Origin of the sequence: Sulfitobacter sp. M85 (genome assembly GCF_029285915.1) — a bacterium.
In the GTDB taxonomy this organism is placed as follows: domain Bacteria; phylum Pseudomonadota; class Alphaproteobacteria; order Rhodobacterales; family Rhodobacteraceae; genus Sulfitobacter; species Sulfitobacter faviae.
The window spans coordinates 56,244-112,237 of the sequence record NZ_JABECQ010000008.1 but is presented as its reverse complement, the minus strand read 5'-3'; the positions used below and the strand labels follow the sequence as shown (position 1 = coordinate 112,237).

General features: G+C 63.4%; 53 protein-coding genes and 1 riboswitch (2 of these 54 cut by a window edge). Of the genes, 19 read left to right on the top strand and 34 right to left on the bottom strand.

The window, feature by feature from the left end; genetic code table 11:
- Both HKX24_RS15165 and HKX24_RS15160 read left to right on the top strand, forming a co-directional pair.
- Positions 1-187 carry the 3' end of an IclR family transcriptional regulator gene (locus tag HKX24_RS15165; protein WP_271692294.1) on the top strand. Its footprint begins 620 nt before the window's first position, so 187 of the gene's 807 nt are visible here — the last part of the coding sequence; the start codon falls outside the window, past its left edge; its stop codon occupies positions 185-187.
- 145 nt (positions 188-332) lie between these two features.
- The gene (locus HKX24_RS15160) at positions 333-1,751 is read left to right on the top strand and encodes an amidase family protein (RefSeq protein WP_271692296.1); all 1,419 of its coding nucleotides are present in this window, start codon (positions 333-335) and stop codon (positions 1,749-1,751) included.
- 97 nt (positions 1,752-1,848) lie between these two features.
- Here the strand turns inward: HKX24_RS15160 and HKX24_RS15155 are convergent, their stop codons facing one another.
- The 9 genes from HKX24_RS15155 to HKX24_RS15115 all read right to left on the bottom strand — a co-directional run bounded on the left by HKX24_RS15155 (position 1,849) and on the right by HKX24_RS15115 (position 11,471).
- Complete coding sequence (locus tag HKX24_RS15155) at positions 1,849-3,327, bottom strand: chlorohydrolase family protein (RefSeq protein ID WP_276154085.1); 1,479 nt, start codon at positions 3,325-3,327, stop codon at positions 1,849-1,851.
- Complete coding sequence (locus HKX24_RS15150; protein WP_271692299.1) at positions 3,312-4,517, bottom strand: amidohydrolase family protein; 1,206 nt, start codon at positions 4,515-4,517, stop codon at positions 3,312-3,314. Before HKX24_RS15150 ends, HKX24_RS15155 begins: the two co-directional genes overlap by 16 nt.
- A 12-nt stretch (positions 4,518-4,529) precedes the next feature.
- Positions 4,530-5,270: an aspartate/glutamate racemase family protein gene (locus HKX24_RS15145; protein ID WP_209217105.1), complete on the bottom strand. Its 741-nt coding sequence runs from the start codon at positions 5,268-5,270 to the stop codon at positions 4,530-4,532.
- A complete protein-coding gene (locus HKX24_RS15140) occupies positions 5,270-5,902 on the bottom strand; it encodes a flavin reductase family protein (protein ID WP_168613626.1) in 633 nt (210 codons plus the stop codon). The genes HKX24_RS15145 and HKX24_RS15140 overlap by 1 nt, the downstream gene beginning before the upstream one ends.
- 5 nt (positions 5,903-5,907) lie before the next feature.
- A complete protein-coding gene (locus HKX24_RS15135) occupies positions 5,908-6,945 on the bottom strand; it encodes an oligopeptide/dipeptide ABC transporter ATP-binding protein (protein ID WP_271692302.1) in 1,038 nt (345 codons plus the stop codon).
- Positions 6,942-7,907, bottom strand: a complete 966-nt coding sequence (locus HKX24_RS15130; RefSeq protein ID WP_271692304.1) for an ABC transporter ATP-binding protein — start codon at positions 7,905-7,907, stop codon at positions 6,942-6,944. The genes HKX24_RS15135 and HKX24_RS15130 overlap by 4 nt, the downstream gene beginning before the upstream one ends.
- A 9-nt stretch (positions 7,908-7,916) precedes the next feature.
- Positions 7,917-8,840, bottom strand: coding sequence for an ABC transporter permease (locus HKX24_RS15125; protein ID WP_168613040.1), 924 nt, complete (start codon positions 8,838-8,840; stop codon positions 7,917-7,919).
- A gap of 12 nt (positions 8,841-8,852) precedes the next feature.
- A complete protein-coding gene (locus HKX24_RS15120) occupies positions 8,853-9,839 on the bottom strand; it encodes an ABC transporter permease (RefSeq protein ID WP_168613039.1) in 987 nt (328 codons plus the stop codon).
- A gap of 66 nt (positions 9,840-9,905) precedes the next feature.
- A complete protein-coding gene (locus tag HKX24_RS15115) occupies positions 9,906-11,471 on the bottom strand; it encodes an ABC transporter substrate-binding protein (RefSeq protein WP_271692307.1) in 1,566 nt (521 codons plus the stop codon).
- Between the two features lie 200 nt (positions 11,472-11,671).
- Between HKX24_RS15115 and HKX24_RS15110 the strand changes: the two genes are divergently transcribed.
- Both HKX24_RS15110 and HKX24_RS15105 read left to right on the top strand, forming a co-directional pair.
- On the top strand, positions 11,672-12,367 hold the full coding sequence (locus HKX24_RS15110; RefSeq protein ID WP_168613037.1) for a GntR family transcriptional regulator: 696 nt from the start codon (positions 11,672-11,674) through the stop codon (positions 12,365-12,367).
- Positions 12,367-13,749 (top strand): amidohydrolase family protein, encoded by a 1,383-nt coding sequence (locus HKX24_RS15105; RefSeq protein ID WP_271692308.1) that lies wholly within the window; start codon positions 12,367-12,369, stop codon positions 13,747-13,749. Before HKX24_RS15110 ends, HKX24_RS15105 begins: the two co-directional genes overlap by 1 nt.
- 58 nt (positions 13,750-13,807) lie before the next feature.
- Here HKX24_RS15105 and HKX24_RS15100 read toward each other — a convergent pair whose 3' ends face one another.
- Both HKX24_RS15100 and HKX24_RS15095 read right to left on the bottom strand, forming a co-directional pair.
- Positions 13,808-15,262 (bottom strand): alanine/glycine:cation symporter family protein, encoded by a 1,455-nt coding sequence (locus tag HKX24_RS15100; RefSeq protein WP_067266940.1) that lies wholly within the window; start codon positions 15,260-15,262, stop codon positions 13,808-13,810.
- A 225-nt stretch (positions 15,263-15,487) separates the two neighbouring features.
- Positions 15,488-15,799, bottom strand: a complete 312-nt coding sequence (locus HKX24_RS15095; RefSeq protein ID WP_067268114.1) for an ETC complex I subunit — start codon at positions 15,797-15,799, stop codon at positions 15,488-15,490.
- Between the two features lie 141 nt (positions 15,800-15,940).
- On the opposite strand from HKX24_RS15095, the gene HKX24_RS15090 reads away from it, so the two are divergent.
- Both HKX24_RS15090 and uvrB read left to right on the top strand, forming a co-directional pair.
- On the top strand, positions 15,941-16,225 hold the full coding sequence (locus HKX24_RS15090) for an antifreeze protein (protein WP_271692309.1): 285 nt from the start codon (positions 15,941-15,943) through the stop codon (positions 16,223-16,225).
- A gap of 87 nt (positions 16,226-16,312) precedes the next feature.
- Positions 16,313-18,517, top strand: coding sequence for an excinuclease ABC subunit UvrB (uvrB, locus tag HKX24_RS15085; protein WP_271692310.1), 2,205 nt, complete (start codon positions 16,313-16,315; stop codon positions 18,515-18,517).
- 60 nt (positions 18,518-18,577) lie between these two features.
- Here uvrB and HKX24_RS15080 read toward each other — a convergent pair whose 3' ends face one another.
- Positions 18,578-18,847: a GlsB/YeaQ/YmgE family stress response membrane protein gene (locus HKX24_RS15080; RefSeq protein WP_209217057.1), complete on the bottom strand. Its 270-nt coding sequence runs from the start codon at positions 18,845-18,847 to the stop codon at positions 18,578-18,580.
- Positions 18,848-19,079: 232 nt separating this feature from the next.
- On the bottom strand, positions 19,080-19,436 hold the full coding sequence (locus tag HKX24_RS15075; RefSeq protein WP_067268120.1) for a PRC-barrel domain-containing protein: 357 nt from the start codon (positions 19,434-19,436) through the stop codon (positions 19,080-19,082).
- A gap of 181 nt (positions 19,437-19,617) precedes the next feature.
- On the opposite strand from HKX24_RS15075, the gene HKX24_RS15070 reads away from it, so the two are divergent.
- Positions 19,618-19,803 carry a PLDc N-terminal domain-containing protein gene (locus HKX24_RS15070; protein ID WP_067268122.1) on the top strand — a complete coding sequence of 62 codons (186 nt, stop codon included), beginning with the start codon at positions 19,618-19,620 and terminating at the stop codon, positions 19,801-19,803.
- A 128-nt stretch (positions 19,804-19,931) separates the two neighbouring features.
- Positions 19,932-20,603, top strand: coding sequence for a hypothetical protein (locus tag HKX24_RS15065; RefSeq protein ID WP_271692311.1), 672 nt, complete (start codon positions 19,932-19,934; stop codon positions 20,601-20,603).
- A gap of 59 nt (positions 20,604-20,662) precedes the next feature.
- Here the strand turns inward: HKX24_RS15065 and HKX24_RS15060 are convergent, their stop codons facing one another.
- From HKX24_RS15060 to HKX24_RS15050, 3 genes are all read right to left on the bottom strand, one after another.
- Positions 20,663-22,951: a glycosyl hydrolase family 28-related protein gene (locus tag HKX24_RS15060; RefSeq protein WP_271692312.1), complete on the bottom strand. Its 2,289-nt coding sequence runs from the start codon at positions 22,949-22,951 to the stop codon at positions 20,663-20,665.
- A gap of 148 nt (positions 22,952-23,099) precedes the next feature.
- Positions 23,100-23,513, bottom strand: coding sequence for a DUF4864 domain-containing protein (locus tag HKX24_RS15055; RefSeq protein WP_271692313.1), 414 nt, complete (start codon positions 23,511-23,513; stop codon positions 23,100-23,102).
- 60 nt (positions 23,514-23,573) lie between these two features.
- Positions 23,574-25,154, bottom strand: coding sequence for a lysine--tRNA ligase (locus HKX24_RS15050; protein WP_271692315.1), 1,581 nt, complete (start codon positions 25,152-25,154; stop codon positions 23,574-23,576).
- Between the two features lie 122 nt (positions 25,155-25,276).
- Between HKX24_RS15050 and HKX24_RS15045 the strand changes: the two genes are divergently transcribed.
- Positions 25,277-25,699: a tellurite resistance TerB family protein gene (locus tag HKX24_RS15045; RefSeq protein ID WP_067268129.1), complete on the top strand. Its 423-nt coding sequence runs from the start codon at positions 25,277-25,279 to the stop codon at positions 25,697-25,699.
- A gap of 7 nt (positions 25,700-25,706) precedes the next feature.
- On the opposite strand, the gene dacB is transcribed toward HKX24_RS15045, so the two are convergent.
- Entirely contained in the window at positions 25,707-27,320 is a 1,614-nt protein-coding gene (dacB, locus tag HKX24_RS15040; protein ID WP_271692316.1) for a D-alanyl-D-alanine carboxypeptidase/D-alanyl-D-alanine-endopeptidase, read from the bottom strand.
- A gap of 100 nt (positions 27,321-27,420) precedes the next feature.
- On the opposite strand from dacB, the gene HKX24_RS15035 reads away from it, so the two are divergent.
- Positions 27,421-28,254, top strand: a complete 834-nt coding sequence (locus tag HKX24_RS15035) for a DMT family transporter (RefSeq protein WP_209217051.1) — start codon at positions 27,421-27,423, stop codon at positions 28,252-28,254.
- On the opposite strand, the gene HKX24_RS15030 is transcribed toward HKX24_RS15035, so the two are convergent.
- The 3 genes from HKX24_RS15030 to HKX24_RS15020 all read right to left on the bottom strand — a co-directional run bounded on the left by HKX24_RS15030 (position 28,246) and on the right by HKX24_RS15020 (position 30,918).
- Positions 28,246-28,839 carry a nicotinate-nucleotide adenylyltransferase gene (locus HKX24_RS15030; protein ID WP_276154084.1) on the bottom strand — a complete coding sequence of 198 codons (594 nt, stop codon included), beginning with the start codon at positions 28,837-28,839 and terminating at the stop codon, positions 28,246-28,248. The two genes, HKX24_RS15035 and HKX24_RS15030, sit on opposite strands and share 9 nt — an antisense overlap.
- 82 nt (positions 28,840-28,921) lie before the next feature.
- On the bottom strand, positions 28,922-30,469 hold the full coding sequence (locus HKX24_RS15025; RefSeq protein WP_209217050.1) for an alanine/glycine:cation symporter family protein: 1,548 nt from the start codon (positions 30,467-30,469) through the stop codon (positions 28,922-28,924).
- Between the two features lie 11 nt (positions 30,470-30,480).
- Complete coding sequence (locus HKX24_RS15020; protein ID WP_168612985.1) at positions 30,481-30,918, bottom strand: universal stress protein; 438 nt, start codon at positions 30,916-30,918, stop codon at positions 30,481-30,483.
- A gap of 353 nt (positions 30,919-31,271) precedes the next feature.
- Here HKX24_RS15020 and ettA point away from each other — a divergent pair, with 353 nt between their 5' ends.
- Positions 31,272-32,927: an energy-dependent translational throttle protein EttA gene (gene ettA / locus HKX24_RS15015; protein ID WP_271692318.1), complete on the top strand. Its 1,656-nt coding sequence runs from the start codon at positions 31,272-31,274 to the stop codon at positions 32,925-32,927.
- A 286-nt stretch (positions 32,928-33,213) separates the two neighbouring features.
- Here the strand turns inward: ettA and HKX24_RS15010 are convergent, their stop codons facing one another.
- The gene (locus HKX24_RS15010; protein ID WP_271692320.1) at positions 33,214-34,191 is read right to left on the bottom strand and encodes a response regulator; all 978 of its coding nucleotides are present in this window, start codon (positions 34,189-34,191) and stop codon (positions 33,214-33,216) included.
- Positions 34,192-34,565: 374 nt separating this feature from the next.
- Between HKX24_RS15010 and HKX24_RS15005 the strand changes: the two genes are divergently transcribed.
- Positions 34,566-34,772, top strand: coding sequence for a cold-shock protein (locus HKX24_RS15005; RefSeq protein ID WP_067265226.1), 207 nt, complete (start codon positions 34,566-34,568; stop codon positions 34,770-34,772).
- A 141-nt stretch (positions 34,773-34,913) separates the two neighbouring features.
- Positions 34,914-35,465, top strand: coding sequence for a L,D-transpeptidase (locus HKX24_RS15000; protein WP_067265327.1), 552 nt, complete (start codon positions 34,914-34,916; stop codon positions 35,463-35,465).
- Positions 35,466-35,779: 314 nt separating this feature from the next.
- Here the strand turns inward: HKX24_RS15000 and HKX24_RS14995 are convergent, their stop codons facing one another.
- The 6 genes from HKX24_RS14995 to HKX24_RS14970 all read right to left on the bottom strand — a co-directional run bounded on the left by HKX24_RS14995 (position 35,780) and on the right by HKX24_RS14970 (position 42,130).
- A complete protein-coding gene (locus tag HKX24_RS14995; RefSeq protein ID WP_271692321.1) occupies positions 35,780-36,760 on the bottom strand; it encodes an ABC transporter substrate-binding protein in 981 nt (326 codons plus the stop codon).
- A 27-nt stretch (positions 36,761-36,787) separates the two neighbouring features.
- Positions 36,788-37,627 carry an ABC transporter permease gene (locus HKX24_RS14990; protein ID WP_271693855.1) on the bottom strand — a complete coding sequence of 280 codons (840 nt, stop codon included), beginning with the start codon at positions 37,625-37,627 and terminating at the stop codon, positions 36,788-36,790.
- Positions 37,627-38,487: an ABC transporter permease gene (locus tag HKX24_RS14985; protein WP_271692323.1), complete on the bottom strand. Its 861-nt coding sequence runs from the start codon at positions 38,485-38,487 to the stop codon at positions 37,627-37,629. The genes HKX24_RS14990 and HKX24_RS14985 overlap by 1 nt, the downstream gene beginning before the upstream one ends.
- A complete protein-coding gene (locus HKX24_RS14980) occupies positions 38,487-39,272 on the bottom strand; it encodes an ABC transporter ATP-binding protein (RefSeq protein WP_271692324.1) in 786 nt (261 codons plus the stop codon). The genes HKX24_RS14985 and HKX24_RS14980 overlap by 1 nt, the downstream gene beginning before the upstream one ends.
- 74 nt (positions 39,273-39,346) lie before the next feature.
- On the bottom strand, positions 39,347-40,807 hold the full coding sequence (gene hydA / locus HKX24_RS14975; protein ID WP_271692325.1) for a dihydropyrimidinase: 1,461 nt from the start codon (positions 40,805-40,807) through the stop codon (positions 39,347-39,349).
- A gap of 72 nt (positions 40,808-40,879) precedes the next feature.
- Positions 40,880-42,130 carry a Zn-dependent hydrolase gene (locus HKX24_RS14970; protein ID WP_271692326.1) on the bottom strand — a complete coding sequence of 417 codons (1,251 nt, stop codon included), beginning with the start codon at positions 42,128-42,130 and terminating at the stop codon, positions 40,880-40,882.
- Positions 42,131-42,286: 156 nt separating this feature from the next.
- On the opposite strand from HKX24_RS14970, the gene HKX24_RS14965 reads away from it, so the two are divergent.
- Complete coding sequence (locus tag HKX24_RS14965) at positions 42,287-42,925, top strand: TetR family transcriptional regulator C-terminal domain-containing protein (RefSeq protein ID WP_271692328.1); 639 nt, start codon at positions 42,287-42,289, stop codon at positions 42,923-42,925.
- Between the two features lie 99 nt (positions 42,926-43,024).
- A complete protein-coding gene (locus HKX24_RS14960) occupies positions 43,025-43,237 on the top strand; it encodes a hypothetical protein (RefSeq protein ID WP_271692329.1) in 213 nt (70 codons plus the stop codon).
- Between the two features lie 22 nt (positions 43,238-43,259).
- Here the strand turns inward: HKX24_RS14960 and preA are convergent, their stop codons facing one another.
- Positions 43,260-44,573 (bottom strand): NAD-dependent dihydropyrimidine dehydrogenase subunit PreA, encoded by a 1,314-nt coding sequence (gene preA / locus HKX24_RS14955; protein WP_276154083.1) that lies wholly within the window; start codon positions 44,571-44,573, stop codon positions 43,260-43,262.
- 25 nt (positions 44,574-44,598) lie between these two features.
- Entirely contained in the window at positions 44,599-45,930 is a 1,332-nt protein-coding gene (locus tag HKX24_RS14950; protein ID WP_271692331.1) for an NAD(P)-dependent oxidoreductase, read from the bottom strand.
- A gap of 331 nt (positions 45,931-46,261) precedes the next feature.
- Here HKX24_RS14950 and HKX24_RS14945 point away from each other — a divergent pair, with 331 nt between their 5' ends.
- Positions 46,262-46,468 (top strand): cold-shock protein, encoded by a 207-nt coding sequence (locus HKX24_RS14945; protein ID WP_209217039.1) that lies wholly within the window; start codon positions 46,262-46,264, stop codon positions 46,466-46,468.
- 49 nt (positions 46,469-46,517) lie between these two features.
- On the opposite strand, the gene HKX24_RS14940 is transcribed toward HKX24_RS14945, so the two are convergent.
- Positions 46,518-47,174 (bottom strand): arylesterase, encoded by a 657-nt coding sequence (locus tag HKX24_RS14940; RefSeq protein WP_276154082.1) that lies wholly within the window; start codon positions 47,172-47,174, stop codon positions 46,518-46,520.
- Between the two features lie 50 nt (positions 47,175-47,224).
- Between HKX24_RS14940 and HKX24_RS14935 the strand changes: the two genes are divergently transcribed.
- Complete coding sequence (locus HKX24_RS14935; RefSeq protein WP_271692335.1) at positions 47,225-47,893, top strand: ATP-binding cassette domain-containing protein; 669 nt, start codon at positions 47,225-47,227, stop codon at positions 47,891-47,893.
- Positions 47,890-50,421 carry an FtsX-like permease family protein gene (locus tag HKX24_RS14930; protein WP_271692336.1) on the top strand — a complete coding sequence of 844 codons (2,532 nt, stop codon included), beginning with the start codon at positions 47,890-47,892 and terminating at the stop codon, positions 50,419-50,421. Before HKX24_RS14935 ends, HKX24_RS14930 begins: the two co-directional genes overlap by 4 nt.
- A gap of 34 nt (positions 50,422-50,455) precedes the next feature.
- Here HKX24_RS14930 and gcvP read toward each other — a convergent pair whose 3' ends face one another.
- From gcvP to gcvT, 3 genes are all read right to left on the bottom strand, one after another.
- Positions 50,456-53,302 (bottom strand): aminomethyl-transferring glycine dehydrogenase, encoded by a 2,847-nt coding sequence (gene gcvP, locus HKX24_RS14925; protein ID WP_276154081.1) that lies wholly within the window; start codon positions 53,300-53,302, stop codon positions 50,456-50,458.
- Positions 53,303-53,409: 107 nt separating this feature from the next.
- Positions 53,410-53,769 (bottom strand): glycine cleavage system protein GcvH, encoded by a 360-nt coding sequence (gcvH, locus tag HKX24_RS14920; RefSeq protein ID WP_271692338.1) that lies wholly within the window; start codon positions 53,767-53,769, stop codon positions 53,410-53,412.
- Positions 53,770-53,790: 21 nt separating this feature from the next.
- Positions 53,791-54,924 carry a glycine cleavage system aminomethyltransferase GcvT gene (gcvT, locus tag HKX24_RS14915; protein ID WP_271692339.1) on the bottom strand — a complete coding sequence of 378 codons (1,134 nt, stop codon included), beginning with the start codon at positions 54,922-54,924 and terminating at the stop codon, positions 53,791-53,793.
- 149 nt (positions 54,925-55,073) lie between these two features.
- Positions 55,074-55,160, bottom strand: a riboswitch (glycine riboswitch).
- A gap of 101 nt (positions 55,161-55,261) precedes the next feature.
- Here gcvT and HKX24_RS14910 point away from each other — a divergent pair.
- Positions 55,262-55,852 carry a gamma-glutamylcyclotransferase family protein gene (locus tag HKX24_RS14910; RefSeq protein ID WP_271692340.1) on the top strand — a complete coding sequence of 197 codons (591 nt, stop codon included), beginning with the start codon at positions 55,262-55,264 and terminating at the stop codon, positions 55,850-55,852.
- Between the two features lie 107 nt (positions 55,853-55,959).
- On the opposite strand, the gene gltX is transcribed toward HKX24_RS14910, so the two are convergent.
- Positions 55,960-55,994, bottom strand: partial view of a glutamate--tRNA ligase gene (gene gltX / locus HKX24_RS14905; protein ID WP_271692341.1) — the end only. It continues 1,303 nt past the right edge of the window; 35 of the gene's 1,338 nt are visible here — the last part of the coding sequence; its start codon lies off the right edge, out of view; it ends in the stop codon at positions 55,960-55,962.

Sequence of the window (55,994 nt, the reverse complement as noted above, 5' to 3'; positions counted from 1 at the left end):
TGCCGTGGTCTGCGATGAATATGCCTTGGGCGAGGTCGCGGTGGGCGTCGCCATCACCGACCGGAACGGCGCGCCGCTCAGCGCGATACATCTCGCAGGCTCCCTCTCGGAATACACGCCGGAGGAATTTGTCGCCAAGGCTGCCCCCCTCGCCATAGAGGCCGCCAGCGCCATCATGGCCGGGTGACCGCCCAAAGCCTCGAATATAGCCACCCCGCCTTCGGCAGAGGGTTTCGCCGCGAATTTACTTGCGTTGCTAAATTCTTTCTCCGAAGTTCGCGACATCAGGGCGCGGATGCGGCTTTGAAAACGACTGAACGAAAGGAACCGGAATGACCGACAGTAAACCGCTTTGGCAATGGGACGCGCAGGAAATCGCAAGCGCGACCCGCGCAGGAAAACTCTCGGCGGTTGAAGCGACCGAGGCGGCGATTGCCCGCATGGAGGAGGTCAATCCGGCTTTGAACGCTGTGGTCGAGACCCTCGCCGATGAGGCCCGCGCGGAGGCGGTCGCCCTCGACAAAAGCGACGCGCCCAAGGGGCCGCTGCATGGTGTTCCGGTCACGATCAAGATCAACGTCGATCAAAAGGGCCATGCCACAAGCAACGGCGTGCCTGCCTTCAAAGACATCATCGCGCCCGAAGATGCGCCGGTGGTGCGCAACCTCAAACAGGCGGGTGCCATCGTCATCGGGCGCACCAACACGCCGGAGTTTTCCTTTCGCGCCGATACCGACAACCCGCTTTATGGGCGGACCCATAACCCTTGGGGGCAGCACCTTTCGGCGGGCGGCTCCTCCGGTGGGGCGGGGGCGGCTGTCATGGCCGGGATCGGCGCGCTGGCCCATGGCAACGACATCGGCGGCTCGCTGCGTTTCCCGGCATCGGCCAATGGCGCGGTGACGGTCAAGCCGGGCCTAGGCCGCGTGCCCGCCTTCAATCCCAGCCAAAAGGCCGAGCGCGGTCTCTTGGCGCAATCCATGTCGGTGCAGGGGCTGATCGTGCGCAAGGCGGCGGACCTGCATTTGTCGATGCCAAGCCTGATCGCCGCAGATGCGCGCGACCCCTTCCATGTGCCGCTGCCCTGGCGCGGCGACGCCATCGAAGGCCCGATCCGCGTGGCCTTCACCCGCGATGATTTCGGCTTTGGCCTGCATCCGGATGTGGCCACCGCACTCGACAAAGCCGCCTCTGCCCTGTCCAACGCAGGCTACGCCGTCGAAGAAGTGGAACCGCCCCTTGCCTATGAAGCTGGCAAAAACGGCTATCGCGCCCTGATGGGCGAAGTCGAAGCGCTGATGGGCGAGGACATCCGAACCCACGGCTCCGACGATCTGAAGGCGATCTTTGAGGATTACTACGCCGAATACCCGCCCTTCAAAGGCACCGAACAGCTCGCCATGCTGGCCAAACGCACCCATTACGCGCGCGAATGGTCGCTGTTTCTTGAGGACTACCCCCTCGTGCTGACCCCCTTCATGTTCGCCCCCTTCTTCACTGCCGGGCGCGACACCGAAGGCCCTGAGGGCGTGCGCGAAGTCTTGGGGAAGGGGCTTTGGTCCTTCGTCATGAACTTCACCGGCCTGCCCGCGGGCAACATCCCCACGCATATCGCGGAACTGCCCCAAGGGCCGCAGCCCATCGGCGTGCAAATCGCAGGCCGCCGCTGGCGCGAGGACCTAATCGTTGACGCGATGGCCGCGATCGAAGGTGAGATTGCCCCGGTTTGCACGCGGTTGTGGGGGGCGTGAAGTAGCTTCAAAGCGTGACGCCGATGGCCCGCATCTACTGTGAGGCGGGCCAACGGCTAGCGGTAACTCAGGCGGTCACGGGCTTCGTCCACAGCGGCTATGGGCCTTTGACCCCGTAGCTGCCCGTGAAAATTTCCTCCACCGGGGGATGGAACAACGTCCTGTCAGGATATTGCGCGACCATCCGGTCGAACTGGGCCTGCGCTTTGGCGTGATAGGCCATGTCGTCGACGCCGGGGATGACACCATCGCGCATGACGAACCGCCCCGCGATCATCACATCCGATACGTCGCGGCCTGAGCCGTTAAGCAGGATCGTCTGAATGGGGTCGATGCGCTGCCCGATGTCGGGGCTGTCCAGCCGGATGACGTTCAGGTCGGCGGCGGCCCCCGGGGCCAGCCGGCCCAGATCCGCGCGGTTCAGCGCCGCTGCGCCGCCGAGGGTGGCGGCATCATAGAAGTCGGCGGCGCGGACAGCGGTCGGATCACCCACCGCGATACGGGCGGTCATCACGCCCAGGGCCATGTTCTGGATCATGTCGGCGGGATGCGTGTCGGTGCCCATACCGATGGGGACGCCAAGGTCGCGAAACCGTGCGAAGGACTGCATGATCTTGCCACTCCGGGCCATCACCAGCGGGCAATGGGCAAGGGCGGCACCGGAGGCCCTCAGGATTTCGAGATCAGGTGCGGCATGGGTGATGCTGTTGAGGCCCGACAGGAACAGCCCATGCGGCAGGATTGTGGACGGAGCAAAAAAACCGGTATCGCGCAGCAGTTCCAACGGGCTCTTGCCATGCTGTTGTAGCACCAGATCATATTCCAGCCGCGACTGGCAGCAATGCAGGCGGATCGGCACGCCGAGGGCGCGGGCAGCCGCACCGCTGCGGCGCAGAAGCTCGGGCGTGCAAGTCTCAATCCGGTCGGGGGCCAGCATGGTGCGGATCAGCCCGCCGTGGGTGTTCTCGTGCCGCGCGACAAAGGCTTCGGCTTCGGCCAGACCCGCAAAGCCGCGCGGTTCATCATAGTGAAAACCGATTTGCCGATCTTCATTCACCACCAGATTGCCGCTGCGATAGGCGGGGCCAAGGTAGACCCGCAGCCCGAGGTCCGCCGCCGCCTCTGCCGCGGCGTCGAATTCCTCTGCCGTCTCGCCCCAAGCTCGGTAAAAGAGCGAGGCAATGGGCAGCGCCGTGGTGATGCCGTTGCGGATCAGCCGAGTGAAGGCATAGCGTTTCTGAAAGGCCAGTTCCTCGGGCGTGTACATCTCGTGCGGACCAGCGGCCATGTAGCTCTCGGGCCAAACGCGGCCCTTCAACTCCGGCGGATGGTTGTCATAGCCAAGCACAGTGGTGTCGAGATCGGCCAGCGCGTCAAGGTCGATGAAGCCCGGCCCGATCAGCGCCTCGCCAAAGTCGATGGTCTCGGCCACATCGCCTGCGAAGTCATGGCCGACGTGCAGCACCTTTTCGCCTTCCACGACCACGGTGCCATTTCGGTAAAGGCAATGTTGCCCGTCCTCATGCCCCACGACCCAAGCGGCGGTCAGGGCGCTGCGTTTCAAGCGCTCTGCCATGTCGCCTCCGTCTCGCCATCGCGGGCCACGATCTGGCCGCCCGACAGGACCAAGCGACGCGGCGGGCGTTGGGTGATGGCCTCCGAGACGGCCTCCACATCGACCAACACCAGATCCGCGCAGCAGCCTTCGGCAAGGCCGTAGCCCTCAAGCCCCATGACCCGCGCCCCTTCGGTGGTGCAGGTGTCGAGCGCCCAGCCGACCTCAACATCCGCGCGAAAATTGTTGCGCAGCCCCACGAGCATGGCACGTTCCAGCATGCAGGCGTTGCCGTAAGGGGTCCAAGTGTCGCGGATGCCGTCGTTGCCCGCGCAGATCGCGATGCCGCGCTCGCGGCAGGCGGCGAACGAGGGCACCGGGCGCGCGGCGGGCGCGGTGGTGGCCAGCGAGACATCGAGCGCCGCGATCCGGTCGAGCAGCCCCGCCACCCGCGCCTGATCCCCCATGCCGAGGCAGAAGGCATGACTGACCGTCACCCTGCCCTGCATCGCCAGCGACTCGGTCCGGTCGAGGATCATTTCAAGGCTAAACGCCCCCATCTCACCCGGCTCATGCAGGTGTATGTCAATCGGCTTGCTGTGTTTCTCCGCCAACCCGAAGACCGCGTCGAGCTGCCCCTTGGGGTCACGGTCAATGCCGCAGGGGTCGAGCCCGCCGACGATATCGGCGCCCTCGCGCAGGGCTTCGTCCATTAGTTCCAGCGTGCCGGGGCGGATCATCAGGCCCGATTGCGGAAAGGCGACCGTCTCGATCTGCATGACATCCGCATAGCGCGCCCGGGTGGCGGCCACGCCCCGGTGCAGGCTCAACCCATGTTCGGTGTCGATATCGACATGGCTGCGGATCGCCGTGGTGCCCTTGGACAGCGCCAGTGCCACCTGCCGTGCCGATTGCCGCTCTGCGTCCATGTCCAACTCGTGGCGCAACTTCCGCTCCGTGTCGATCATCTGTTGCAGGCTTTTGCCCTGCTGATGCGGGTGCCAGGGCATGCCCCAGAGCGTCTTATCGAGATGTGCATGCGCATCGACGAGGCCCGGCAGCGCCAGCGCGCCGCCGCAATCCTCAACGGAGACCTCCCCCGTCGGCGTGATCTCAGGCGCGATCTGCGCGAAGCGCCCGCCCTCGATCAGCACATCGGCGGCATCCGCCCCCATGAGGCGGAGGTTCTTGAGCAACAAAGCCTTGGTCATGTCTTGTCCTGTCTATCGTGTCAAAGGGGCGACGCGCGCTTGCGGTGCGGCGACTTGCTTGACCCGCGGCAGGGCATAGGCGCCGGTCTTGGCGGTCACCAGCCCGGTCGCGGCAAGGCCAGCGGCCATGCGGATGGCAAAGCCCACACCGTCGATCACCGGCACGCCCGCATCGCGGCCCAATTGTTCCAAATGCGCGCTCATGCCCGCGCAGCCCAGCACCACGGCCTCGGCCCGGTCTTCCTCAACCGTCTGGCGGATCTTGCGAGCGATCAGCGGCAGGGTCTGCACCGGCGCATATTCGAGGTCGAGCACCGGGATGTCGGCGGCATGTACGGCGCAGAGAGCGCGGCCACAGCCGTAACGGTCGCCAAGGTCTTCGATGATCGGCACGGCGCGGGGCAAGGTGGTCACGACCGAAAAGCGTTTGGCGATCCGCCCGGCTGCAATGAGCGCGGCTTCGCACAGACCAATCACCGGCCCCTTGGCCACGGCCCGGGCGGCATCGAGACCGGGATCGTCGAAACAGGCAATCACATGGGCCGCGGCCCCCGCCGCTTCGGCCTCAAGAATGGCGTCGAGCATGGCGGGCACGGCGCGGGCCTCATCGGCATAGCCTTCGATGCTGGGCGGTGTCGCCCGCGCGGTGGCGGCAACGACCTCGACCCCCGGCCCGGCCTGGGCGCGGGCGGTGCGGGCGATGGCCTCGGTCATGCCCGCGGTCGAGTTTGGATTGATCAGGTGAATTTTCATCAATTGGCTTTCTGTGTCACGCCAACCGGCGGCGTCTCGGGAACCTTGAGTTCGAACTGCCGGTCGGAGGTGATGTAATTGTCGGCATGCAGCCGCGCGATGGGCTGGTAATTTTCGGGCCGGACATAGCGGCCCGCCTCGTCAAGGCAGTTGTCGCGCACATGCATCTGCACGACACGGCCTAGAATGATCTCGCGCCGGGCATAGCGGATGGTCTCTTCGACCACACATTCCATGGCGCAGGGGCTTTCCGCGATCCAGCCGCCGTCGATCTGGCTGGCGGGGGTCATGGTCAGCCCGGCGGTCGCGATCTCATCCACGTCGGGCGCATAGCTGATCCCGCAGGTAATCATCGCCTCGGCCAGTGCCATGTCGACCATATTGACGCAGAAGCTCTGACGCCGGTCGATGTTGGTGACCGTGTCTTTGATGCTGCCATCGGGACGGCATTGGATGCCGAGGATCACAATCGGCGGCTCCTGCGAGAAGACGTTGAAAAAACTCATCGGCGCGGCATTGGGCACACCATCGGCGCTCAACGTGGTGACCAGCGCGATGGGGCGCGGCGCCACGAAGCTCGACAACAGCCGGTAGCGGTCGCGTTCTGGCAGGGTGGTGAAATCGAACTCCATCCCCCCTACTCCGCCGCCAACCGAAGCCAGGGCTTCAGCCGCCCCTCATCCGCCGCGTGACAAGCCGACTTCTGCCCACCCTCGCGCAGGTTGAGCCTGGGGGCCATGCTCCGACAGGTGTCATTCGCCATCGGGCAGCGCGGGTGAAAGGCGCAACCGGGCGGCGGCGAGATCGGGTTCGGCACCTCTCCTGCCACGGGCGCGCGTTCGGCGCCGCCAACGGTCAGCTTCGGCACCGTTTCCATCAACAGGCGCGTGTAGGGGTGCTGCGGGTTGCCAAAGATCTCTTCCTTCGGGCCGACCTCGACAATCTTGCCCAGATACATCACCGCCAGCACATCGGCCATATACCAGACCACCGCCAAATCGTGACTGATGAAGATGTAGCTCATGTTGAACTCATCTTGCAGGTCCTTCATCAGATTGAGGATCTGGCTTTGAACACTCACATCCAGCGCCGAGGTCGGCTCGTCGCAGATCAGCAGTTCGGGGCGTGTCGTAAGCGCCCGCGCGATTGACAGGCGCTGGCGTTGGCCGCCCGAGAACTCATGCGGGAATTTCTTGGCATCGGCGGGGTTCAGACCGACCTGGCTCAGCAGTTTTTCGACCTCGCGGGTGACCTCGGTCCGGGTCTTGCAGATGCCGAAGTTCTTGAGCGGCTCGCCGATGATGTCACGGACGCGCCACCGCGGGTTGAGCGAGGCATAGGGGTCTTGAAAGATCATCTGCATTCGGCGGCGCAGGGCGGCGGGTTTGCCGGGAGGCATATGGGTGATGTCGTCCCCCTCGAAGCGGATCGTGCCGCCGCTCGGGCTGTGCAGCCCCATCAACAGCCGCGCCACAGTGGACTTGCCGCAGCCCGACTCGCCCACCACGGCAAAGGTCTTGCCGCGCGGCACCTCAAAGCTGATGTCGTTCACCGCCGTGAGGATACGGCGCGGGCGGCGTTCCAGCACCCGGTTGAGGAAGGGTTCGGACACGTCGAAGCGTTTCGAGATGTTCTGCACGCTGAGGATGTCGTCGGGGGTGATCTGGGGGGTCATGACGTCTCTCCGTAAAGGTGACAGGCGACTTGGCCGGTGCCGGCGTCCTGCGGCGCGGGGCGGATGCTGTGGCAATGGTCCATCGCCCGGGGGCAGCGCGGCGCAAAGGCACAGCCGGGCGCGGGGTTGCGCAGGCCGGGCATGGCGCCCTCGATCTGCGTGAGGCGGCGGTCGCGGTTGCCGATCTGCGGGATCGAGGCCATGAGGCCCCGCGTATAGGGGTGCAGCGGCTCTTCGATGACTTGTTTGACGTCGCCGATCTCGACCAGCCGCCCGGCGTACATCACCGCAACGCGGTCCGCCGTCTCGGCGATCACGCCCATGTCGTGGGTCACCAGCACCACCGCCGTGCCATTCTCGCGGCAGAGCCGTTTCAGCAGGGAAAGGATCTGCGCCTGCACGCTGACGTCGAGCGCCGTGGTCGGCTCATCCGCGATAATGAGTTTGGGCTCGGCACAAAGCGCCAGCGCGATCACCACCCGCTGCCGCATCCCGCCTGAGAACTGATGCGGGTATTGGTCAAGCCGCGCCTCGGGGGCCGGGATGCCGACTTCGGCCAGCCAGTCGATGGCCCGCTGGCGGGCGGTCTTCTGGTCGAGCCCGAGATGCACACGCATCGTGTCGATGAGTTGCTCGCCCACGGTATAGACCGGGTTGAGGCTGGTCAGCGGGTCTTGAAAGATCGCGCCGATCTCCTTGCCGCGAATGCGGCGCATCTTGTCGGCGGGCAGGTTGTCGATCCGCGCGCCGCGCAGCCGCACCTCGCCCGAGCGGATCAGGCCGGGCGGTTCAATCAGCCCGGTGATCGCCGCCCCCGTGATCGACTTGCCAGCGCCGGATTCACCGACCAGCCCGAGAATCTCGCCTTCGTCGAGGTCGAGGCTCAGCCCCTTGACGGCCTCCAGCGGACCGCGCCGGGTGGGGAATTCGACAACGATGTTGTCCAGTTCAAGAAGTGACATGGGATTACCTCAGCGCAGTTTGGGGTTGAGCGCATCGCGCAGCCAGTCGCCCAGCAGGTTGACCGCCAGCACAAGGATCGCCAATGCCGCGGCGGGAAAGACGACGACCCACCAGATGCCCGAGAACAGGAATTCGTTGCCGATCTGGATCAACGTGCCGAGCGACGGCTGGGTGGGCGGCATGCCGACACCGAGAAAGCTCAGCGTCGCCTCGGTCAGCACCGCCATGCCGAGGTTGATCGTGGCGATGACCAGCACGGGCCCCAGCACATTGGGCAGGATATGTTTGATCATGATTGCCAGCTTGCCGGTGCCGAGGGTGCGCGCCGCTTCAATATATTCCTTGCGACGTTCCACCATGGTCGAGCCGCGCACGGTGCGGGCATATTGCACCCAGTTGGTCAGCCCGATCGACAGGATCAGCACAATGAGCGCCGACTCGGCCTGCGCCGAACTGGGCAGCGCACCGCGCAGAATGCCGTTGATCAAAAGCGCCACAAGGATGGGCGGAAAGCTCAGCAGCACATCGGCGATCCGCATCAGCACCGCATCGACGATCCCGCCGAGAAAGCCGCCCAAAAGGCCAAGCGCCACGCCCATCACGGCGGCGAGGATGACGCTGGCAAAACCGACCAGCAGGGAAATCCGCATCCCGTACATGATCGACGAGAGCACATCGCGGGCCTGCGTGTCGGTGCCAAGCAGGTAGGCGGCGCTGCCGCCCTCGGCCCAGGCCGGGGGCAACTCACTGTCGAAAAGGTCCAGCTCGGCGATGTTGAACGGGTCCTGCGGCGCAAGGCTCGGGGCGAAGATCGCCGTGAGGAACATCGCCAGCAGCACCAGCGCCGAGATCACCGCCACGCGCGACTTGCGGAAGCTGTAGGTGATATCGCTGTCCCAGAAGGCGTAGAGCATGGGCATGAAGTTTGACATGGGGGAACCTCCTCAGACGCCGCGCGCGGGCGTTCTTTCGGCCCGCAGGCGCGGGTCGGCGACGTTGTACAAAAGGTCGACCAGCGTGTTGATGACGACGAAGATGAAGGACACCAGCACCAGATAGGCGGCCATCACGGGGACATCGGTGAAGTTCACCGCCTGAATGAACAGGAAGCCCATCCCCGGCCATTGAAAGACCGTCTCGGTGATGATGGCAAAGGCGATGAGCCCGCCCAGTTGCAGACCAAAGATCGTCATTACCGGGATGAGCGTGTTCTTCAGCGCGTATTTGAAATGCAGCATGCGGTTCGGGATGCCGCGGGCCTTGGCGAACTTGATGTAATCCGCGCGCAGCACCTCCAGCATCTCGGCCCGCACCAGCCGCATGATCAGCGTCATCTGGAACAGCGCCAGCATGATCGCGGGCAGGATCAGCGCCTTAAGGCCGGATACCGTCAGAAACCCCGTGGTCCACCAGCCGAGATCGACCACCTTGCCGCGCCCGAAGCTTGGCAGCCATCCCAGCGAGACCGAGAAGACAAGGATCAGCAGAATGCCGGTGACGAAGGTGGGCACCGAGATCCCTAAGAGCGAGATCACCTGCAACCCTTGGCTCAGCCAGCCGCGCGGGTTGAGGGCGGTATAGATGCCCAAGGGCACCCCAAGCGCCAGCGCCAGACCGGCGGCGACCAGCACCAGCTCGGCGGTGGCGGGAAAGCGTTCGGCCAGAAGGTCCGAGACGGGGCGGTTGTTGCGATAGGACTGACCAAAGTCGCCCTGCGCCGCATCTGCGATAAAACGCCCGTATTGCACCAGAACGGGGTCGTTGAGCCCCAGTTTCTCGCGCATCTCGGCGCGGTCCTGCACGGTGGCGTCTTCGGGCAGAAGGTTGGAAATCGGGTCACCCAGAAAGCGGAACATCAGAAAGGCGATCGAGGCGACGACGAGCATCACCAGCGCGGCCTGTATGATGCGGCGGATAAGAAAGGCGAACATGCTGGCCTCCGGCTGGCAAGGTTATCGGTGGGCGGGCGTGGGGAGGGGCGCCCGCCCGCGGGCAGGTTACTCGATCCGGGCGAGCCAGAGGCGCGGTTTGTCATCCGCGGTCTGGGGGATCTTCACCGCATCGCGCGCGGCCCACGACAGGGGCTGGGCGTGCAGCGGCAACCATGCCACCTCTTGATCGGCGATGCGGAAGGCTTCGACCATCATCTCCATCCGCTTTTCGGCATCCAGCTCGGTCGCCACGGCCTTGGTCAGACGGTCAACCTCGGGGTTGGAATAGCCGCCGGGGTTCCATGTGCCCATCTGCCCTTCAGGCGTGTGCAGCATGGCCGAGAGCACCGAGAAGCCGTCGAGCATCGGCAGCGTGGCCCAGCCCAGCATAAACATGTCGGTCTCATTGGCGCGGGCGCGCTCGAAGTGGATCGCCTTGGTCTCTGCCGTGAGGTCTGCCTTGACGCCGACGCGGGCAAACATCGCCGCCAGCGCCTGACAGATCGCCGCGTCGTTGACGTAGCGGTCATTGGGGCAGTTCATGTTCAGGCTGAAGCCTTCGGGGTATCCGGCATCGGCCAGCATCTGCTTGGCCTTTTCGGGATCATAGGCGGGGATTTCATCGACCCCTTCGTCAAAGCCCGGCACCTGCGGGGCCAGCAAACCGCCGAGGTTGCGGGATTTGCCGCGCATGATCTTGTCGCGCAGCAGGTCATAGCTGATCGCATGAACCAGCGCCTGACGGACCTCGACCTTTTGCAGCGGGTTGCCGTCCTGATTTGGGTTGTTGGATGTGTCGGACATGTTGATGCCCATCATGATCGCGCGCAGGCCCGGCGCTTCGAGCACATGCATGCCTTCGGTCGCCTCGATCCGCTTGGCGTCCTGCAAGGGCGAGGGCACGATCATGTCCAGCTCGCCCGAGAGCATCGCCGCCACGCGGGTCGCATCGGAGTTGATCGGGTTCAACTCGATCCGGGTCAGGTTGTGCTGCGGCTCGTCCCACCAATCCTCGTTCACGGTCAGCACGGTCTGCGCGTCCGGGGTACGGGATTCAAAGCGGAAGGGGCCGGTGCCATTGGCGTTGGAGGTGGTGTAGCCCTCTTCGCCCTTCTGCGCGTCGATCGGGTCAAGCGCATCATGTTCCTCAAGCCAGCCGCTGTCGAAGATCAGCACATTGGTCAGGAAGTTATTCAAAAGGGGGTTCGGGCCGTCGAGCATGAGATCGACGGTCATCTCATCGACCATCTTGGCATCGACCAGACCGGCGATATTGCCGCGAATGGGGGAATCTTCATGCGCCGCCCGTTTGACCGAGGCCACCACGTCTTCGGCTGAGAAATCCTGCCCGTCGTGGAACTTGATCCCCTCGCGCAGTTTGTAGCGCACGGTGGTCTCATCGATCTGCTCCCAACTGGTGGCGAGCGCCGGTTCGATTTTGAGATCGGCGTCATAGCGGACCAGCGCCTCATAGACGTGGTTCAAAAAAGAGACGGTGAAACTGTCGGTCATCGAATGCGGGTCGAGACCGTAGAGGTCGCCATTGGTGCCTAGGCGGAAGGTCTCGCCCTGCGCCATGCCAGCGCAGCTGAGTGCCAGAGCCGAGGTGAATAGAAATTTGCGCGGTGTCATTGTTATCTCCCTGTTCGTGCCGCCCTGCGAGCACAGCGGACCTGCATCACAGCGACTAAAGCTAGGCTGGCACGATTCCATTTTTCTGTCTACAATTATTGTTAACAATTTGTGCTGACATTAATTGCTTGCACTTTATCGGGCGTTTCGACGACTATTGAGGCAAATTCAGTAAATAAAGATTTGAGGGGGGCCGATAGGTGACAGGAGCAAAGCTCACGGAGAAGCAGATCTATGAACGGATCTGGAAATCCATCGCCGAACGTCGCCTGCCGCCCGGCACGCGATTGAAAGAGGAACGGCTGTGCGAAATCTTTGGCGCCAGCCGTCCGCGCATTCGGCGGGCGTTGGACCAACTGACCCATGACGGGCTGGTCAGCCACATCCCGAACCGCGGCGCCTTTGTCACCACACCATCGGTCGACGAAGCCCGCGATGTCTTTTTCACCCGCCGCGTCGTGGAACGCGGCGTGATCGAAGCGCTGAAGAAACACGGCGCGCAAGAAAAACTGGCCGCCTTGGAAGCCCATATCGCCGAAGAACGCGAAGCGCTGGCGGCTGGAGACACGGCGCGTATCATCCGGCTCTCGGGCGCCTTTCATATGCTGCTGGCCGAACTCGCCGCCTCTCCCCTCTTGGCCGATATCCTGCGCGACCTCGTTTCAAAAAGCACCTTGGTCACGGCCGTGTTCAAACCGAAATGCGATACGCAATGCGGCCCGGACGAACATGCCGCCATCGTCGCGGCCCTCGCTGCCGGGGATTTCGACACCGCGATGACGGAGATGGAGGCCCATCTTTTGGAAGCGGAGCGCACTTTGAAACTTGAAGCCTCGCAAGACGGCGCTGCGGCGCAGGACGATGTCCTCGGGGCCGCGTTGAGCGAGGACCTGTAATGACCAGCCATGCGATCACCCACACCACCGCCATCACGATGGACGCGGAGCGACGTGTCATCGACGATGCCACCGTGCTGTTCGAAAACGACCGTATCACCGCCGTCGGCCCTGCAGGCAATGTGCCCCTCCCCGAGACCGCCGAGGTGATCGACGGGCGCGATATGATCACCCTGCCGGGGCTGATCGACAGCCATGCCCACGCAGGCCACGGGCTGACGCGCAACCTTGGCGGCGGCGATGGCGATGCGTGGTTTCAAGCCTGCGAGACGATCTACACCCGCGGCTCCACCCCCGCATTCTGGCAGGCCGAAGCCCGGCTTTCGGGGCTTGAGCGGCTGAAGGCGGGGATCACCACCTGCACGATGCTGCTCGGCGGCGGGGCGGATCATTACCGCACCGATACGGTCGAGGCGGGCAATCTGCATTGCGAGGCCACGCGCGAGATCGGCATCCGAACGATGCTCGCCGCGGGCCTGAACCGCCGCCCCTTCCCCAAGACCTACCGCAGTCTGGACCTTGACCGGGAGGTCAGCCTGTCCTTCGAGGATCAGTTAGAGGTCTGCGCTGAACTCGCGCAAACCAACGGGGGTTTCTTGAACGATGGCGCGGGGGTCTGCCTCATCATGCCGGTCTATTCGCCCGAGGACTTTGCGCAGGCCCCCGAGGACATCCGCGCGATGTGCCGCGCCGCGATGGAACTGCGCGAAAAACATGGGCTGCTGTTCACTCAGGATGGGCACCGGTCCGGCTCCATCGCGCTGGCCGAAAACCTCGGCATTCTTGGCCCATGGGCCTATCTGTCCCATTCGGTCGACCTCACCCCTGAGGATATGGCCGCGGCCAAACGCAGTGGCGCGTCGATCGTTCACAACCCCTCGGCCATCATGTCGGTTCTGGGCCGCTGCCCCGCGCCCGAACTGCGCGAAATGGGGGTGAACGTGGCCCTCGGCTCGGACGCCGCAGCGCCGGACCGGGGCTATGACATGTTCCGCCACATGGCCCAATGCCTGCACTACCACCGCCGCCACTTCCGCGACCCGGAGGTGATGATGCCGCGTGATGTCTTGGAAATGTGCACCATCGACGCCGCCAAGGCGATTGGGATGGAGGCGGACCTTGGCTCACTCGAACCGGGCAAGAAGGCGGATATCGTCATGCTCGACCGCCGCAAACCGCATCTCTACCCGCCGATGATGCCCCTGACCACGGTCGCGCAATTCGCCAATGCCGCGGATGTGCATACGGTCATCGTAAATGGGGAAGTCCGCATGAGAAACCGCAAAACGGCGCTGGACGAAGGCGGCATACTCGACGCCGCTCTGAGAGAACTGAACGCGGCCCTCGCCCGCTGCGACCTGTCGCATCTTCTCGTAGAATAACGAACATCACGCGCGGAACAGTAAAGGCGAGGGGCCACCCCCTCGCCTTCTGTCGCGTTCAGTCGGGCTTGGCGCCTTCCGTTTCACGGGCAACATTGCTGTTCCAGATCGTGTGATCCACGCCATCGCCAAGCTCGGCATATTCGGCGATCCTGAACATCGGCTCTTTCCCCGCCTTGCGCTGCGCGAAATAGTCCCGCGTGAGTTTGGCAACGGTCTTGGACAGGATCAGGATAGCGATCAGGTTGACCGTCGCCATCAGCGCCATAGAGGCATCGGCGAAGTTGAACACGGTCGTGACCGCCTGCAACGAGCCCCAGACCACCATCGCGATCACCAGCGCCTTCAGCACGAGAAGCGGGATCCGCTTGCCCATCCCAAGGAACTCCATCGCGTTCTCGGCATAGGAATAATTCCCTATGATCGAGGTAAAGGCGAAGAACAAGATGGCGATCCCGATGAAGATCGGGCCGAATGCGCCGATGTGCTGTTCCAAAGCGATCTGGGTCAGCGCCATGCCGGTCGCCGCACCTTCGGAATAGTCGACCACGCCCGACAGCAGGATCATCAGCGCCGTGGCCGTGCAGATCACCAGCGTATCGATAAAGACGCCAAGCCCCTGCACCAGCCCCTGACTGGACGGATGGTGCGGATCGGGCACCGCGACGGCGGCGATGTTCGGGGCCGAGCCCATGCCCGCCTCATTCGAGAACAGACCGCGCTTCACGCCGTTGAGCAGGGCCACCATGAAGCCCCCCGTAAAGCCGCCCGCCGCCGCTTCGAAACCAAAGGCCGATTTGACGATCAAGGCCAGCATGGCGGGCACATCGGCGATGTTCAGAACCACGACGAGCAACGCCACGACGATATAGAGCCCGGCCATGGCAGGAACGATCTTTTCCGCGACCCGCGCGATGGATTTGATCCCGCCGAAGATGACGATGCCCGCAAAACCGCCGACGACAAGGCCGGTGACGAGTTTGGGAATGGCAAAGGCTTCCTCCATCGCGACGGAGATCGAGTTTGCCTGCACCGCAGAGAAGATCAGGCCGAAGCTGATGATAAGGCAGACCGAAAAGACATAGCCCATGGCGTTCGACCCGATGCCCCGGGACATGTAGAAGGCCGGCCCACCACGGTATTGCCCATCCGCGTTCCGAACCTTGTAAAGCTGCGCCAAGGTCGATTCCGCATAGGCCGTCGCCATGCCGACGAGTGCCACAACCCACATCCAGAACACAGCCCCCGGCCCGCCGAGATAGATCGCCACAGCCACCCCGGCGAGGTTGCCCGTACCGACCCGGCTGGCGAGAGAGATCGTCAGCGCCTGAAATGGTGAAATGCCCGCGGCGGAAGTGTCACGCGAGGATCTGACCACGCGAAAGAATTCGGCGAAATGCCGGAATTGCAAGAAACCAGTGCGCCAGGTGAAGTAAAGCCCGACAGCCAGCAGGCCATATACAAGGACGTAGCCCCATAAGACGGTGTTCAGGAAATCGACGATTGCGGTCATATTCTTGTCCCCCTCGTTTGCATGTTCAACAACTAACGCGTCGGCAGACAAGGGAAAGCTTTGAACCGAAATGAAAACGCCCGGCGGGCGTCAGTATCGATCGTCGCGGGGCCACACGCCACCGCGCGAAAATGGGGTGCTACCTGCTACGCGGTCAGATGGACAGTGGCGCGGGCCGAAGGGCGGGCGCATGGCCCGCGCAAGCAAGCGACCGCCTTCACACCCTCAGTGCGTCCACGCCCCACGGCGACCGGTCGCGAAATTCTCGCCATAGCCGCCGGGGCGGACGTTGGGCTTGCGCTTGTTGGGCAGTTGCACCTGCGCGTCGATGCCATGATCGCGGGCGTATTCTTCGGCGGCTTCGCGGGTGTCGAACTGCAAGCGCACTTGGCTTTGCGTATCATCGGAAGATGTCCAGCCCATCAGCGGATCGACCCTGCGCGCTTCCGCGGGCGAAAACTCAAGCAGCCAGACACGGGTCTTGGCCGTGCCGGAAGACATCGCTGTACGGGCGGGTTGGTAGATACGTGCGCGCATTTCGGGACTCTCGCTTCAATAACCTTGGGCTTTATCTAATATTCCGTGCCAAGGGGCAAGGGAATGCAGGCCCGCGCAAATAAACCCTACCATGCTGCGGTGCAGAGACTACATCAAGACCACCCCATTGGAGTGTTCCATATGACCCCCTTCGCCCTCTTCGCCCTGCAAAGCCAGATCGCCGCCCTCGCGGTGGAAACCCAGATCGTGATGTCCCTGCGCCTCTTGGGCATGGCAGGCGCGCTGCCCGCCCGCCCCGGTGAGAGCAACCGCATGGTGGCCGAGAAAGGCCCGGCCATGGTCAAAGCCTTCACCGCCGGGACGCAGGCCATGATGCTGGGCAAACGCCCCGATCAGATCATGGACGCCTCGCTCGCCCCTCTGGCCCGCAAGGTGCGACAGAATCGCAAACGGCTGATGAAGTAGCGGCAAAAGCGCCCTTCGCGGCCCCCTGCCCCTTGAACCCCGCGTGAAAGAGGGCACCTATGGGAAGCTTGACGAAGGATACCCGCGATGCCCTATGCCCATTCCGACAAGACCGAGGGGATGCCGATGCTGGCAAACCCCGCCCCAGACGTGCGCAACCGCCCCAAACTGGAGGGCGGCCATAAGTTCAAACTGGTCACCGAATTCGACCCGGCGGGCGACCAGCCCACGGCGATCAAGGAACTAACCGAAGGGGTGAACTCGGGCGAGCGCGATCAGGTGCTTCTGGGCGCCACCGGGACGGGCAAGACCTTCACCATGGCCAAGGTCATCGAAGAGACGCAGCGCCCCGCCATCATACTCGCCCCCAACAAGACGCTGGCGGCGCAGCTTTACGGCGAGTTCAAGGGGTTCTTCCCCGACAACGCGGTGGAATATTTCGTCTCCTACTACGACTATTACCAGCCCGAGGCCTATGTCGCGCGTTCCGACACCTTCATCGAGAAGGAGAGCCAGATCAACGAGCAGATCGACCGGATGCGCCACTCCGCCACCCGCGCGCTTTTGGAGCGTGACGACGTGATCATCGTGGCCTCGGTCTCCTGCATCTACGGCATCGGTAGCGTCGAGACCTATGGCGCGATGACACAAGACCTGAAAGCGGGCAGCATGTACGACCAGCGCAAGGTCATCGCCGATCTGGTTGCCCAGCAGTACAAGCGCAACGACGCCGCCTTTCAGCGCGGCTCTTTCCGAGTGCGCGGCGACAGTCTTGAAATCTTCCCCGCCCACCTTGATGACCGCGCCTGGCGGCTGTCGTTCTTTGGCGAGGAGTTGGAGAGCATCACCGAGTTCGACCCTCTGACCGGAGAGAAGACCGACACTTTCGATCAGATCCGCGTCTACGCGAACAGCCACTACGTGACGCCAAAGCCGACGATGCAGCAGGCCATTCAGGGCATCAAGAAAGAGCTGCGCACCCGGCTCGACCAGCTTGTCGCCGACGGCAAGCTGCTGGAGGCGCAGCGGCTGGAGCAGCGCACCAACTTCGACATCGAGATGCTGGAGGCCACCGGCGTCTGCAACGGGATCGAGAACTACTCGCGCTATCTGACGGGGCGCGCCCCGGGCGAGCCGCCCCCCACTCTCTTCGAGTTCATCCCCGACAACGCCATTGTCTTCGCCGATGAAAGCCACGTCTCGATCCCGCAGATCGGCGGCATGTACAAAGGCGACTACCGGCGCAAGTTCACGCTGGCGGAACACGGCTTCCGCCTGCCGTCCTGCATGGACAACCGCCCCCTCAAGTTCGAGGAATGGGACGCCATGCGCCCGCAATCGGTCTTTGTCTCCGCCACCCCGGCGGCATGGGAGATCGAGCAATCGGGCGGCGTCTTCACCGAACAGGTCATCCGCCCCACCGGCCTTTTGGACCCCAAGGTGGAGATCCGGCCCGTGGAGATGCAGGTCGACGACCTGCTCGACGAAGTGCGCAAAGTGGCCGCCGACGGTTACCGCACGCTCTGCACCGTGCTGACCAAACGCATGGCCGAGGACCTCACCGAATACATGCACGAACAGGGCATCCGCGTGCGCTACATGCACTCCGACATCGACACGATCGAGCGGATCGAGATCCTGCGCGACCTGCGGCTCGGTGCCTTCGACGTGCTGATCGGGATCAACCTGCTCCGTGAGGGGCTCGACATTCCCGAATGCGGGTTGGTGGCCATCCTCGACGCCGACAAGGAGGGTTTCCTGCGCTCGGAGACCTCGCTGATCCAGACCATCGGCCGCGCCGCGCGCAACGCCGAAGGCCGGGTGATCATGTATGCCGACCGCATCACCGGCTCGATGGAGCGCGCAATGGGCGAGACCGAGCGCCGCCGCGCCAAGCAAATCGCCTATAACGAGGAACACGGCATCACTCCGGCCACGGTGAAAAAGAACGTCGAGGACATCCTCGCCGGGCTCTACAAGGGCGACGTGGACATGAACCGCGTCACCGCCAAGGTCGACAAGCCTATGGCGGGCGGCAACCTGCAAGCCGTGCTCGACGGGCTGCGCGCCGATATGCGCAAGGCAGCCGAGAACCTTGAGTTCGAAGAGGCTGCGCGCCTGCGTGACGAGGTCAAACGGCTGGAGGCCGTGGACCTTGCCGTCGCCGATGATCCGATGGCGCGCCAACAGGCAGTCGACCGCGCCGTCGATGCCGCGCAGCAAGCCTCGGGCCGCAGCACCTCAGGCCGCGGCGGCATGCGTGGCGGCAATGTAAAACGCCGTAAACGCTAAAGAAAAAGGGCCACCCTACTCGGGGAGGCCCTTGAACAATTCAGCCCTAAAACGCCACAGCTACCGTCGCAGCGCCGCCACCAAGGCCAACACCAGCGCCGCACCGATTGCAGCGACGACCAGCAGCAACAGCAAGCCCCCCGCGGCCACCACCGTCACGCCCAACGCGGCAAGGATGAAGGGCAGCGCCACGGCGCCGACGACCCCCAGAACAAGGTAAAGAATACGGTTCCGGCCCGCCACGGCCCCGGCAATGGCCCCGGCGGCAAGCCCGACCACCACGAGCGCGATCAGCGCCACCGCGCCAAGCGTATCAAGAAAGGCTTCCATCGAAGGGTTCTCCTAAATCAAATGAAGGGGACGAATGGCACGCCGCATGCCCCAAGGGTCAGCAGCAGGCCGAGGGCAATCATTCGGCGCATCGGGGTTCCTTTCCAATCACGACCAAACCAGCCGCACTCTCATCAGAGCCGATCCGCTGCGCGAAAACAATGGGCTGCGCAGAATATCGCCGCTGCGAAAGGGAGGCGTCATCGCCTCCCTTAACCACTTGGAGCGCCCATCAAATCCAGTAATAAGGCACGCCATAGTGATCGAACGTCCGCTCTTGCCACGCGCGGTCGCTGTGCCACTGCTCGGTCCGTTCCGGCGCGCCTTTGACCGTCGCCTCATCTATGTTGGTCATGAAACCATCGCGAGAGGGGTCATAGTTCAGCGCGTTCCACGGCACCGGGTAATGCTCCTCCCCGAGCCCCAGAAAGCCGCCGAAGCCCATCACGGCATAGGCAACCTTGCCGGATTTCTTGTCGATCATCAGGTGGTCGATATGGCCGATTTCGGTTCCATCTGCGCCGAAAACGGCGGTGCCGTTCACGTTGTCCGAAGAAACCAGCGATGCGGGTGCTGTCGTGTCAGTCATGGCTTGTTCCTTTCATGATTGCTGTACCAACAGAACCCAAGGCGTGCGGCGCCGGTTCCCGCAATACGGGCAGACTGGCGGGGATCGGCTTAGCCCCGGCGCGGCGTGGTCCGGGAACAATTGCGCGCGCCCTTGGGTTGATCACCCAATAGACATGCACGCATTCGAGAGGGATCAAACAATGGAATATGGACTTTTAGGGCTCATCATCCTCATCGCCGACATCTACGCCATCTATCAGGTCGTAACCTCCAGCGCCTCGGGCGCGGCCAAGATCGCATGGGTCTTGGGCATCATCATCCTGCCAGTGCTGGGCTTCATCGTCTGGCTCATCGCAGGCCCCCGCGGCAACAAGGCCCACGTCTGAGCCCACGCCGGGCGACCCTGACATAGCAACTGCGAAACCCGGTGCCCTCGGCGCCGGGTTTTCACCTTCCTCCCGGCAAGCAACGATTTGTTAACCGCCATTAACCAAGATCGCAGCAGGAGCCTGCCATGCGATCTGCCCTTTGCCTTACCCTACTGGCCTGCCAGTTCAGCCCCACCGCCGCCCAAGCCGGGCCGTGGCTGCGTGAGGAGGGCACGACCTTCATCTCAAGCTCCTTCTCGGCGACTTACTTCTACGACCTCTCCCAAAGCACCTATATCGAATACGGGCTGCGCGAGCGGCTCACCCTCGGCTTCGACCTCAACACCGCACAAAGCCGTTTTGGCCTGCGAAGCGGCCATGCCACCGTCTTCCTGCGCTTCCCTTTGGGGGAGCCGAGCGATACGGGTCGCTGGGCTTACGATATCGGCGCCGGAGCAAGCTGGTCGGGGGAGTTCATCTCGCCCCACCTCAGGGCCGGGCTGTCTTGGGGCCGCGGCTTCACCTTGGGCGAACGGAATGGCTGGCTTACCGTCGATGCCTCCGCAAGGTGGGAGTTCGGCTTTTCGCAAGAGGTCATTAAGATCGACAGCACCGTGGGGCTCGACTTCACCCCCGTGACCACCGGAATGGCGCAGGTCTTTCTCACCTACACCGGGGGTGAGACCTATGCCAAATTTGCCCCCTCCATCGTTCTGTCGCCCAGCTTCACCAAATACCGCCTGCAACTGGGCAGCGAAATCCCCTTCGACGCGCCAGAGAATTCGGCCCTCACTCTCAGCCTCTGGCGGGAGTTCTAAGACAAATGGCCCCGCCGATCTCCGGCAGGGCCACTTCACAGCTCAGCGCAGCGCCACGGTTAGCGGTTGTCCATCCGCACCATGACAGAGACCTTGCCCTTCACCGGCGTCGGCCAAACCACATGCAGCTGATCCCGGTCCGGCCCTTCGGCGTGTTTCACATAAGGCATGTCGAACTGCGCCACGTTGTTGCCGTTGCGGATCGCCCCATGGGCCACCACCGCGTCGCTATTGAGCGCTTGCCCCTCGAAAGGCAGATGCCCAGCGGTATCAATCACCCAAGTCTCTGACGGGGTCGACTGGGTGAACTCGATCTCGGCCATATTCTCGACCTGCGTGGTCACCGCATGGAAGGAATTGCCCTTCATCACCACGTTCTTGCATCGCGACAGGTCAAGATCGGCAAAGGTCGTATCCACCCGCTCGGCGCGGTCGATGCTGCCGTTAAGGCTGCGGAACCGGTTGCCGGTGATGGTCACCCCGCTCAGGAAATGCCCCGCACCATGAGGTTTTACCACGATATAGCTGAACCACGGGGCCACCTCCCCGGACAGAAAGATATTGTCGCTGATGCTGAGCGCGCTGAACGAATAGCCCGTGGTGAAGGCCGGGGTCGGGTCCTGCTCATTCGTCCATTCGATAAAGCAATTGTCGACGTAATTCCCGGTCACCACCGCGCTGGTATGGGCCGAAGCAAGGATCAGCCCCGCCGAGCGCACACCGTTATCGACCGCATCCCCCTGAAAGAAGTGATTGCCCGTCACGATGCTGTTGCCCCCCGCCAGCAGTGCGAAGTGGCGGAACTTGGTCGCACGGCAGTCGCGCAGCTTCACGTCGTTGGCGTTGGTGTTAAGCGCGATGGAGGTCCGGTTCGGCACCGTCAGCGCATCCTCCGCCGACAGGAACTGGCAGCGGTCGATCAACATGCCCTGACAGCCCCCGCCGATCGAGGTGACGCCACGGTCTTTCGGGCGGCTGACGAAACAGTCCCGCAGGTGAAAGATCAGCCCCGAGGGCGCGAGGTTGATCGCGCTGCACCGGTTGTTGCACTGGAACTCGATATCATCGAGCACGAACTTCGACAGCGAGGCGAAGCCGCTGAAATCCACTATGTACTGGAACTTGCGGAAGGTGAAACTCTGCGTCCCCTCCGCATCGTAAAGCGGCGCGTTGAGCGTGATCTCCTGCGTGGCGACATTCTTGGACCGCACATAAATCTCGCGCCCCACCCCGGTCCCTTCGACCAGCGCGCCCACCGGCACATTGGCGATATTGGTCACATTGGTTAGCTTGCGCGCGTCCGAGGCCGCGTAGCGCGCCTGCGACGTCACCACCACCGTGTCCCAAGCGCTGCTCGACGCGGCCTCAAGCTGGCCGTTGCGGATCACCCGCCGGGTGGCATAGCTGGTCTTGTCCGGCACCGCCGCCTGCATGTCGAGCGGCCCGGTCACATTCACCTTGCGCCCCCCCATATCGAGCGAGTCGTGATCCGCGTTGTTCAAGAGCGCCTGAAAGGCTTTCAGAAAAGCGGTCTCTTCATTCTCGAAGGCTTCGATATAGCTGGGCAGATCGAAATTGCGGCGCAGCAACAGCACCGCCCCCACCGGCATGGTCACATGGCCCTCGAATTTGACCGGCGTGTCAAAGGTCACATCCCCGTTCAGCAGGTAGTTCCCCGCGGGCACCAGCACCGTGCGCCCCGCCGCCGCGGCATTTGCAGCCTCGAAGGCGGCGGAGTCGTCGCTCACCCCGTTGCCCACCGCACCAAAGTCGCGCACATCGACCTGCGCCAGCATGTCCCGCAAAAAGATCGAGGTGACATCCTCGATCACGATATCATCGATCCGCACCACGCCGCCCGTCGGCCCGGTCAGGTCCAACCCGAAATGCCCATAGACGGCCCCGGTGCCCCAGACCATATCGACCCCGCCGCGGTCGCCGCTGCCGATGATCGCGCTGACCTCGACCACCTCGCCATAGGCCGTCAGCGTGACCGACGGCCCGGCCTCCGTCACGCCGCTCACCCGGCCCCCGCCCGCCTGCGCCGGATAGCCCGCGATCCGCACCGTCGGCAGGTTGCCACTCACCGCCTTCACCCGCGCCGTGACCCGCAGATAGCAGCCCGGCAGCAGCGGGATCTGCCCCATGTAGCGCAGCCGTTGCGTGGCTTGCGTCTTCAGCAGTTCCAACGCCCCGCCAAAGTCCTGATCCGCGGGGACAAAAGCGGCATTTGCCGCGTTCTCATAGGTGTCCGACCCCGGCGTGCCATCGCCGCTCGACCAGACATCCAGCCCCGCCGCAAAGGGGGTGGGCATCAACACCACGCCATCGGTAATCGCCTTGTTCATCGCTTTTCCTTTCCCCGGTCCGCACCTCCCACCGGGGCGCGCCGCTCAACTGCTCAGGCTCGGCGAGGGCCGAACCGCGAGGTCAGGGAAGTATCAACGATGTATTAACCCGCATTTGCCCCGCCGCGCGGGAGCCGCGCAACAATGGTCAGACATTGGCCCCCGGCGCGTCGAGGATTTGCACCGCGCCGATGCGCCAGCCCGCCTCCGTCCGTTCCATCAGATAGCCCAACAGATGCGTGAACCCCTGAGGATCAACCACCTGCACTACCTGATAAAAACGCGCCCCATCCGCGCGCCGGTCAAGGAACCGCACCTCCGCCGGGTTCTGCACCATCGGGTAGCCATTGCTCACCATGCTGCGGAAATTCTCAGGGGTTTGGAAAAAACGCTGCAAATTCGGCGTGGCGAATTCTAATGCGGCGGCGAAATCATCCGCGCGAAAAGCGTCGAACTGGCTGTTGATCGTCTCTTCGATCTCTGCCTGCTGCGCCATCGCGCCAAAGCTCAGGAGGGCTGATAGCACCAGCCCTCCGAAAAACGTGAACATCCCTTTGCGCATTGCCTTTCCCCCTTGCCCTTGCTGAATGATCTAAGTCACGCAAGGGCAGAGGCAAAAGTTTCACGCGCCGGTCAGCTTGCCCGCCAGCGCGTCGTCGATCAGCGCGACGGTCTCTTCCACGCCGTAAAGCGCGATGAAGCCACCAAACCGCGGCCCCTGATCGGCGCCCAGAAGCACCTGGTACAGCGCTTTGAACCAGTCGCGCAGCGGGTCGAAACGCTCCTTGCCGACGGCAAAGACCATGCTCTGCAGCGCCTCGGCATCCAGCCCGCCGTCCCAGACCTTCAGCCGGTCGCGCAGGTCTTCCAGCGCCTCGCGTTCCAACTCGGTGGGCGCGCGGAACACCTTCGTGGGCTTCACGAAGTCGTTGAAATAGCGCACCGCGTGGCCCGCCGCGGCATCCATGCTGGGGTTGGTCTCGGGCGTGGCCTCGGGCGCGTAGCGCTGGATGAAACCCCAAAGCTGCGACTTGTCCTCGGCGCTCGACACGGAGGCGAGGTTCAAGAGCATCGAGAAGGGCACCACCATGTCCGACTTCGGCACATCACCGCCATGGATGTGCCAGACGGGGTTATTCAGCCGCGCCTTCACGTCCTGCGTCTCATAGGCGCGCAGCTGCTGGTGATACTCGTCGACCGCCTTGGGGATCACGTCGAAATACATGCGCTTGGCCGTCTTGGGCTTGAGGAACATGAAATACGACAGGCTTTCGGTGCTGGCATAGGTCAGCCACTGGTCGATCGAGATGCCGTTGCCGGAAGACTTGGAGATCTTCTGCCCGTTCTCGTCGAGGAACAGCTCATAGCTGAAATGCTCGGGCTTCTTGCCGCCGAGGATCTCGCAGATGCGGTCGTAGATCGCGGTGTTGGTGGCGTGTTCCTTGCCATACATCTCGAAATCCACGTCGAGCGCGGCCCAGCGGGCGCCGAAATCGGGCTTCCACTGCAGCTTCACGTTGCCGCCGGTGACCGGCAGGGTCATCTCGTTGCCGTCCTCGTCGTCGAAGGTGATCGTGCCGTCCTTGGCGTTGACCTCCTTCATCGGCACATACATCACGCGGCCCGTTTCGGGGTGGATCGGCAGGAAGATCGAATAGGTCTGCGCGCGCTCTTCGCGCAGCGACTTCAGCATCACCGCCATGATCTCGTCGTACTTCTCGCAGGCGCGCAGCAGCACCTCGTCGAACTGGCCCGAGCGGTAGAATTCGCGCGCGGAATAGAATTCGTACTCGAAGCCGAAGGTATCGAGGAAGCGGCGCAGCATGGCGTTGTTGTGATGGCCAAAGCTCTCATGCGTGCCGAAGGGGTCCGGCACGGAGGTCAGGGGCTTGTGCATATGCTCTTCCAGCATCTCCCGCTGCGGCACGTTGCCCGGCACCTTGCGCATACCGTCGAGGTCGTCCGAGAAACAGACCAGCTTGGTCGGGATGTCGCTGATCTCTTCAAAGGCGCGCTTGATCATCGTGGTGCGCAGCACCTCGCCGAAGGTGCCGATATGCGGCAGGCCCGAGGGGCCATAGCCCGTCTCGAACAGGACGTAACCCTTCTCTGGCGGCTTCTTGGCATAGCGTTTGAGCACCCGGCGCGCTTCTTCAAAGGGCCATGCTTTGCTGCTGAGTGCCGCGTCTCGGGTCTCGGACATGTCAGATCATCCATCTTTTGGCGTCCCTGCGCCCAATGCGCACGGGGTCGCCCGTTCCTATTGCGTCACTCCCTGAGGGTCAATATTCTGCACCGCAACATACCTGTGCAAAGGATACCGCGATGCCCGACACATCTTCCCTCTCGCTCAGCGCCCAAGACAGCCTTGTCGCGCTGATGATCGCGGTCTCGGCCTCGGATGAGGACATCCGCACCGCCGAACTGGTCAAAATCGAATCCGCGCTGAACCTGCTGCCGGTCTTCTCGGGCTATGACAATGATCGCGTCTCGACGATTGGCAAAACGGTCTTTGACCTGTTCGAACAGGAGGATGGGTTGGATGCCCTCTTTGGCCTGATCCGCGAGGCCCTGCCGGAGCGTTTGCATGAAACGGCCTATGCGCTGGCCTGCGACGTGGCCGCCGCCGATGGCACGCTGGACGAGGCCGAGCTGCGGCTGCTCGAAGAAATCCGCTATGAGCTTAACATCGACCGGCTCCACGCCGCCGCGATCGAACGCGGCGCGCGGGCGCGGCACCTGACCTAAGCGCGAGTTAGGACTCTTCCAGCGCGACTTCCGGCTCGGCCCCGACCTCGGCTTCGGCATCAGGGTCGGGCACCGCTGGCGTCTTAGGTGCGGCTTCGCCCTCCGGCTCGGGCTTCACGGCGACGTTATACAACAGGCCCCACCGCTCCAGCAGCCCACGTTGCACACGTTTGGCCCGCCCGTTCCAGGTGCGCGCCCCCGGCGGACGCTCCCGCTCCGCGCGGCTGATCTTGGCGCGTTCATCGGTATTCGCGGTCAGGATCGCAAAGGCCAGCACCCGATCTTCGGGTGTGGTCAGGAACCCGGCCAGCGCCGAGACAAAGTTCAGCGTGCCGGTCTTCGCGTCGATCTCAATCGGATTATCCCGTTCAGGACGACCCCGATTATCGCGCAGATAGACCGGTTTCAAGATCGGCCGCAGCCCCGTGCCATTGATGCGCGCCAGCCCTCCGGCCATGTCATGCACGGTCATCTTGCTGTCATCGCCAAGGCCCGAGTGGTCGATCATTGCCGGGTTTTCCATGCCCAGCTCCTCAATCGCCCATTTGTTCATCTCGGCGGCAGAGGCGCGCAGGCTGGGCACCGTACCCAACCGTTTGGCGCTGGCGGCCATGCCGACCATCTCTGCCGTCAGATTGGTGGAATATTCCAGCATGTCTTTGAGGATCGGCCGCAGCTCGGCGCTGCGATGGGTGACGAGGGTCTCACCTTCGGGCAGCGTCTCGATCAGTTCCGCATCGCCCAGTTTGATGCCATGGCTGCGGGCGATGGTGGCAAAGATGTCGCCCGCGTAGACACCGGGCCGCCGGATCGGCAGCCAACGTGCACCGCCCGAACCCAAGGCCCCTTTCGCGACCGTCCAAACATCGCGCTCAGGCCGGTTTTCGTAGGTATAGACCGGCCCGCTACGGTCCACGACCTCCATCGTGGCCACGCGCACGGCAGGCGCATAGCGCGCCGCGCGGCCTTCCATGGTCACGTCATAGCCGTTGCCCGTGCGCTTCCATTCGAAATGCACCCGATTGTAGTTCAGCGCGATGCCTGAGACGCCGGGGTTGTAGCCGACATGGTCGGGTTGTTCGGGGTCAATCGCAAAGGTCGCGGGCAGTGCGCCCTCATAGACCTTGAAACCGCCCTTCACGCCGATGATGCCCGCCTCTTTCAGGTCTTCGGCCATCTGTCCCAGATTGTCACTGTCGAGGGTCGGATCCCCCCCACCGACGAGGATCAGATCGCCCTGCACCTCACCATCGACGACACCGCCGGTCGCCAAAAGGCGCGTCTCGAACACATGATCCGGCCCCAGTTCATCCAGCGCGTAAAGCGCGGTGATCGCCTTGATGCTGCTGGCGGGCGGGATGCCATCGGTGGCGTTGGACGCCTCCAGCCAGATGCCGGTGTCTACGTCGACCACGGCAAAGGCCACCGTGCCGGTGATCCCGCTGTCGGCGATGATCTCGGACACATTGGGAATGGCCTGTTTATACAGGTCGGCATCGCGCCCCACGGGGCGCAACGAAGTGGTCGGCGGCTCGGCCCAAGCAGAGGCCGCCGCCAGCGCAGCGGCAGCCGTCCCAAGGAAAATGCGGCGTGTGAAACGTCGTGAAAAACTCTGGCTCATGGGCTTGATATAAACCCCAAGCGGCGTTCGGCCACAACCGGTCTGACAAGGGTGGAGCTTTCGCGGTTGCACAAAACCGCCGACCTGCTAACCCAACGTCATGCAACGCGCTATTCCGATCATGTTCATCGCCATGTCACTGATCCCCGCAGGGGACAGCGCGGGTAAAATCCTGACCTCTGGCATGGGGGTCGCGCCGGTCTTCGTGGCATGGTCGCGCTTTGCCATCGGGGCGCTGATGGTGCTGCCGTTCCTGCCCCGTGGCACATGGGGGCTGATGCGCGATTGGCGGCTCTGGCTGCGGGCGGGCACCTTGGCCTTGGGGATCACCTGCATTCAAACCGCGCTCAGGACCGAGGCGATTGCCAATGTCTTCGCCGCCTTCTTTATCGGGCCGATGATCAGCTACCTGCTGGCCGCGATCTTTCTGCGCGAACGCATTAGCCTGCTGCGCAGCGCGTTGATCCTCATGGGCTTTTGCGGCGTGCTGCTGGTGGTGCGTCCGGGACTGGGCGGCGGCACCGGCGGGCCGGGGCTGCTTTTTGCCGTGGCGGCGGGGCTGTTCTACGGCGTCTTTCTCACCATGTCGCGCTGGCTGTCTGACCTCGCCCCGCCCCTTGCGCTGACTTTCACCCAACTGGCGATGAGCGCGGTGATGCTGCTGCCTCTGGGTCTGATGAACCTACCCGCAGCCACCCTGCCCGTCGCGGGGCTGGCTACCGCGAGCGCGCTGTTTTCGATGCTGGGCAATCTGCTGCTGCTCTATGCCTACCGCCGGGCGCCTGCCACGCGGCTGGCGCCGCTGGTCTATTTCCAACTGATCGCGGCGGTGCTGCTGGGATTGTTTCTGTTCAGTACCCTGCCCGATGCACTGACTTGGGCGGGGCTTGCTGTGATCATCACGGCGGGCATCACCTCGGCCCGGCTACGCTGAGCGCCAGCCCCCCGCCGCGCGCAATGCGGTCGAAGAGACATCGACCATCGGCACATTGACGAAACACCACGCCGGCGCCGTGGCGCGGCCCAGCAACTGGCTGTTCCGCCCCGCGATCCGGTAGGGCGCATAAAGCGCCGCCGCCCTGCTCATCCGGGCCGATATACGCTGCCCGGGGCGCGCAAGCACGCCCACCGGCACCGTCTCCATGATCTGCTGCCAGTCTTGCCAGAGGTGAAACTGCGCAAGATTGTCCGCCCCCATCAACCAGACGAACCGCACACCAGGATAATGCCGCCGCAGCGCGGCCAGCGTCTCAGCCGTGTAACGGGTGCCCAACTGTGCTTCGATCCCCGTAATCTCGACCCGCGGGTGATCCATCACCGCCCGCGCCCGCGCCATCCGCTGCGCCATGGGGGCCGGGCCATGCTCTTTCAACGGATTGCCGGGGCTCAGCAGCCACCAGACCCGATCCAGCCCAAAGCGTTTCAATGCCTCGCGGGTGATATGCGCATGCCCCTCATGCGCCGGGTCAAAAGACCCGCCCAACAGGCCGACGACCTGCCCTTTGGTGGCGAATGGCATGGTATTGCGCAAGAAAATGGCCCCCGATCCGAAATCAGGGGCCAAAGGAGGGGCATTGCAGCCCTTTGTCAATGCGAAGCCCTTACTTGTGCTTCACAATCTCGCCCGAGCGCAGCCGCGCGACATAGCTGTTCAACTCACGCTTCACGATCGGCATCAGGAAATAGAGCGCGATGATGTTCACGATCGCCATGGAGAAGAGCATCGCATCGCTGAAGTCGATCACCGGCCCAAGGCTCGCCGCCGCCCCGATCACGATGAAGAGGCAGAAGATCACCTTGAAGGTCAGCTCCTTCGCCGCCCCCTCGCCAAAGAGATAGGTCCATGCCTTGAGCCCGTAGTAGGACCAGCTGATCATGGTCGAGAAGGCAAAGAGCACCACCGCCACCATCAAGAGCACCGGGAACCACGAGAAGGCCCGCGCATAGGCCGCCGAGGTCAGCGCCACGCCGCTCACGTCGCCCTCGGTCGCGATCCGGCCCGCCTCGGCGTTCCAGATGTAGAGACCGGTTTCAGGGTCTTGGTTGAGCACGCCGCTGATCACGATGACCAGCGCGGTCATGGTGCAGATCACCACCGTGTCGATGAAGGGCTCCAAAAGCGCGACATAGCCTTCGGTCACCGGCTCCTTGGTGCGCACCGCAGAGTGGGCGATGGCCGCCGAACCGATGCCCGCTTCGTTGGAGAAGGCCGCGCGGCGGAAGCCTTGGATCAACGCGCCGGTAAACCCGCCGACCACGCCAAGGCCGGTAAAGGCGCCCATGAAGATCTGGCCAAAGGCCCAGCCGATCATATCCCAGTTAATGATCAGGATCAGGATCGAGACCAGCACATAGAAGATGCCCATGAAAGGCACGATCTTTTCAGTCACCCGCGCGATGGATTTCAGACCGCCCGCGATCACCGCAAAGGTCACGCCCGCAAGGACAACCCCGGTGATCCAGCCCGGATAGTCCCCCAAGACACCGGCAAGCTGCGCATGGGCTTGGTTGGCTTGGAACATATTGCCGCCGCCAAGCGCGCCGAGGATGGTGAAGATCGAAAAGAGCACCGCCATGAAGCCACCCAGCGGCAGGCCCCGCTCGGAGAAGCCCTTGACGATGTAATACATCGGCCCGCCCGAGACATGGCCGTCGGGGAATTCATTGCGGTATTTCACCCCGAGCGTACATTCGGTGAACTTGGTCGCCATGCCGAACAGGCCCGCGATCACCATCCAGAAGGTCGCCCCCGGCCCGCCGATGCTGACCGCCACCGCGACGCCCGCGATGTTGCCCAGACCCACGGTGCCCGACAGCGCCGTCGCCAGCGCCTGAAAGTGGCTCACCTCGCCCGCGTCGTCGGGATCGGAGTAATCCCCCTTCACAAGTTGGATCGAATGCCAGAACCCTTTGAGCTGGATGGCCCCGAAATAGACGGTGAAGACCACGGCCCCCACGACCAGCCACAGCGCGATCCAAGAGAAATTCGTCCCCGGCAGCGGGGCAAAGATGAATGACACATACCAGCCGGTGTAATCGGCAAAGATCTGGTTGATACGTTGGTCGATGCCTGCAGCCTCTTGCGCGGCGGCAAGGCCCGGCAGCAATGACGCAAAGGCCGCCATCGCAAAGGTCAGTAACTTGTTCATGGCGTTTCCTTTCAGGGAATGATCGTGACCGGCACGCTGGAGCCCGCGACCAACCGGCCCGTCACCCCACCAAAGAGCCGCTTGAGGCCCCGCTCACCAACCCGCCCGACGACGATCTGAACCGCGCCGCGCTTCTTGGCCACCGCTTCGAGGATATCGGCCACATCGCCATGCCGCACGATTCCCTCGACCTCGACACCGGCGGCCTTGGCCTCGGCCACGGCAGGGTCGAGCACCACGTCATGGGCGCGCTGCAACTCCTGCTCGCGCCGTTTGTGGCGCTGCTCGTTCTCTTCCTTGGTCTGAAAGGTGAAAGGCGACCATTCGATCACAAAGCAAACGGTGATCGAACAATCCCCGATCTGTTTGGCCTGTGACTGGGCAAACGCCAAGGCTCGCGCGCCGGCCTCCGACCCGTCCAGACCCACAACGATGGTGGATTTTGTCATGAGTATTTCCCTGTTGTTGCGCTGAAACCGGCGCACCGCGAACGGCGAGAACCGCCTTCAACCTCCCTACTCTGCGGTAGGCGGTTTTTACCGTCCAACCGCAGATTGAATAAATTCTAGCGCGAAAACGGCCGAAAAGTCGACCGAATTTCACTGATCGACTGCGCGGATCGCCTGCCAAACCCTTGCAAAACCGCCCAATAGCCTGCCCAGCCATGCCACCTGCGCGCGCCACAGGCGCGCCGCGCAAAGCGCCGCCGGGCAAGGTGCCTGCGCGGTACAGAGTGTTTGATATTGCGCCGTCCGGGCGATATTGCACTGCAAACCCCAAAACGCGTTGCAAGGATTCTCCAATGGCCGCCTATCAATACGTCTATCACATGTCCGGCGTCTCCAAGACCTATCCCGGGGGCAAGAAGACATTCGAAAACATCCACCTGAACTTCCTCCCCGGCGTGAAGATCGGTGTCGTCGGCGTCAACGGCGCGGGTAAATCCACCCTGCTCAAGATCATGGCCGGGCTCGACAAGGATTTCTCGGGCGAGGCATGGGCCGCCGAGGGCGCGAAAGTCGGCTACCTGCCGCAGGAGCCGAAACTCGACCCCGAAAAGACCGTGCGCGAGAACGTCATGGAAGGCGTGGCCGAGAAGAAGGCGATCCTAGACCGCTACAACGATTTGGCGATGAACTACTCGGATGAGACCGCTGAGGAGATGGCCAAGCTGCAAGACGACATCGACGCGCAGAACCTGTGGGACCTCGACAGCCAGATCGACGTCTCGATGGAAGCGCTGCGCTGCCCGCCGGACGACGCGATGCCGGAAAACCTCTCGGGCGGTGAGGCGCGCCGCGTGGCGCTCTGCAAACTGCTGCTCGAAGCGCCCGACATGCTGCTGCTCGATGAACCGACCAACCACCTCGACGCCGAGACCATCGCCTGGCTGCAGCAGCACCTGATCGACTACAAGGGCACCATCCTCTGCGTCACCCACGACCGTTACTTCCTTGACGACATCACCGGCTGGATTCTCGAGCTCGACCGTGGCCGCGGTATTCCCTACGAGGGCAACTACTCAGACTGGCTGGAGCAGAAGGCCAAGCGGCTGGCGCAGGAAGCACGCGAGGATAAGTCCAAGCAAAAGACGCTGGAGCGCGAACTCGAATGGATGCGCCAAGGCGCCAAGGCCCGTCAGGCGAAGTCCAAAGCCCGGATCGCGGCCTATAACGAGATGGCAGAACAATCTGAGCGCGAAAAGCTTTCCCGCGCACAGATCGTCATCCCCAACGGTCCGCGCCTCGGCAACAAGGTGATCGAGGTCGAAGGTCTGAAGAAGCACATGGGCGACAAGCAGTTGATCGACGGGCTCGACTTCTCGCTGCCGCCGGGTGGCATCGTTGGCGTGATCGGCCCCAACGGCGCGGGTAAATCGACGCTCTTCAAGATGCTGACCGGGCACGAGAAACCCGACGAGGGCACCATCGAATACGGCGACACGGTTGAGTTGTCCTACGTCGACCAGAGCCGCGACGACCTGAACCCCGAGGACACCGTCTGGCAGGCGATCTCGGGCGGGGCGGAGCTGATTAAGCTCGGCGACGCCGAGGTGAACTCCCGCGCCTATTGCTCGTCCTTCAACTTCAAGGGTGGCGACCAGCAGAAGAAAGTGGGCCTCCTGTCGGGCGGTGAGCGCAACCGCGTGCACATGGCGCGGCTGCTGAAAGAGGGCGGCAACGTGCTGCTGCTCGACGAGCCCACCAACGATCTGGACGTCGAAACCCTCCGCGCGCTCGAAGACGCGTTGGTGGATTTCGCGGGCTGCGCCGTGGTCATCTCGCACGACCGTTTCTTCCTCGACCGGATCTGTACGCATATTCTGGCGTTTGAGGGCGAGGCGCATGTGGAATGGTTCGAAGGCAACTTCGAAGACTACGAGGAAGACAAGAAGCGCCGTCTGGGTGCCGATGCGCTGGAGCCGAAGCGCCTGAAGCACAAGAAGTTCGCGCGGTAAGCCTTGCGACTTAGCGATTTGGAGGGCGTCGGATTTCCGGCGCCCTTTTTCGTGCGCTCCATTGCCACTGGGCCGCCCGGTGGCACACCGGGCATCGCCCTCCCTCCCCCCGGAGGGCGATTTTGCAACGCTGCAACAGCTTGCCAGACCTCCACATCTTGCAGCGCCCCGCCAAACAGCGCGGTAGCGGATCGCCCCCAGGGAGGGCGACGCCCTTACCGCTTACCTTCAACGCAAAAACCCGCCCGCATTGCGGACGGGTCTATCCCTTTAAAGGCTCCTGCCCTCAGCGTTCGTCGTCGATCGCCGTCTCCAGCTGGGCAAAGAGGTTATCCTCATCATGCCGCACCAAACCATGCAGCGGATCCCAGCTTTGCAGATATTCGCGCAGCTTATTGCTGGCCGACAGACCCGACCAGAGGCGCTGTTCGGTCACCGAATGCACCTGCAAGGACGGGGCCAGCCCGCCATTCATGCCCTTGCCGTCCCAGTTCTTCTCCAGATGCTCGCGCATCCGTTCGGCCATAGTGGCCGTGTTCAACCGCGCGCGGCTCATCACCACGCCGATGAAACGCCCGCTGCCCGCATAGGCCAGATGAAAACGCATACCCTCCAGCGAATGTACTGAAGCGCGGGCCACCTGCTCCATCTGGCGGCGGAAGGCCGGCGCCTTGACCGCGCGATAGATGCCGCGCGCCCCCTCGACCGAGATCGAAAACAGGCTCATCGAGAAACAGCCGCTCGGCAGGCGCAGCAGGTAGTTCTCAAGCGCAGAGACATTGCTACAGGCCGACACATCGAGGTCGAAATCCTCGTCAAAGCGGATCTGCATCATCTGCGTTAACTCGGTCAGCGTATGCTGCGCCTCGCGTTCGCGCAGCAGAGACGCGTTGAGCATGCTGGCGGCGTTGATCCGTGCGCTGAGTTCGACACCATCCAACGGTTTGCAAAGGAAATCCGTGGCACCCGCGTCAAAGGCCCGCTGCATCATCGCAGGCTCTTTGCTAGCCGTGATCATGATGATCGGCACGGCGCGGTAAAAGGGCACATCGCGGATCATCTCACACAGGCTGATCCCGTTGATGCCCGGCATCATGATATCAAGCAGGAAGGAATCGAAGGGCCGGTTCGACTCCTGCATGATCTCCAGCGCTTCTTCCGAGCTTTCGCAGCAGGTCAGCTCGTAATTGTCATTCTCGGTCAGGCAACCTGTGAGCAGATCAAGGATGACCGGGTCATCGTCTACGGCAAGGATACGCATCATGTCTCGTTACTCCACATGGGGGGCGCTGGCAGGCGCACTTGGGGCTTTCTGGCAAAAAACCACCTACGCCGGGCAGTAATGAGACCGGTTTGCGGCAAACTCGGGACGGTGCAATTTGGCGTGTTTACCGCAAAATATGGGGATCGCGAAACTTCGTGGCGGGAATTTGCCGAAATTCGCGCTGCTGAACCCGCCGAAACCCGCCAAGATGCGATGCCCCTTGAACGAATCCCCCCCGAGTGCAATATAGACGGTGCAGACGTTATCTTTTTCGACCCACTGTCTCCCTCATACGGCGCTCAGTCTATCGATCCAGACCAACCACGCCGGGCCATCGCACCAACGCGGATGGCATCAATATGGAGACTACGGATATGGCCACTGGCACCGTAAAATGGTTCAACACAACTAAAGGCTTCGGCTTCATCGCACCCGACGGCGGCAGCAAAGACGTTTTCGTGCACATTTCCGCTGTTGAGCGCGCTGGCCTGACCGGCCTGGCCGACAACCAGAAAGTGACCTTCGACATCGAAGCTGGCCGTGACGGCCGTGAATCCGCGACCAACCTCGCGCTGGCCTAAGGCCCGGGGGCTTCGGTCCTGATGCAAGAATTCGAACCGACCTGCTGACACCGGCAGGTCGGTTTTTTTATGTCCAGCCTTGCTAAAATAGCCTCCCATGGCAAAATGCGGGCGAAACGCATTATTTTGATGGAGCCTGCCATGCGCCGCCGTACCTTTTTGACCAGCACCGTGGCCGCAGCCGCCCTTCCCCTGATGGCGCAGGCGCGCACCGCCGCCTATGACCCCGCCCCGCAGATGGTCCCGGTCAAGGCGCAATATGCGCCCGGCCAATTGCTGATCCTGCCGCGGAGTCATTACCTCTATTTCGTGACGTCGCCGGGCCAAGCGATGCGCTATGGCGTGGGCGTCGGCAAAGCGGGGCTGGAGTTCACCGGCACCGCGACCATCGACGTGAAAAAGGAATGGCCCACATGGCGGCCAACCAATGAGATGATCGAACGCGACCCGCAGGCTTACAAACGTTTCATCGGCAACACCGACGCCCAGCCCGGCGGCCCCGGCAACCCCTTGGGCGCGCGGGCGCTCTACCTGTTCCAAAACGGGCGGGACACCTATTTCCGCATTCACGGCACCACGCAGCCGAACTCCATCGGGCGGTCCGTGTCGAACGGTTGTATCCGGATGCTGAACGAGCATGTGATCGACCTGTACCAGCGGGTGCCGATTGGGACGAAGGTTACGGTGCTCTAAGGCCAGCCAAGAGGAGAACAAGGGCGGAGCCTTGCGCTGGCCTTTACCGCCCACATCGGCTCCGGCTCCAAGGGCCATCGCCTGCCCGTGGGGAGGCGATCACAACAGCAGGCAATGCCACTTTATGGCGCAGATTTGATGTGCGGCGGAAAGCGCAGAGTAACTCTCGCCAAATCGCCTACCCGCCGGGACGGGCAGGCGATGGCCCGGCGCCTGCGGCTTGATTCCGGGCCCTGAGACCACTTGGGAACGTCGCACAAACGAAAAAGGGCCAGCGCAGCGCCGGCCCCTCCCCTCATCATAGACGCCAAAGCTTACTGAAGCGCCTTATCCGTCACATCATGCGTCCAAGCGCCCTCGGGCTCCTTGGTGATCATGCCACCTTCCATGGTGATCGCCGCACTGCGATCAAAGGCCGCCTCGTCCAGCCGCCCGTCGCTGCCCTCGGTCAGCTTGGCGATCTCGCCCATCATGCGGGTCTGGTGCTTTTCGGTCTGCGCGCCGGTCTGGTCATTTTCCAGCACGATGTCGGCGGCTTCCTCGACATTCTCCTCGGCGTATTTCCAGCCTTTCATGGAGGCCCGGACGAAGCGCGCCAGTTTGTCGACCATCTCGGGGTCTTCGAGGTTCTCTTCGGTGGTATAAAGACCGTCCTCCAGCGTGGAGATGCCCTCGTCCTCATATTTGAAAACCACCAGATCCTCGGGCGTCAGCCCTGCGTCGATTACCTGCCAATATTCGTTGTAGGTCATGGTGGTGGCGCATTCGACCTGCTTTTGCAGCAGGGGATCGACGTTGAAGTTGATCTTCTGGATCGTCACGCCGCCCTCGGAGCCATCGGTCGGATAGCCCAACTTGCCCATCCAGCTCATCAGCGGAATTTCATTGCCAAAGAACCAAGTGCCCAGCGTGTTGCCGGGGAAGTCCTCGGGGCTTTCGATGCCATGTTCCTTGAGGCAGGTCAGCATCAAGCCCGACTTCGCGAAAGGCTGTGCGATGTTCACGATCGGCGCGCCCTTCTCCCGCGCGGCCAGCGCCGAGGGCAGCCAGTCCACCATCACGTCGGCCCCGCCGCCCAAGAGCACCTGCACCGGCGCGATGTCCGGGCCGCCGGGCTTGATCGTGACATCCAGCCCCTCTTCTTCGTAGAACCCCTTGTCCTTGGCCACATAGTAGCCCGCGAACTGGGCCTGCGTGACCCATTTGAGCTGTAGCGTCAGGTCGTCGGCGGCCTGCGCCACGCCCCCCCAGAGGCCCAAGGCGGCCCCGGCGGCGATCTTCGTGATGGTTTTCATTTTTATCTCCCTGTTGGTTGGTCGTCTCTAGTTCCTTTGGCTGGGGTGCCAGAAAGTCACCCGTCCTTCGATAAGGGCCATGATACCATAGAACGCCGATCCGGCTATTGCCGCGACCACAATCTCGGCCCAGACCAGATCAAGCGCAAGCTGACCCACCGAGGTGGAGATGCGAAAGCCCATCCCCAGCACCGGAGAGCCGAAGAATTCAGCGACGATGGCGCCAATGAGGGCAAGGGTCGTGCCGATCTTCAACCCGTTGAAGACAAAGGGCATCGCCGCGGGCAGCCGCAGCTTCAGAAGCGTCCGCCAATAACCGGCGGCATAGGTGCGCATCAGGTCGCGCTGCATGGCGTCGCTGGCCTGCAGCCCCTGCACCGTGTTCACCAGCATCGGGAAGAACACCATGACCACGACAATCGCCGCTTTCGACTGCCAGCCGAAGCCGAACCACATCACCATGATCGGCGCCATGCCGATGATCGGCAGCGCGGCGACGAAATTACCCACCGGCAAAAGGCCGCGCTGCAAGAACGGAAAGCGGTCAATCGCCAGCGCCGTCAGGAAGGCCGCGCCGCAGCCGATGATGTAGCCGCTGATCGCCCCCTTGATGACGGTCTGCACGAAGTCGATCCACAGGATATCGAGCGACGTGGCCATGCGCGCCGCGATGACTGAGGGCGCGGGCAGCAGCACTTGGTTGATCTCGAACCCGCGCACCACGCCTTCCCAGACGGCGATCAGCGTGATGCCAAAGACCACCGGTGCCGCCAGCGACGCGCCCCGCGAAGGCCGCTGCCGCGCCAGCCAGACGTTGAGCGACAGGCCCGCGACCCATGCGACCACGGCAAAAAGAACCCAGCCCATCATGCCATCCCCATCCGCTTGAGTGTCAGCCTCTGTACCAGCCCGATAAGCCCCACCATCGCCGCCGCAAGCGCCGCCGCCATGAGAAGCGCGCTCCAGATCTGCACGGTCTGGCCGTAGTAGCTACCGGCCAAGAGCCGCGCGCCGAGGCCAGCGACAGCCCCCGTCGGCATCTCGCCCACAATGGCCCCGACCAGCGAGGCCGCGACGCCGACCTTCAGCGAGGTGAAGAAATAGGGCATCGAGGACGGCAGCCGCAGTTTCCAGAAGGTATGCCAGCCGCTCGCGTTCCATGTCCGCATCTGGTCAAGCTGCATCTGGTCGGGGCTGCGCAGCCCCTTCACCATGCCCACGACCACCGGGAAGAACGACAGATACATGCTGATGATCGCCTTGGGCAGCAGGCCCGACAGGCCCACGGCATTCAGCACCACGATGATCATCGGTGCGATGGCGAGGATCGGAATGGTCTGGCTGGCGATCACCCAAGGCATCACGCTCATGTCCATCGTGCGGTTGAAGACGATGCCGACGGCGAGAAGCGTGCCGAGCGCGGTGCCCATGACGAAGCCCAGAAAGGTCGCGCTGAAGGTGACCCATGTGTGATAAATCAGCGAGCGTTTCGAGGTGACCTTCTTCTCCACCGTGGTCTTCCACAGTTCCGCGCCGACCTGATGCGGCGCGGGGAGTTTCGGTTTCTCCTGCGACCATGTGTCGGCCACCAATTCCGAGAATGTCAGCGTTTTGTCGGCCCGTGCTGCCACATCCCGCGCCCATTGCGCGTTGAGTGCTACGGCCGCGCCATACCAGACGACGATCAACAGACCCACGACCGTGAGAACGGGGATAATGTTACGCATCAATCGTCCCCATGCCCGGCGCGCAGCCCCTCGCGCACGCGGTGTGCGATTTCCAGAAACTCGGGCGTCTCGCGGATCTCCAGCGGGCGTTCGCGCGGCAACGGGCTTTCGATCACGTCGGCGATCCGTCCGGGACGCGGGCTCATCACCACGATCTTGGTGCTGAGGTACACCGCCTCGGGGATCGAATGGGTGACGAAGGCGATGGTCTTTTCGGTGCGCGCCCAGAGCTTCAACAGTTGCTCGTTGAGGTGGTCGCGCACGATCTCGTCCAGCGCGCCGAAAGGTTCGTCCATCAGCAGGATGTCGGCATCGAAGGACAGCGCCCGCGCGATCGAGGCGCGCTGCTGCATCCCGCCCGACAATTGCCAAGGAAACTTCTTCTCAAACCCCGAAAGCTCCACGAGGTCGAGCACCCGTTTCACCCGCTCGTCCTGCTCGGCCCGCGGCACGCCCATGATCTCCAGCGGCAAGCGGATGTTGCCGCCGATGGTGCGCCACGGATAGAGGCCCGCCGCTTGGAAAACATAGCCATAGGCCCGCGATTTACGCGCTTCCTCGGGCGAGACGCCGTTGATGGTCACGCTGCCGCCCGTGGGCTGCTCGAGGTCGGCCATGACCCTCAGAAAGGTCGTCTTGCCGCAGCCCGAGGGGCCGATGAAACTGACGAAATCCCCTTTGTGGATCTCGAGGTTCACGTCTTTCAACGCGTGGACCGGCCCGTCATTGGTTTGAAAGGTCAGGTCAAGATTGCTGGCGCTGATCACGCTCTGGCTGTCATTCACGTATTTTACTTCCCTGTTGGTCGGCCGCTTTTAGCGCGGCACTTTACCCGGTTGTCGTGGCGGTTCTACATGGCTCAAATCCCCGCCGGGATGTTCAGCGGGTCGCGCTTGATCATCTTGGGGCTGTTGAGTTCCTTCCATTTGCTGAGGGCGACGTTGGCGCTCGGGAAGGCCGGGCGCGGCACGAAACGGCCCCGGCCGGGCTGCGGCTGGCTGTTCTGCCCCCAAGCCCAGATCACCTCGCCGCGGCTCAGGGTGTAGCGGCTCTGCGCCTTGACCTCGAAGCCTTCGAAGACGTTGTAATCGAGCACCGAATGGTGGTTCGCGGGGCTGATTGTCTTGGTGATCTTCGGATCCCAAACCACGATATCGGCATCCGCCCCTTCGACGATGGCACCCTTCTGCGGATAGATGTTGAGGATCTTGGCGATATTGGTCGAGGTTGCGGCGACGAACTCATTCGGTGTCAGGCGTCCCGTCTCCACCCCTTCGGTCCAGAGCACGGCCAGACGCTCCTCCAGCCCGTTCGAGCCGTTGGGGATGATCCGGAAATCATCGCGACCCGCGCGTTTCTGCTCAGTGCTGAAAGCGGCATGATCCGTCGCCACCACCTGCAGGCTGCCCGATTGCAAACCGGCCCAGAGGCTGTCCTGATGGTCTTTCGAGCGGAACGGCGGCGACATGACGCGGCGCGCAGCATGGTCCCAATCGGTGTTGAAATACTCTGACTCGTCCAGCGTCAGGAACTGGATCAGCGGCTCGCCGTAAACCCGCATCCCCTTCTGCCGCGCACGCCGGATCGCCTCATGCGTCTGCTCGCAAGACACATGCACGATATAAAGCGGCACACCCGCCGTGTCGGCAATGGTGATGGCGCGGTTCGCGGCCTCGCCCTCAAGCTCCGGCGGGCGGGAATAGGCATGGCCCTCCGGCCCGGTGATGCCCTGATCGAAATACTTCTGCTGCAACTCGGCCACCAGATCGCCGTTCTCGGCATGGACCATCGGCAGCGCGCCCAGTTCTGCGCAGCGCTTGAAAGAGGCGAACATCTCGTCGTCCTCGATCATCAGCGCGCCCTTGTAGGCCATGAAGTGCTTGAAGCTGTTCACCCCCATGTCGACCGCGTCCTTCATCTCGTTGAAGACGGTCTCGTCCCAGCCGGTGACGGCCATGTGATAGCCGATGTCGCTGCAAATCTGCGGCGCCGACTTGCGGTGCCATTCGTTGATCGCGTTCTTGATGCTGCCATCCGCGCCGGGCAGGCAGAAGTCGACCACCATCGTGGTGCCGCCGACTGCCGCGGCCCACGTGCCGGACTCGAAGGTCTCAGCCGCCGTGGTGCCCATGAAGGGCATCTCCAGATGCGTATGCGGATCGATCCCGCCGGGGATCACATAGGCGCCTTCCGCGTCGATGTATTCGTCACCCGTGAGGTCCTCGCCGATGCGCTTGATCTTCTCTCCCTCGATCAGCACGTCGGCTTTCCACGTCCGGTCCGCCGTGCAGACCATGCCACCCTTGATTACCTTGCTCATCTTTCTCTCCCCATCTTTCGGGCTATTCACATCGGGGGGCCGGGGCAGCACCCCCGACCTCCGCCCGAGTGTTCAGCCCTTTATTTCCGCTGTCTCCAGCACCGCATGGAGCAGCACATCCGCCCCCGCCTTGGCCCAATCCTTGGTGATCTCCTCTGCCTCGTTATGGCTCAGACCATCGACACAGGGGCACATCACCATCGCCGTCGGCGCCACGCGATTGATCCAGCAGGCGTCATGCCCCGCGCCAGAGATCAGGTTCATATGGCTGTAGCCCAGCCGTTCGGCGGCGTTGCGCACAGCCGTCACGCAACCCTCGTCAAAGGCCACGGGATCAAAGCCGCCGACCTTTTCAAATTCGATCTGCACATCCATATCGTCGGCGATCTTTTGGCCCTCTTCGCGCAGACGGACCTCCATATCCTCGATGACCGACAGTTCGGGCGACCGGAAATCGACGGTAAAGACCGTCTTGCCGGGGATCACGTTGCGCGAATTGGGATAGACCTCGATATGGCCCGCCGCGCCGACCGCATGGGGCGCGTGGCTGAGCGCGATCTCGTTCACCTTCTCCAATACCCGCGCCATGCCCAGCCCCGCGTCGCGGCGCATCGGCATGGGGGTGGAGCCTGTGTGGCTGTCCTTGCCGGTGATCGTCACCTGCGTCCAGCTCAGCCCCTGCCCGTGGGTCACAACGCCGATATCCTTGCCCTCGGCCTCCAGAATCGGGCCCTGTTCAATGTGCAACTCGAAGAAGGCATGCATCTTGCGCGCGCCGACTTCCTCCTCGCCGCGCCAGCCGATGCGCTGCAACTCGTCACCAAAGCTTTTGCCCTCAGCATCGGTGCGCGCGTAAGCCCAGTCTTGTGTGTGGATGCCAGCAAAAACCCCCGACGACAGCATCGCGGGGGCGTAACGGGTGCCTTCTTCGTTGGTGAAGTTGGTCACAACGATCGGGTGTTTGGTCTTGATGCCCAGATCGTTCATCGTGCGGATGATTTCCAACCCGCCGAGCACGCCAAGGATGCCATCGTATTTCCCGCCCGTCGGCTGGGTGTCGAGGTGGCTGCCCACATAGACCGGCAGCGCATCGGGGTCAGTGCCCTCCCGCTGGGCGAACATATTGCCCATCTGGTCGAGCCCCATGGTGCAGCCCGCCTCTTTGCACCACTTTTGGAACAGGGCGCGGCCCTCGGCGTCTTCGTCCGTCAGCGTCTGGCGGTTGTTGCCCCCCGCCACGCCGGGGCCGATCTTGGCCATTTCCATCAAGGAATCCCACAGACGGTCGGGATCAATCTTGAGGTTCTCTCCGGGCGCGGGCATAGGTCACTCCTCTGTCATCGGCTGGGGCCGTGTTGTTTTTTTACCATTTGGTAAATCCACGATTGCGATTAGGTTAGGCTCTGTCAAGAACTGGTTTGAAACAACCCGCCGCCGATCCGGCAAACGCCTTTTTTAGCAGCACCAAGGATCATTGCCTTGCCCGAAAGCACCGCCAAGAAACCCAGCCGCATCCAACGACGCAACCGCCGGGTGATTCTGGATGCCGCGCTCGAAGTCTTTTCCAAACACGGCTACCGGGGTGCCACGCTGGATCAGATCGCCGCCGAGGCTGGGCTGAGCAAACCGAATATTCTCTATTACTTCAATGGCAAAGAAGACATTCACGTCACGTTGCTGTCGCAGCTGATGGAAACATGGCTCGACCCGCTGGTGGAACTGGACCCCGACGGCGACCCCCGGCGCGAGATTTTGGACTATGTCGAACGCAAGCTGACCATGTCGCGCGAACTGCCGCGCGAAAGCCGTCTTTTCGCCAATGAAATCCTGCAAGGTGCCCCGCGGATCGAGCCGGAATTGCACAGCCATCTCAAACCCCTGTTTGATGAGAAATGCGCCGTGATCGCGGGCTGGGTGGCGGCTGGCAAACTGCCCGCGCTGGACCCGCAGCACCTGATATTCTCGATCTGGGCGACGACCCAGCACTACGCGGATTTCGAGGCGCAGGCGCAAATCCTGCTCGGTCCCGAGACCGATCCCCGGCCCCGCGCGCAGGCCCATCTTCAGGCGATGTTCGGCGCGCTTTTGGACCAGCCCGCGCCAGCGCCAAACGGTTAACCATAGCGGCCAGTGGCGCCCTGCGTTTAATCCCCCGTTAACACATGCCCCCCAGTCTGTCTGGCGGGTGTGGGCTCCTTCCAAGGTTAAGGGGCAGTGATGAATGTAGGCGATATAAAGGGCGCAGGGGCTACGCGGGATGCGAAGGGCGCAAATCCGGCAGCGTCCGATGAACCAGCGGGCGCACCGCCCGTCACCCGCGAAGAGATGGCCCGGGATGCGGCCATGGCGCTGATCGTGGCGCGGCGGGAGGTGGCAGAGATACCGCCCCCCGCTGACGATACCACCACCCCGCCCCGCAGAAAATCCTGAACGCGGGGCGGCGGCTCTTGTCTTACTCTGCCGGTTCGACCACTTGGGCAGAGGGGTTGTTGGGGTGCGTGGTCCAGTTGGCATAGTCCGGCGTCACCGTCTTGCCCGTGCGCAGGTCGGTGGTGCCCGCCGCCAGTTCCTCCATTGAGATGCAGTCTTCGACCGGGCAGACGTTGACGCAGAGGTTACAGGCCACGCATTCCTCCTCGACCACCGTGAAGGTGCGGTCTTCGGACATGGCGATGGCCTGGTGGCTGGTGTCCTCGCAAGCGGCGAAGCAACGCCCGCAGGAGATGCATAGGTCTTGGTCGATCTTCGCCTTGGCGACGTAGTTCAGGTTCAACTGGTTCCAGTCAGTGACATTCGGCACCGCGCGGCCCACCAGTTGGTCGACCGAGGTCAGCCCCTTGTCGTCCATGTATTCCGACAGGCCCGAGATCATCTCTTGCACAACCTTGAAGCCATAGGTCATCGCCGCCGTGCAGACCTGCACATTGCCCGCGCCAAGGGCAAGGAACTCCGCCGCGTCGCGCCATGTGGTGACGCCGCCGATGCCGCTGATTGGCAGACCGTGGGTCTCGGGGTTGCGGGCGATCTCGGCCACCATGTTGAGCGCGATGGGCTTGACCGCCGGGCCGCAATAGCCGCCGTGGGTGCCCTTGCCGTCGATCGTGGGCTCAGGCGCGAAGAGGTCGAGATCGACCGAGGTGATCGAATTGATCGTGTTGATCAGGCTCACCGCATCCGCACCACCGCGCTTGGCGGCCTCGGCAGGGTAGATCACGTTGGTGATGTTCGGCGTCAGCTTCACGATGACCGGCATCCGCGTGTACATCTTGCACCAGCGGGTGACCATTTCGATATATTCCGGCACCTGCCCCACGGCAGAACCCATGCCGCGCTCAGCCATGCCATGCGGGCAGCCGAAGTTCAGCTCAATGCCGTCGGCGCCGGTCTCCTCCACATGCGGCAGAATGGCTTTCCACGCCTCCTCCTCACAAGGGACCATGATCGAGGCGATGAGCGCGCGGTCGGGGTAGTCGCGTTTCACCGCCTTCATCTCGCGCAGGTTCACTTCCAGCGGGCGGTCGGTGATCAACTCAATGTTGTTGAGGCCCAGCAGCCGCCGATCCGCGCCCCAGATCGCGCCGTAGCGTGGGCCATTGACGTTGACCACCGGCGGCCCTTCGGAGCCGAGAGTCTTCCAGACCACCCCGCCCCAGCCCGCCTCATAGGCGCGGCGCACATTGTATTCCTTGTCCGTCGGCGGGGCGGAGGCCAGCCAGAACGGGTTGGGGGATTTGATCCCGATGAAGTCGCTTCTCAGATCAGCCATGTTATGTCTCCCTCTCGGCGCGGCCTCAGCCCGCCGCCCCCATCAATGTGGTGTGAATGTCCATCGCCGCATCACGGCCCTCGGCCACGGCGGTCACCGTCAGGTCATCGCCGCCGCTGGCGCAGTCGCCCCCGGCCCAGACCCCGTCGAGGCTGGTGCGCCCGGTGCCATCGACCTTGATCTTGCGCCCGTCGAGTTCGGGCAGCCCCTCGCCCAACAGCGTCTGACCGATGGCCTTGAACACCTGATCCGCTTGCAGGCGCAGGGTTTGGCCGGTGCCCTTCATCGCCTCATCGACATATTCAAACTCGATCTCGCGCACCGACCCGTTGCCATGGACGGCAATCGGCACCGCATGGGTCACGATCCGCACCCCCTTGGAGGCAGCGAGGTCTTGCTCGAACACGCTTGCATTCATCCGGTCGCGCCCGCGGCGATAGACCAGCGTCACATTCAACGCACCCAGCAGCTTCGCCTGCACCGCGGCGTCCACCGCCGTCATCCCGCCACCGATCACCACCACATCACGGCCAATCGGCACGCCGGAAAGATCGCCAGACTGACGCAGCTCCGAGATAAAATCGACCGCATTGGCGACCCCGGCCTTATCCTCGCCCTCGGCCCCAAGGGCATTGACGCCCACCAGCCCCATGCCGAGGAACACCGCATCGTAGTCGGCCTTCAGCTCTTCGAGCGTGACATCCCGGCCCACGGCAACCTCGTGCCGGAAGGTGATCCCGCCGATCTGCATCAGCCAATCGACCTCGGCCTGCGCGAAGCCGTTCGGGGTCTTATAGGCCGCAATGCCATATTCGTTCAGCCCGCCGGGCTTGGGCCGCGCGTCGATGATCTCGACATCATGGCCCAGCATCGCCAGACGGTGCGCGCAGGACAGACCCGCTGGCCCTGCGCCGACAACGGCGATGCGCTTGCCCGTGGCTGCGGCCCGCTCGAAGGGATGCACGCCCTGCGCCATCAAATGATCCGTCGCATAGCGCTGCAACTGACCGATCAACACCGGCTTGCCCTCGGCCACCTCGCGCACACAGACCTCTTCGCAAAGCGTTTCTGTCGGGCAGACCCGGGCGCACATGCCGCCGAGGATGTTCTGGCTCAGGATCGTCTTGGCCGCCGCATCGGGCGTGCCAGTGGCGATCTGCCGAATGAACAGCGGAATGTCGATGTCGGTCGGGCAGGCCGTCATGCAGGGCGCGTCGTGGCAAAAGTAACAGCGGTCCGCCGCGACCAGCGCCTCATGTTCATCCAAGGGCGGATGAAGATCCGAAAACCCCTCGGCATAGCTCTGCGGTTCTAACCGCCCCGGAACGATCCCCGGCTCAAACACATCTCGTGCCATATCAAAATCCCTGTCGTTTTCTTGGTGTTTTGAAAACGCTCTCATGGAATCATTTTTTTATCAACTGGTAAATTTTTGAAAACCGCGCCTTCCGGAAAATCCCGAGATGCCTGCCAGTTTTGTAACAGGCAGGTTATATTTCATGGGCGCTTCCTTGCTTGCGGCCCCTCGCCCCGTAAAAATCCTTGATTTTAAAAATAGAGATTCCAATATCACAACTGCGACGCGAAGACTTTTCGACCCGGCTGCCCTAAGGCTCCAGCGATCACGAATTCGACCGAGCCGCGCTGCCGCATGTTGCGGGCAGATCAAAGAAAGGGAGACACGGGGCATGGCTACTGGCACCGTAAAATGGTTCAACACGACAAAAGGCTACGGCTTCATCGCACCTGATGCGGGCGGCAAAGACATCTTTGTCCATATTTCCGCAGTGGAACGCGCCGGGCTGACCGGGCTGGCCGACAACCAAAAGGTCACTTTTGACGTCGAAGCGGGCCGCGATGGCCGCGAAAGCGCGAGCAACATCGCGCTGGCCTGAACGGGCCACATCACGAGGATCGAAACGGACGCTGCGGCGTCCGTTTTTGTTAGCGGCGCTCGGCGGCGCGGGCGGCAAGCTCTGCCACCGCAGGGCCGATGTCCTCCACGATCAGCGCCACCCCTTCGGCATTGGGGTGGATGCCGTCGCCTTGGAAATAGCGCTGCACCGTCTCGCTCCGCGCGCTGGCGGCATTCTTTTCCTCGGCCAGCAGGCCGGTAAAGAAGTCCGGGTAGAACAGCGTGCCGTAAGCCTCGGCCAGATCGGGGTAGAGCCCTTCGAAATCCGCCTTATAGCCTGCCCCATAGTTGCCCGGCGCGCTCATGCCGACCAAGAGCACCTCAACCTCCGCCTTTTCCGCAGCGGCAAGGATGCCGTCGATGTTGCCGCGCGCCTGCGCCGGGTCCAGCCCGCGCAGCAGGTCGTTGCCCCCCAGCGTCACGATCATCGCGTCCACCTCGGGCGTCAGGGTCCAGTCGACCCGCGCCAGCCCGCCAGCGGTGGTATCGCCCGACACGCCCGCGTTGAGGATCTTGGCCTCGACCCCCTCGGCATCCAGCCAGCCTTGCAATTGCGGCACGAACCCCTCCTCGGCGGGCAGCCCGTAGCCTTGGGTCAGGCTGTCGCCGAGGGCTGCGATCACCACCTCCTCGGCCTGCGCCGCGCTGCCTAAAATAAAGGCAAAACAGATCAATACCTTGCGCATCCTTCGCGGACCTCCATATCCATCACGTATCCCAAGCCAGAGGCGACCCGATGAGCGACCCTGTCTATGACCTTCAAGATGTCACGCTGAGCCTCAAGGGCAATGCCGGCCCCGTCGATATTCTGCGCGGCATTTCGTTGCAGGTCCAGCAAGGGGAGAGCATCGCGCTGACCGGCGCTTCCGGGTCGGGGAAATCATCGCTGCTGATGGTCATGGGCGGGCTGGAGCGCGCCACCGGCGGCAAGGTCACCGCCCTCGGCCACGACCTGAGCGCGATGCGGGAAGACGGGTTGGCCCGGTTCCGGCAAGGGCGCATGGGGATCGTCTTTCAGTCTTTCCACCTCATCCCCACCATGACCGCGCTTGAGAATGTCGCCACCCCGCTGGAGCTTTCCGGCACCGATGACGCCTTTGACCGCGCCCGGGCCGAGCTTGAGGCCGTGGGACTGGGCCACCGGATCAACCAGTACCCCGCGCAGATGTCGGGGGGCGAGCAACAGCGCGTGGCACTCGCGCGCGCCGCAGCACCCCGCCCCGCGATCCTTTTGGCGGATGAGCCGACAGGCAGTCTCGACAGCCGCAATGGGGCCGCGATCATGGACCTGCTGTTTGAACTGCGCGACCGCCATGGTGCGACGCTGGTTCTGGTCACCCATGCCGATGATCTGGCGCAGCGCTGCGCCCGGGTGGTGGAACTTCGCGACGGGCGCCTCGCATGAGCCTGCGCCTTGCCGCCCGTTTTGCCCGCCGGGAAATGCGCGGCGGCCTGCGCGGCTTTCGCCTGCTGCTGGCCTGTCTTGCGCTTGGCGTGGCCGCGCTGGCCGCTGTCGGGACCGTCCGCGCGGCGATCGAAGCCGGGTTGGAGGCCGAGGGCGCGGCCCTTCTGGGCGGAGATGCCGAGCTTGATTTCACCTACCGTTTCGCCACCCCCGAAGAGCGCGACTGGATGGCCGAACGCGCCACGCGCGTCTCCGAGATCGTCGAGTTCCGCTCCATGGCCGTCACAGGCGCGGGCGAGACCTCAGAACGCGCGCTCACGCAGGTGAAGGCGGTCGATGACCTCTATCCGCTAATCGGCGAGATGGTCTTGGACCCCGCCCTGCCGTTGGAAGAAGCCCTTTCGCCCGAGGCCACCACCCTGCCCGGCGCGGTGATGGAACGGGCGCTGGCGGATCGGCTGGCCCTCTCCCCCGGTGACACTTTCGCGCTTGGCGAGGCTGAGTTCACCCTGACCGCGCTGATCAAACGCGAGCCGGATTCCGCCGCCAGCGGCTTTTCACTTGGGCCCCGCACACTGGTCAAACGCGCGGCACTCGAAGGCTCCGGCCTGCTTGCCCCCGGCACGCTTTTCAATAGCAAATACCGTCTCGAATTGCCCCAGGGCACCGCCCTCGCCCCGCTCGAAGACGAGGCCAAAGCGCGTTTTGCCGATGCCGGGATGCGCTGGACCGACGCGCGCAACGGCGCGCCGGGCGTGGCGCGTTTCGTCGAACGGCTAAGCGCCTTTCTGGTGCTCGTCGGGCTCTCGGGCCTTGCCGTCGGCGGGGTCGGCGTGGCGGCAGCGGTGCGGGCCTATCTGCAACGCAAAACCGCCGTCATCGCCACCTTCCGCAGCATAGGGGCATCCCGCGCGACGATCTTTCAGACCTATTTCATCCAAGTCGGCATTCTGGCCATGGTCGGGGTCGCCCTTGGCCTGCTGATCGGGGCGGGGCTGCCCTTGCTGCTCTCGCCGCTGATTGAGGCAAGCCTGCCCCTGCCCGCGCGTTTCACCATCTACCCCGCCCCACTGATTGAGGCCGCGCTCTACGGGCTGCTGACCGCCGCTCTCTTCACCCTCTGGCCGCTCGCGCGCAGCGCCGATGTCCGCGCCGCGACCCTATTCCGCGACGATTGGCAACGCCAATCGCCTTGGCCCGCCGCGCCCTATCTCGTCGCGATGGCGCTGCTGCTGGCCACTCTGCTTGTGCTGGCGGGTTGGTTCAACGGCTCGTGGTCGCTCACGCTTTGGACACTGGGCGGATTGGCCGCGACGCTCGCCGTGCTCGCGCTGGCGGCGGCGCTCTTGCGTCTGCTGGCCCGTGCTGCGGCCCGCCGGGCGCGGGGCCATCCGCGCCTGCGGTGGGCCCTGGCGGCCATCGGCGGCCCCGGCGAAGGGGCGACGGCGGTGGTGCTGGCGCTTGGCCTTGGCCTGTCGGTACTGGCCGCGGTGGGGCAGATCGACGGCAACCTGCGCCGGGCAATCTCGGGCAACTTGCCTGATGTGGCGCCCTCCTACTTTTTCGTCGACATTCAGAAAGACCAGATGCCCGGCTATACCGCGCGGCTTGAGGGCGATCCGGCCGTGTCGCGCATCGAAAGCGCCCCGATGCTGCGCGGCGTGATCACCCAGATCAACGGACGCCCCGCGCGTGAGGTCGCGGGCGATCACTGGGTCGTGCGCGGCGACCGGGGGGTGACCTATGCCGCGCTGCCGGGCGAAGACACGCGGATCACGGCGGGGGAATGGTGGGCGCAGGATTACAGCGGCGATCCGCAAATCAGCTTTGCCGCCGAAGAGGCCGCAGAGATCGGGCTGGAACTGGGCGACACGCTCAGCGTTAACATCCTTGGCCGCGACATCGCTGGCACGATCACCAGCTTTCGCGAGGTCGATTTTTCGACCGCCGGGATCGGTTTCGTGCTGACGATGAACCCCGCCGCCCTTGCAGGCGCGCCGCATAGTTTCATCTCGACCGTCTATGCCGAACCCGAGGCGGAGGCCGCGATCCTGCGCGATCTTGCCAGCGAATACCCCAACATCACCGCCATCCGCGTGCGCGATGCGATCGACCGGGTCGCGGCGGTGCTGGCTGGGCTCGCCTCTGCCATTTCCTTTGGCGCCTTGGCCACGCTGGCGACGGGGTTCATGGTGCTGATCGGGACCGCCGCCGCAGGCACCGGCGCGCGCAGCTATGAGGCGGCGCTGCTGAAAACCATGGGGGCCTCGCGCCGCGCCATCGCCACCAGCTTTGTGCTGCGCGCCGCGCTGCTCGGCCTCTTTGCCGGGGCGGTGGCGTTGCTGGCCGGGGTCACCGGTGGTTGGGCCGTGAGCCATTTTGTTATGGAGACTGATTTCGCCGTGGTCTGGCCCAATGCGCTTCTGATCATCGCGGGCGGCGTCTTGGCCACGGTGCTGGCCGGTCTGGGCTTTGCGCTGAAGGCGCTGAACGCCCGGCCCGCGGATATGCTAAGGGCGCAGGAATGATCCCGCGCCCTTAGGTGTTGTCTGGGTCTGAACCTTACTCCGCCGCTTCGGCGTAATCCTCCAGCGGTGGGCAGGTGCAGATCAGGTTGCGGTCGCCGTGCACGTTGTCGACACGGTTGACCGGCGGCCAATATTTGTCGACCCGGAAGGCGCCCGGGGGGAAGCAGCCCTGCTCACGGCTGTAGGGCCGGTCGCCCCATTCCACCACCAGATCCTCCACCGTATGCGGCGCGTTCTTGAGCGGGTTGTTGGCGCGGTCCATGCGGCCTTCCTCGATCTCGCGGATCTCCTCGCGGATCGCCAGCATGGCATCGCAGAAACGGTCAAGCTCGGCCTTGGTCTCGGACTCGGTGGGCTCCACCATCAGCGTGCCCGCCACCGGCCAGGACATGGTCGGCGCGTGGAAGCCGCAGTCGACCAGACGCTTGGCGACATCCTCGTTGGTGATGCCCGCCGTCTCCTCATAGGGGCGCACGTCAATGATACATTCATGCGCCACCCGGCCGGAGGGGCCTTTGTAGAGCACGTCGTAAGCCCCTTCGAGCCGCTTGGCGATGTAGTTGGCGTTGAGGATCGCCGCCCGGGTCGCCTGCGTCAGACCCTCGCCGCCCATCATCAGGCAGTAGGACCATGAGATCGGCAACAGCGAGGGCGAGCCGTAGGGTGCGGCCGAGACCGCGGCGCCTTCCTCATTCGGGTGGCCCGGCAGATGCGCGATCAAGTGCGATTTCACGCCGATGGGGCCCATGCCGGGGCCGCCGCCGCCATGCGGGATGCAGAAGGTCTTGTGCAGGTTCAGGTGGCTCACGTCGCCGCCCAGATCGCCGGGGCGGGACAGGCCCACCATGGCGTTCATGTTGGCCCCGTCGATATAGACCTGCCCGCCGTGGTCATGGGTGATCTTGGTCACCTCGTGCACGGTCTCCTCGAAGACGCCGTGGGTCGAGGGATAGGTGATCATGCAGCCGGCGAGGTTCTCGCTGTGCTGCTCGGCCTTGGCGCGGAAATCATCAAGGTCGATGTCACCGTTGGAGGCGGTCTTGATGACCACCACCTTCCAGCCCACCATCTGGGCCGAGGCCGGGTTGGTGCCATGCGCGCTCATCGGGATGAGGCAGATGTTGCGGTGCCCCTCGCCCTTGGCGCGGTGGTAGGCGGCGATGGTCAGAAGACCTGCGTATTCGCCCTGCGCGCCGGAGTTCGGCTGCATGGAAATCGCGTCATAGCCTGTGATCTCGCAGAGCTTGTCGGACAAATCGTCGATCATCTCGCGGTTGCCGAGCGCCTGATCGGCAGGGACGAAGGGGTGGATGAGCGAGAACTCACGCCATGTCACCGGCATCATCTCGGCAGCCGAGTTCAGTTTCATGGTGCAGGAGCCGAGCGGAATCATCGCCCGGTCAAGCGCGAGGTCACGGTCCGCGAGACGACGCATGTAGCGCATCATCTCGGTCTCGGCCCGGTTCATGTGGAAGATCGGGTGCGTGAGGTAATCGCTCGTGCGCAGCAGCCCCTCGGGCAGACGGTACTCGGGCGTGAAATCATCATCCGCCTGACGGATGCCGAAGGCGCGCCAGACCGCCTCGATCGTGTCAGGGCGGGTGCGCTCGTCGAGCGTAATGCCGACGCGGGTCTCGCCCACGCGGCGCAGGTTAATGCCCTCGTCCACGGCGGATTTCATCACCGCGGCCTGCAGCGGGCCAACCTCGACGGTGATCGTGTCGAAATAGCTCTCGGGCTGCACGTCAAAGCCCGCGGCCTCTAGGCCCTTTGCCAGACGCACTGTCTTGCGATGGATGCGCTGCGCGATTGCTTTCAGCCCCTCGGGGCCATGGAACACGGCATACATCGAGGCCATCACAGCCAGCAGCGCCTGCGCCGTGCAGACGTTGGACGTCGCCTTCTCACGCCGGATGTGCTGCTCACGCGTTTGCAGCGACAGGCGATAGGCGCGGTTGCCATGGGCGTCGATGGAGACACCGACGATCCGCCCCGGCATGGCGCGTTTCATTGAATCCTTGCAGGCCATATAGGCGGCATGCGGGCCGCCATACCCCTCGGGCACGCCGAAACGCTGCGTGCTGCCCACAGCGATATCCGCGCCCATCGTGCCCGGCTCTTTCAGCAGGGTCAGCGACAGCGGGTCGGCGGTGACGATGCCCACGGCCTTGACCTCGTGCAGCGCGGCCATGTGATCGGTGAAGTCGCGCACATGGCCATAGGTGCCGGGGTACTGGAAGATCGCGCCAAAGACCTTCTCGGCCTCCATCTCCTCGGGTTCGCCGATGATGACCTCAATGCCCAGAGGCTCGGCCCGGGTCTTCATCACGGCGATGTTCTGCGGGTGGCAGTTCACGTCGATAAAGAAACCCTTGGCCTTCGATTTCGAACTGCGCTGCGCCATGGTCATCGCCTCGGCACAGGCCGTGGCCTCGTCGAGCAGCGAAGCATTCGCGATTTCGAGCCCGGTGAGGTCGCTCACCATGGTCTGGAAATTGAGCAGCGCTTCCAAACGGCCCTGCGAAATCTCGGGCTGGTAGGGCGTGTAGGCGGTGTACCACGCGGGATTTTCAAGAATGTTGCGCTGGATAGCGGGCGGCGTGACGGTGCCGTGATAGCCCTGACCGATCAGGCTGGTAAGGACCTTGTTCTTGCCCGCGACGCGGCGCATGTGCTCAAGCACCTCACGCTCGCTCATCGCCTTGCCGAAATCCAGCGGCTCTTTCGCCCGGATCGCTTTCGGTAACGTGTCGTCGATCAGCGCATCAAGGCTCTCGGCGCCCACGGTGTCGAGCATCTGAGACATCTCGGAAGGGGACGGGCCAATGTGACGCCGATTGGCGAAATCATAGGGCAGATAATCGGTGGGCTTGAAGCTCATGTCGGGTTCCTCGTCACGGCGCGGCAGGGCGCCCCCTGTTTGTGGCGCGCCGCCCATGGGGCGACGCAGGTGATCAGCATCGCCGGAGCCCCGGCGCGCGCGGCGGTTTAGCCGATGAATTTCTGATAGGCGGCTTCGTCCATGAAGTCGTCCATCTGGCTGGCGTCAGAGACCTTCATCTTGAAGAACCACGCCTCGCCCTGCGGGTCGTCGTTGACCATGCTGGGGTTGTCGGTCAGCGCGCCGTTAACCTCGGTGATTTCACCGTCGATGGGCGCAAGGATGTCCGACGCCGCCTTCACGGATTCGATCACGACGACCTCGTCGTCCTTGCTGACGGTGGTGCCTTCGTCGGGCAGTTCCACGAATACGACATCGCCCAACTGCTCCGCGGCGTGCGTGGTGATGCCCACGACCACTTCGTCACCCTCGACGCGCAGCCATTCATGCTCTTCGGTAAATTTCATAATTGAGTTCCCTGTGTAGATTCAGCGTTTGAAGTTCGCCGCGACGAACGGCATTTTCGTGACAATCAGTGGCAAGCGCTTGCCGCGCACCTCGCCCCAAAGCGCAGTGTCGACCTTCGCATGCTCGGCGCTGACATAGCCCATGGCAACCGGGCCACCAACCGTCGGACCAAAGCCGCCCGAGGTCACGCGGCCAACCTCATTGCCACCCTCGGCGGCATCATAAATGGCGACCCCCTCGCGCATCGGCGCACGCCCCTCGGGCAGCAACCCCACGCGCTTGCGCGGCGCGCCGTCGGCCAATTGTTGCAAGATCACGCCCGCGCCCGGGAAGCCGCCCGCGCGGTCGCCATCCTCGCGCCGCACCTTCTGAATAGCCCAGTTCAACGCCGCCTCGACCGGCGTGGTGGTGGTGTCGATGTCGTGGCCATAAAGGCAAAGCCCGCCTTCCAAGCGCAGACTGTCGCGCGCGCCAAGGCCGATGGGCTCCACCTCCTCCATCGCCAAAAGCTTCTGCGCCAGCGCCACCGCGTCACCATTCGCCACGGAAATCTCGTAGCCATCCTCCCCGGTGTAGCCCGAGCGCGACAGGGTAACGGTGATCCCATCAAGATCGACGTCCCGCACCACATCCATGAATTTCATATCCGCCACCGAGGGCTGCAACCGCGCCAGCGCTGCCTCGGCCTGCGGCCCCTGGAGCGCCAGCAGCGCGCGGTGCTCCAGCACCTCAATCTCGCAACTGTCCGACAGGGCCTCCCGCATCAAGGCGATGTCATCATCCTTGCAGCCGGCATTCACCACGACAAACAGATGATCGCCCAGATTGGCCAACATCAAATCGTCCAAAATGCCGCCATTGGGATCAGTAAACATGGCATAGCGCTGGCGCATCTCCCCAAGGCCCAGCACATCGACCGGCACGAGCCGCTCCATCGCCAAAGCCGCATCCTCATAGCTGCCAGACTTCGCGCGAACGACGACCTGCCCCATGTGGCCCACATCGAACAACCCGGCGGCGGCACGGGTGTGCAGATGTTCCTTCATCACGCCAAGAGGGTATTGCACGGGCATGGAATAGCCCGCAAAGGGCACCATCTTGGCCCCCAGTTCCACATGCAAATCATGCAATGCCGTCTGCTTGAGATCGCTCATCCGGTTCGCCTTTCCTGTCGCTTCCGGATGACCTTTTGACCATGCCGGCACCTTAGCGCCGCAAATGCTGCGCCTGATGCCCCCTCTGTCCTTCCGCCTGAGATCGTTATCCCTTCGGCGTGCGCATCCGCGCCCCTCTCCAGAGTCTTGGTCACATCACGGTCCTGGGGCCTGAGAGTTTCCGGGGCGGTTGCTCCTTCGGCATCGGTGTTAACCGATTCTCCCGTGACGATTGGGCCTTTCGTATGCTGGGGCATACCTCTGCGTCAAGCATGCTTGTGAGCGGATGCGACACATGTTTTCTTACCGGCAACACGGCAGATGGAAAGCACCCCGCATGACCCCCTATTTCTTTGGCTACGGCAGCCTCGTGAACCGCAACACCCATAGCTACCCCGATGCCCGCACGGCGCAGCTCGACGGTTGGCGCCGCCAATGGGTCCGCACCGAAGGCCGCGATATCGTCTATCTTTCCGTAGTGCAGCACCCCGCCACCCGGATCGACGGGCTGATCGCCGCCGTGCCGGGCGCGGATTGGGCCGCACTGGACAAACGCGAATACAGCTACGAACGCCACGCCTCAGGCGGCGCGGTGGTGCATGACCTGACCCCCGCCCCCGACATCGCCCATTACGCGATCCCCGCCGACATCGCGGTGACCCACGGCGATCACGTCATCCTGCTCAGCTACCTCGATGTGGTGGTCCAAGGCTTCCTGCGCGAATTCGGCACCGATGGCGCAGCACGTTTCTTCGACACGACCGACGGCTGGGACACGCCCATCCTCGACGACCGCGCAGCCCCCCTCTACCCGCGCCACCAAACGCTGACAGAGGCGGAAACCGCCGTGGTCGACCAGCACATGGATCGCCTGTCAGTGCAGATCAAAGAACGCGCCGAAACAACCTTCGCCGCAAGGAACTTCTAAGGGCCAAAACACGCCCCCCCAAAACTTCCTTCATCCTTTCTCAAATACCCTCGGGGGTCCGGGGGCAGCGCCCCCGGGAGGCTGCCTCAAGCCCCCAAGCACGCCAATCAGCCGCGCGCCCTCACCACCTGCAACAGCGGCA

Bases quoted from the DNA above. Each gene is read 5' to 3' on its own strand.
- HKX24_RS15160 (WP_271692296.1), top strand. From the start codon at position 333: ATGACCGACAGTAAACCGCTTTGGCAATGGGACGCGCAGGAAATCGCA.
- HKX24_RS15155 (WP_276154085.1), bottom strand. From the start codon at position 3,327: ATGGCAGAGCGCTTGAAACGCAGCGCCCTGACCGCCGCTTGGGTCGTG.
- HKX24_RS15150 (WP_271692299.1), bottom strand. From the start codon at position 4,517: ATGACCAAGGCTTTGTTGCTCAAGAACCTCCGCCTCATGGGGGCGGAT.
- HKX24_RS15145 (WP_209217105.1), bottom strand. From the start codon at position 5,270: ATGAAAATTCACCTGATCAATCCAAACTCGACCGCGGGCATGACCGAG.
- HKX24_RS15140 (WP_168613626.1), bottom strand. From the start codon at position 5,902: ATGGAGTTCGATTTCACCACCCTGCCAGAACGCGACCGCTACCGGCTG.
- HKX24_RS15135 (WP_271692302.1), bottom strand. From the start codon at position 6,945: ATGACCCCCCAGATCACCCCCGACGACATCCTCAGCGTGCAGAACATC.
- HKX24_RS15130 (WP_271692304.1), bottom strand. From the start codon at position 7,907: ATGTCACTTCTTGAACTGGACAACATCGTTGTCGAATTCCCCACCCGG.
- HKX24_RS15125 (WP_168613040.1), bottom strand. From the start codon at position 8,840: ATGTCAAACTTCATGCCCATGCTCTACGCCTTCTGGGACAGCGATATC.
- HKX24_RS15120 (WP_168613039.1), bottom strand. From the start codon at position 9,839: ATGTTCGCCTTTCTTATCCGCCGCATCATACAGGCCGCGCTGGTGATG.
- HKX24_RS15115 (WP_271692307.1), bottom strand. From the start codon at position 11,471: ATGACACCGCGCAAATTTCTATTCACCTCGGCTCTGGCACTCAGCTGC.
- HKX24_RS15105 (WP_271692308.1), top strand. From the start codon at position 12,367: ATGACCAGCCATGCGATCACCCACACCACCGCCATCACGATGGACGCG.
- HKX24_RS15100 (WP_067266940.1), bottom strand. From the start codon at position 15,262: ATGACCGCAATCGTCGATTTCCTGAACACCGTCTTATGGGGCTACGTC.
- HKX24_RS15095 (WP_067268114.1), bottom strand. From the start codon at position 15,799: ATGCGCGCACGTATCTACCAACCCGCCCGTACAGCGATGTCTTCCGGC.
- HKX24_RS15090 (WP_271692309.1), top strand. From the start codon at position 15,941: ATGACCCCCTTCGCCCTCTTCGCCCTGCAAAGCCAGATCGCCGCCCTC.
- uvrB (WP_271692310.1), top strand. From the start codon at position 16,313: ATGCCCTATGCCCATTCCGACAAGACCGAGGGGATGCCGATGCTGGCA.
- HKX24_RS15080 (WP_209217057.1), bottom strand. From the start codon at position 18,847: ATGGAAGCCTTTCTTGATACGCTTGGCGCGGTGGCGCTGATCGCGCTC.
- HKX24_RS15075 (WP_067268120.1), bottom strand. From the start codon at position 19,436: ATGACTGACACGACAGCACCCGCATCGCTGGTTTCTTCGGACAACGTG.
- HKX24_RS15070 (WP_067268122.1), top strand. From the start codon at position 19,618: ATGGAATATGGACTTTTAGGGCTCATCATCCTCATCGCCGACATCTAC.
- HKX24_RS15065 (WP_271692311.1), top strand. From the start codon at position 19,932: ATGCGATCTGCCCTTTGCCTTACCCTACTGGCCTGCCAGTTCAGCCCC.
- HKX24_RS15060 (WP_271692312.1), bottom strand. From the start codon at position 22,951: ATGAACAAGGCGATTACCGATGGCGTGGTGTTGATGCCCACCCCCTTT.
- HKX24_RS15055 (WP_271692313.1), bottom strand. From the start codon at position 23,513: ATGCGCAAAGGGATGTTCACGTTTTTCGGAGGGCTGGTGCTATCAGCC.
- HKX24_RS15050 (WP_271692315.1), bottom strand. From the start codon at position 25,154: ATGTCCGAGACCCGAGACGCGGCACTCAGCAGCAAAGCATGGCCCTTT.
- HKX24_RS15045 (WP_067268129.1), top strand. From the start codon at position 25,277: ATGCCCGACACATCTTCCCTCTCGCTCAGCGCCCAAGACAGCCTTGTC.
- dacB (WP_271692316.1), bottom strand. From the start codon at position 27,320: ATGAGCCAGAGTTTTTCACGACGTTTCACACGCCGCATTTTCCTTGGG.
- HKX24_RS15035 (WP_209217051.1), top strand. From the start codon at position 27,421: ATGCAACGCGCTATTCCGATCATGTTCATCGCCATGTCACTGATCCCC.
- HKX24_RS15030 (WP_276154084.1), bottom strand. From the start codon at position 28,839: ATGCCATTCGCCACCAAAGGGCAGGTCGTCGGCCTGTTGGGCGGGTCT.
- HKX24_RS15025 (WP_209217050.1), bottom strand. From the start codon at position 30,469: ATGAACAAGTTACTGACCTTTGCGATGGCGGCCTTTGCGTCATTGCTG.
- HKX24_RS15020 (WP_168612985.1), bottom strand. From the start codon at position 30,918: ATGACAAAATCCACCATCGTTGTGGGTCTGGACGGGTCGGAGGCCGGC.
- ettA (WP_271692318.1), top strand. From the start codon at position 31,272: ATGGCCGCCTATCAATACGTCTATCACATGTCCGGCGTCTCCAAGACC.
- HKX24_RS15010 (WP_271692320.1), bottom strand. From the start codon at position 34,191: ATGATGCGTATCCTTGCCGTAGACGATGACCCGGTCATCCTTGATCTG.
- HKX24_RS15005 (WP_067265226.1), top strand. From the start codon at position 34,566: ATGGCCACTGGCACCGTAAAATGGTTCAACACAACTAAAGGCTTCGGC.
- HKX24_RS15000 (WP_067265327.1), top strand. From the start codon at position 34,914: ATGCGCCGCCGTACCTTTTTGACCAGCACCGTGGCCGCAGCCGCCCTT.
- HKX24_RS14995 (WP_271692321.1), bottom strand. From the start codon at position 36,760: ATGAAAACCATCACGAAGATCGCCGCCGGGGCCGCCTTGGGCCTCTGG.
- HKX24_RS14990 (WP_271693855.1), bottom strand. From the start codon at position 37,627: ATGGGCTGGGTTCTTTTTGCCGTGGTCGCATGGGTCGCGGGCCTGTCG.
- HKX24_RS14985 (WP_271692323.1), bottom strand. From the start codon at position 38,487: ATGCGTAACATTATCCCCGTTCTCACGGTCGTGGGTCTGTTGATCGTC.
- hydA (WP_271692325.1), bottom strand. From the start codon at position 40,807: ATGAGCAAGGTAATCAAGGGTGGCATGGTCTGCACGGCGGACCGGACG.
- HKX24_RS14970 (WP_271692326.1), bottom strand. From the start codon at position 42,130: ATGCCCGCGCCCGGAGAGAACCTCAAGATTGATCCCGACCGTCTGTGG.
- HKX24_RS14960 (WP_271692329.1), top strand. From the start codon at position 43,025: ATGAATGTAGGCGATATAAAGGGCGCAGGGGCTACGCGGGATGCGAAG.
- preA (WP_276154083.1), bottom strand. From the start codon at position 44,573: ATGGCTGATCTGAGAAGCGACTTCATCGGGATCAAATCCCCCAACCCG.
- HKX24_RS14950 (WP_271692331.1), bottom strand. From the start codon at position 45,930: ATGGCACGAGATGTGTTTGAGCCGGGGATCGTTCCGGGGCGGTTAGAA.
- HKX24_RS14945 (WP_209217039.1), top strand. From the start codon at position 46,262: ATGGCTACTGGCACCGTAAAATGGTTCAACACGACAAAAGGCTACGGC.
- HKX24_RS14940 (WP_276154082.1), bottom strand. From the start codon at position 47,174: ATGCGCAAGGTATTGATCTGTTTTGCCTTTATTTTAGGCAGCGCGGCG.
- HKX24_RS14935 (WP_271692335.1), top strand. From the start codon at position 47,225: ATGAGCGACCCTGTCTATGACCTTCAAGATGTCACGCTGAGCCTCAAG.
- HKX24_RS14930 (WP_271692336.1), top strand. From the start codon at position 47,890: ATGAGCCTGCGCCTTGCCGCCCGTTTTGCCCGCCGGGAAATGCGCGGC.
- gcvP (WP_276154081.1), bottom strand. From the start codon at position 53,302: ATGAGCTTCAAGCCCACCGATTATCTGCCCTATGATTTCGCCAATCGG.
- gcvH (WP_271692338.1), bottom strand. From the start codon at position 53,769: ATGAAATTTACCGAAGAGCATGAATGGCTGCGCGTCGAGGGTGACGAA.
- gcvT (WP_271692339.1), bottom strand. From the start codon at position 54,924: ATGAGCGATCTCAAGCAGACGGCATTGCATGATTTGCATGTGGAACTG.
- HKX24_RS14910 (WP_271692340.1), top strand. From the start codon at position 55,262: ATGACCCCCTATTTCTTTGGCTACGGCAGCCTCGTGAACCGCAACACC.